Below are 54,078 nucleotides of genomic sequence, written 5' to 3' on the forward strand. Positions count from 1 at the left end.
CCAGCGGTCAGCCATGGGGTGTATTACAATCCTAAAACAGCTGGCGCAAGTGCGTGCGTGATCGTCCTGTGGTTTACCGCGGCGGTTCGCCGAACGCCAGCGGCTGGCGTGCGCGCCTGCATGACGCTATCGCCGGTGTATGGCCGCTGAACTGAACGCTTCCTCCCCCGCCGCATCGTCCCCCGTCGCGCCCCTGGTCGTCGGTATCGGCGGCACGATCGGCGGTGTGTCCTCGACCGAGCGCGCGCTGCGCATCGCGCTGGATGCCGCCGAGCGCGAGGGGTTCCGCACCCGCATGTTCGGCGGGGCCGACATGGCGCGGCTGCCGCTCTACGATCCCAAGGCGACGACGCGGACGCCCGACGAACAGGCCTTCGTCGAAGCGGTGCGCACGGCGTCGGCGGTCATCATCGCCAGCCCCGGCTATCACGGCAGCATCTCGGGCGTGGTCAAGAACGCGCTCGACCTGCTGGAAGAAACCGCCCGCGACGCGCGGCCGTACCTCGCCGACGTGCCGGTCGGGCTGATCGCGACCGCCTATGGCTGGCAGGCGACCGGATCGACGATCGCGGCGCTGCGCTCGATCGTCCACGCGCTGCGCGGCTGGCCGACGCCGTTCGCCGCGGCGATCAACACACAGGTCACCAAATTCGATGCCGAGGGCGGCGCGAGCGACCCCGCGGTGGTCGAGCAGCTCGGGCTGATCGGCCGGCAGGTCGCCCGCTTCGCGCCGCTGACGATGGGGTGATGCCATCCCCTCCCCGCGCGGGGAGGGGCAGCGATCAGGCGAGGACGGGCTCCGCCGCTGCCGGTTCGGCGACCAGCCCCTGCCGCTTGGCGACGATCGCGGGGATCAGCGCCTGGCCGGCGACGTTGACCGCGGTGCGGCCCATGTCGAGGATCGGATCGATCGCGAGCAGCAGGCCGGCGCCCTCCAGCGGCAGGCCGAGCGTCGAGAGCGTCAGCGTCAGCATCACCAGCGCGCCGGTGAGGCCGGCGGTCGCCGCCGAGCCGAGCACGGACACCAGCACGATCAGCAGGTAATCGGTGCCGTGCAGCGGGATGCCGTAATATTGCGCGACGAACAGCGCGGCGATCGCGGGATAGATGGCGGCACAACCGTCCATCTTGGTGGTCGCGGCGAAGGGGACGGCGAAGGCGGCGTAGCTGCGCGGCACGCCGAGGCCGTGTTCGACGACCTGTTCGGTGACCGGCAGCGTCGCGATCGACGAGCGCGAGACGAAGCCGAGCTGGATCGCAGGCCAGGCGGCGGCGAAGAAACGCCGCGGGCTCATGCCGTTGGCGAGCAGCAGCAGCGGATAGACGACGAACAGGACGAGCGCGAGGCCGATATAGATGGCGATCGCGAAGGTGCCGAGCGCCGACAGCGACTGCCAGCCGTAGCGGACGACGGCGCTGCCGAGCAGCGCGCCGGTGCCGATCGGGGTGAGCCGCACCACCCAGCGCAGGATGCGGCGGAAGATCGCGAGCGCGGAGGCGTTGAAGGCGAGGAAGGGGGCGCCCGCCTCGCCGGTGCGGACCGCGGCGACGCCGATCGCGACCGCGGCGACGATCAGCTGGAGCACGTTGAACGACAGGCTGGTCTTCGCCGCGCCGTCGGTGAGCCGCGTCGACGCCTCCAGCCCGAGGATGTTGACCGGCACCAGCCCGCGCAGGAAGTCGAGCCATGACCCCGCCGTGTCCGGCCGCACCGCGGCGGCGGCGCTGACCCCGGCATGCGCGCCGGGTTGCAGGATCGTGCCGAGCGCCAGCCCGATCGACACCGCGATCAGCGCGCTGATCCCGAACCAGATGAAGGTGCCCGCGACCAGCCGCGCGGCGTTGTTGAGATCGCGCAGCGCCGCGATCGAGGCGACGATCGCGGTGAACACCAGCGGCACGACCAGCGCCTTGAGCAGCTGGACGAACATGTCGCCGACGATCTTCAGCCCGTCGGCGAGGCCGGCGATCGCATAGTTGCGCGCGACGAAGCCGAGCGCGAGGCCGATCGCCATGCCGACGAACACCTGCACGCCGAACGACGGGCGGGTCATGGTTGGAAAGTCCTGATCATCGACGGAATGTAGGGCGTGGTGCCGCGGGTGCGACACAAGAAATGGTGGATGCGGCTAAAGCCGGGTGCGGGGACGGCGCCAATGCCTTCGACGCAGGTGTTGCGGATGTGGCTCCCGGTGTAGGGGGCGGCCATGATCCAGGATATCCCTCGCGCCCCGATAGCCCCCGCCACCGATCGCCAGTGGCATGCCGAGGCGGTGCGGCGGATCGAGGCGGATTACAACCGCTCGGCGGACACGCATCTGATCCGGCTGGAACTGCCCCGGTTTCCCGGCATCACCCTGTACCTCAAGGACGAGAGTTCGCATCCGACCGGCAGCCTGAAGCACCGGCTGGCGCGCTCGCTGTTCCTCTATGCGCTGTGCAACGCCTGGATCGGGCCGGATACGGTGGTGATCGAGGCGTCGTCGGGATCGACCGCGGTGAGCGAGGCCTATTTCGCGCGGATGCTCGGGCTGCGCTTCATCGCGGTGGTGCCGGCGCGGACCGCGGCGCCGAAGCTGGACGCGATCCGCTTCCACGGCGGTGAAATCCATGCGGTCGACGATCCGCGCACCGTCTATGCCGCCGCGCATCGCCTCGCCGCGGAGACGGGCGGGCATTACATGGACCAGTTCACCTATGCCGAGCGGGCGACGGACTGGCGCGGCAACAACAATATCGCCGAGAGCATCTTCGCGCAGATGGCGCATGAGGAACATCCGATCCCGCGCTGGATCGTCTGCGGCGCGGGCACCGGCGGCACCTCGGCGACGATCGGGCGGTTCATCCGCTATCAGCGGCATGCGACCCGCCTGTGCGTCGCCGATCCGGTGAACTCCGTCTTCCACCGCCACTTCGCCGATCGCGGCGTCACCGCCTTGCCCGACGGCTGCGCGTCGCGGGTCGAGGGGATCGGGCGGGCGCAGCTCGAGCCGAGCTTCGTACCGTCGGTGATCGACCGGATGATCGCCGTCGAGGATGCGGACAGTCTTGGCGCGATGCGCGCGCTGTCGGAGGTGCTGGGCCGCACCGTCGGCGGATCGACCGGCACCAACCTGCAGGCCTGCGCGCGGATCGTCGCCGACATGGCGGCGGCAGGGGAGACGGGCAGCATCGTCACCCTGCTGTGCGACGGCGGCGACCGCTACGCCTGCACCTATTATGACGACAACTGGTGCAGAGAGCATGACGTCGTCTGGGACGAGGCGGCGCGCGCGATGCGGACGCTGCTGGGGCCGCGCGGCTGAGCCGTTCCTAAGCCGCCCCGGCCGGCGGGGTGAGCAGCAGCCGATGGCCGAGCCGGTCGTAGAAGCCGCAGACGTCGACGATCTCCGCCGTGCCCGGCACCAGCCGCGTGCCGAGCGGATAGCGGGCGAGCGCGGGGCCGGACGCCTCGCGCCAGCCGACCGTCATCGTATCGCCGCCGGCGACGTCGGGACGCCGCACCCAGCCGTTGCAATGGATCAGGCAGGCGCTCGACCGGCCGAGCGCGCGCAGCCGCGCCTCGTCCGCCGACACCAACACGCCGCCGGTGGTGACCGGGCCCGCCACCGGCACGCCATAGGCGCGCAGCTTGTTGGCGGTGTTACGCTGGTCCTCGCGCACGACATGGCCCGCCGACGCGCCCAGTTCGTCGAGCAGCCCGTGCAGGAAACGATCGAGTTCGCGCAGGCAATTGGCGAGGAAGCGCGCACGCACGCGGGCCTGCCGCCCCTCCGGCCAGCCCCCGGCGATGACCGGACGCTCGGCGAGCGCGGCGAGGAAGGTCGCGCCGCGGGTCAAGGTCTCATGCGCCGCCGCTGCCCCCCGCAGCGGCGTGACGCGGCCGTGGATCACGCCCCGTCGTTGACCGTCGCCAGCGCACTTGCGGCGCGGGTGGCGGCGGCGCGCTGGTCACGCATCGCCTCGGTCCGCTCTGCGCGGGCCGCCATCGCTTCCCATGAACGTGCGGCACGCTCGCAACGGTCGCGGACATTGTCGAGGCTCGCTTCGGACGCGTTGCTGCGCTCCTGATCGGCCTGCTTGCGGAAGAATGTGGCGTCGCTGGACATCGGGAACCTCGTCAGCGGAAGGAGAGAGGCAGGGAAGGGCGGCGGCGCGCGGCGAGGCGCGCCAAACGTCGATATGCGACCGGTGAACGCCATAGATGGGCTTTATGCGGCTAATACGCAACCCGGGGGCGAAACGGGTCGACCGGTGCAGCGGCGGAAACGCTGCCATTCCGACCGCGGCCTTGCGGGGCGTGCCGGTCCGCGCCAGCTATCCGGTAACATTCGGGATCGGCATCACCATGAAGAGCATCGGTTTCCTTTCGTTCGGCCATTGGTCCGACACTGCCGGATCGGCGACGCGCTCGGCCGCGGACGTGCTGCTCCAGTCGATCGACCTCGCGGTTGCCGCCGAGGAACTGGGCGCGGACGGCGCCTATTTCCGCGTCCACCATTTCGCGCGCCAGCTCGCCTCGCCGTTTCCGCTGCTCGCCGCGGTCGGCGCGAAGACCAGCCGGATCGAGATCGGAACCGGCGTCATCGACATGCGCTACGAGAACCCCTTCTACATGGTCGAGGATGCCGGCGCGGCCGACCTGATCGGCGGCGGCCGGCTGCAGCTGGGGCTCAGCCGCGGATCGCCCGAACAGGTGATCGACGGCTGGCGCCATTTCGGCTTCGTCCCCGCCGCGGGGCAGAGCGATGCCGACATGGGCCGCCGGCATGCCGAAATCTTCCTCGACCTGCTCAAGGGCGAGGGCTTCGCGCAGCCCAATCCACGCCCGATGTTTCCCAACCCGCCCGGGCTGCTGCGGCTGGAGCCGTTCGCCGCGGGGTTGCGCGACCGGATCTGGTGGGGATCGGCCAACAATGCGACCGCGGAATGGGCGGCGCGGCTGGGGATGAACCTGCAGAGCTCGACGCTGAAGGCGGACGAGAGCGGCGAACCCTTCCACATCCAGCAGGCGAAGCAGATCCGCGCCTATCGCGCCGCATGGCAGGCGGCGGGCCATGCGCGCACCCCGCGGGTGTCGGTGTCGCGGTCGATCTTCCCGATCCTCGACGACCGGGATCGCGCCTATTTCGGCCGTGGCGACAGCAGCGACCAGATCGGCATCATCGACAATATGCGCGCGGTGTTCGGGCGCTCCTATGCCGACGAGCCCGAGGCGCTGATCGAGCAGCTGCGCGGCGACGAAGCGATCGCGGAGGCGGATACGCTGCTGCTGACGGTGCCGAACCAGCTGGGCGTCGAGTATAACGCGCATCTGATCGAGGGGCTGCTGCGGCACGTCGCGCCGGCGCTGGGCTGGCGCTGATCGGCGTCAGGCGGGGCAGGCGTCCGGCCGGCGGCGGCGTCCGACCGCCAACAGCATGACCAGCGCCGCCCCCGCCATCGCCGCGCCAGCCAGCGAAACCGCCGGCAGACCCAGTCCCGCGCCGATCACCCCGCCGCCCAGCGCCGCACCGATCGCATTGCCGAGGTTGAACGCGCCGATGTTCATCGCCGAGGCGAGGTTGGGCGCGTCGGCGGCGGCTTCCATCACCCGCATCTGGAGCGGCGGCACGATCGCAAAGCTGGCGATGCCCCAGATCAGGATCGCGGCGGCGGCGGGGAGCGGCCAGTGCATGACCCCCGCGAACACCACCAGCACCGCGGCGAGCGTCGCGAAGCTGCCGACCAGCGTCCGTTCGATCGACCGGTCGGCGAGCCGTCCGCCCAGCGTGTTCCCGATCGTCAGCCCGATCCCGTACAGCACCAGCATGGCGGTGACGAAGCCGGTCGAGGCCTGCGTCTCGTCACGCAGGATCGGCACGATATAGGTGAAGACGGTGAACATCGCGCTCGCCCCGACGACGGTCAGCGCCAGCGCCGCCAGCACCGGCGCGCGCGTCAGCACGCGCAGTTCGGCGCGCATGTCGCTGTCTTGCATGACCGGCAGCGACGGCAGCGCCAGCCGCAGCGACAGCATCGCCACAGCGCCGACACCGGCGATCCCGGCGAAGGCGGTACGCCAGCCGAGCACCTCGCCCGCCCAGGTCGCGAGCGGCACCCCGCCGATCGTCGCCACGGTCAGCCCGGTGAACATCGCCGCGACCGCGCCGGCCCGCCTGTCGGCTGGGACGAGGCTGGCCGCCACCACCGATCCGACGCCGAAGAAGGCGCCATGGTTGAACGAGGTGACGACCCGCGCGATCATCAGCGTCCAATAGCCGTCGGCCAGCGCCGACAGCGCATTGCCGAGCGTGAAGATGCCCATCAGTCCGACCAGCAAGGTCCGCCGGTCGATCCGCGCCGTGGTGAGCGTCATCAGCGGCGCGCCGATCAGCACGCCCATCGCATAGGCGCTGACCAGCAGCCCGGCGGCGGGGATCGACACGCCGAGGTCGGTCGCGATCCCGGGCAGCATCCCCATCGGCGCGAATTCGGTCACGCCGATGCCGAACGCGCCGATGGCGAGCGCGAGCAGGGGGAGGTTGAGGCGCATGACGGACGATCCTTTGTTGCCTGCGCCGAGATGATGGCTTGCGCGTCCACCGGGTAGCCGCAGAATGGGACCAGCAGCTTTGCCCCGGAGGAACAGATGGACGTCGGTGGTCGATCGGGAGAAATGGTGGTGTTCGCCAGCGTCGTGGCCGAGGGCAGCCTGTCGGCGGCGGCACGGGCGCTGGGGCTGACGCCGTCGGCGGTCAGCCGCATCGTTGCGCGGATCGAGGCGCGACTGGGCGTGCGGCTGCTGGTCCGTACCACCCGCGCTCTGGCGCTGACCGGCGAGGGCGAGGCCTATCTGCGCGCCGCGCGCCGCATCCTCGCCGACCTGGCGGAGGTGGAGGGCAGTATCGCCGATCAGGCAAGCCCGCGCGGCCGGCTGCGCGTCACCGCGTCGCTGGCGCACGGGCGGCTCTATATCGTGCCGCTGCTCGGGAACTTCACCGCGCGCTATCCGGGCATCCTCGTCGACCTCAATTTGTCGGACCGGATCGTCGATGTGCTCGGCGGGCAGGCGGATGTCGCGATCCGTTTCGGCCAGCTCGCCGACAGTCCGCTGACCGCGCGCAAGCTGGGCGAGACGGGGCGGGTGGTGGTTGCCTCCGCCGCTTATCTCGACCGGCACGGCACGCCGCGGGTGCCCGACGACCTGCTCGGCCACAATTGCCTCAGCTTCAATTTCCGCCGCGCCGAACCCGGCTGGCCGTTCCGCGAGGACGGGCGCGACCGGGCGCTGGCGGTGACGGGATCGATCGAGGCGAACAACGGCGAATCGCTGGCGCAACTCGCCCGCGCCGGCGTCGGGATCGCACGCGTCGGGCGGTTCGCGGTGGCGGACGACCTCGCCGACGGGCGGCTGGTGCCGCTGCTGGAGGCGTACAATCCGCAGGACCGCGAGCCACTCCATGCGCTGTTCGTCGGCGGTTCGACGATGCCGGCGCGGGTACGGGTGTTCGTCGACTTTCTCGCCGAGCGTATCGGTCCGTCCGCGGCGATGGCCTGACCATGTCGGGGCGGGATGCGGCGTCCTCAGACCAGCCGGTCCGCGCGCAGCGGGTCGAAGCGGACGATCTCGCGCAGGCTGACCAGCGTTTCGAACATCCGCACGTCGTCGTCCGCGGCGAGGATCTCGTCCGAAAAGCGCTGATAGTCCTCGATCGAGGCGACCGCGACGATCAGCAGGAAGTCGGTGCGCCCGGTGACGTTCCACGCGGCGACCACCTCGGGTTGCCGCTGCATCTTCTGCGCAAACGCCTGCTCGGCGCGCAAATTGCTCTGGTGCAGCTCGACCAGCACGTGGATCGTGATCGTCGGCCGCAACCGTGCCGGATCGATCACCGCGACGTCGGCGACGATGACGCCGGTCGCGCGCAGGCGGCGGAGGCGGCGGAGCACCGCGCTTTCGGACAGGCCGACGCGCCCGGCGATCGTCCGCGCGGGTTCGAGGGTGTTGCGTCGTACCGACGCGATGATGCGATGGTCGAAGATATCGAGGTCGGCGCTTTCCGTCATGATGGGCGCGATGATGACGGATTCGGGCGCGGGACGCCAGAACCCGCCGCCCGCCGTCGCGACCCTGCCGTTATGCTGGCGGCATGACCGTACCAACCACCGCCGCCGCGACGCAGTACCTCGCGGGCCATCGCATCCTCCCCTATGCCGCGCTGCTCGGGGCGATCCTGACCTTCTGCCTCGGCACCTCGTTCGCCAAGTCGCTCTTCCCGCTGGTCGGTGCGGAGGGCACGACGGCCTATCGCGTCGGCTTTGCGGCGCTGATCCTGCTCGCCGTCATGCGGCCGTGGCGGACGCCGCTGGATCGGCGCGACCTGCTGCGGATCGTCCCTTATGGCGTCGCGCTTGGCACGATGAACCTGTGCTTCTACCTGGCGTTGCGGACCACGCCGCTCGGCCTTGCCATCGCGATCGAATTCCTTGGCCCGCTGACCGTGTCGCTGCTCCATTCGCGCCGGCCGCTCCAGTTCGCGATGATCGGACTGGCGGTGGCGGGGCTGCTCCTGCTGCTGCCGTGGCGCCCGACCGACCATGCGCTCGATCTCACCGGCATCCTGTTCGCACTCGCGGCGGCGCTGTGCTGGGCGCTCTACATCCTGCTCGGCCAGCGGACCGCGCATCTGCCATCCGGCCAGACCGTCGCGCTCGGCATGGTGTCGGCCGCGCTCGTCGTCGTCCCGATCGGCATCCATCAGGCGGGCGCGGCGCTGCTGACGCCGGGGTGGATCGCCATGGGCCTCGTCGCCGCCCTGCTGTCGAGCGCCATCCCCTATTCGCTCGAGATGGTCGCGTTGAAGGCCATTCCCGCCAGCACGCTGGGCGTGCTGCTGAGCATCGAGCCGGCGGTCGGCGCGATCATCGGCGCGAGCGTGCTGGGCGAGATCCTGACCGGCGTGCAATGGTTCGCCGTCGCGCTCGTCGTCGGCGCATCGATCGGCATGGTGCTGACGGGCAGGACGGTGGCGCCGGCCTGACGGGTGGTTTTCGGCGGCGCAATCGGCTATGGGCGGGACGTCCAGCGACTCACGGAAAGGGAGGGCCAGATGATCGATCGCACCATGCCCATCCGCGGGGCCACCCTGCGGCCCATCCACCGGCTTGCCCGTGGCGCAGCCGCCGTCGGCGGGACCCTGCGCCACTGACGCCTCCGGTCCCGCACCGGACCGACGCCTGCCATCGCTGATACGAGGACCGCACGTCGACGTGCGGACACGCTTGCCATGATCGACGACACTCCCGACGACGAGGACCTGTTTCCCCGCGCCTCCGTATTGCGCAAGGTGCTGGCCTTCACCCTGCGCCTGTGGGGGCGAGCGCCGTGGCTGGCCGCCGCCTGTGCCGCGGCGATGCTGCTCGCCACGCTGACCGAGGTGTTCGTGCCGCTTTACGCCGGCCGGATGATCGACGCCGTCGGCGGCGGCAATCCGGCGATGGCCTGGCGCGCCTTTGCCGCCATCGCCGCGCTGGGCGGGGCGATGGTGGTGCTGCGCCACCTCGGCTGGTGGGCGATCACGCCGCTGACGCTGAACATGATGCGCGACGTGACACAGGAGGCGTTCGCGCGCGTCCAGCGGCTTTCCGCCGACTGGCACGCCAACGCCTTTTCCGGCTCCACCGTCCGGCGGATCACGCGGGGTATGTGGGCGCTCGACACGCTCAACGATGTGCTGCTGCTGTCGCTGTTGCCGGCGCTGACGGTGCTGGTCGGAACGGTCGTCCTGCTGGCGCTGCACTGGCCGCTGCTGGGGCTGGTGATGGGGGCGGGCGCGCTCGCCTATGTCGCGCTGACGGTCGTGCTGGCGACGCGCGTGCTGGCGCCGATCGCGCGCCTGTCGAACCGGTGGGACACGACGATGGGCGGGGTGCTGGCCGATGCGATCGGGACCAACGCCGTGGTCAAGGCGTTCGGTGGCGAGGCGCGCGAGGAGGCGCTGCTGGCCCGCGTCGTCGCCAAATGGCGCCGGCGCACGCTGCGCACCTGGATGGCCTTCACCTGGGCGGGATCGGGACAGCTCGCGCTGCTGTGGCTGATCCGCATCGTCGCGACCGGCGCCGCCCTGTGGCTGTGGTCGCGCGGGCAGGCGAGCGCGGGCGACATGGCCTATGTCGTCACCAGCTATCTGGTGCTGAACGGCTATCTTCGCGACATCGGCCAATATGTCCACCAGCTGCAGCGGGCGGTGAACGAGATGGAGGAGCTGGTCGCGCTCCACGACGAACCGCCGGGCGTCGCCGATCGCGCCGATGCGCGCGCCATCGCGATCACCGCGGGCGCGATCCGCTTCGAGGACGTGACCTTTCGCTATGCCGGGCAGGACCGCCCGCTCTACGCGCATCTGTCCGTCGCCATTCCGTCCGGGCAGCGCGTCGGGCTGGTCGGGCCGTCGGGATCGGGCAAGACCAGCTTCGTCAAGCTGATCCAGCGCCTGTACGACGTGGACGGCGGACGCGTGACGATCGACGGGCAGGACGTGGCGTCGGCGACGCAAGGGTCGCTGCGCCGGCAGGTCGCGATCGTGCCGCAGGAGCCGGTGCTGTTCCACCGCACGCTCGCCGAGAACATCGGCTATGGTCGCCCCGGCGCGACGCAGGAGGAGATCGAGCGGGCCGCCCGGCTCGCCAACGCGCACGATTTCATCGCCGCCCTGCCGAAGGGCTATCGCACGCCGGTCGGCGAGCGCGGCGTGAAGCTGTCCGGCGGCGAACGCCAGCGGGTGGCGATCGCGCGCGCCTTTCTGGTCGATGCGCCGATCCTGATCCTCGACGAGGCGACCTCCAGCCTCGATTCCGAAAGCGAGGCGGCGATCCAGCAGGCGATGGAGCGGCTGATCGTCGGCCGCACCGCGATCGTCATCGCCCACCGCCTGTCGACGGTGCGCGCGCTCGATCGCATCCTGGTCTTCGCGGAGGGCCGGATCGTCGAGGACGGCCCGCACGATGCGCTGCTGCTCGCGACGGACGGCCACTACCGCCGGCTGTTCGAACGGCAGGCGGGGACCGGGACGCCGGAGATCGTCGGCTAGGGCGATGCGACATCCGGGGCCCGTGGCGGCCGTCGGCGCGCGTGGTCGGCTCAGCTGGCCAGGGCGAAGGCCGCGCCGTCCTCATCGTCGTTGGCGGGCGGTGTGCGGCCGGGGCGTGGGCCCCTCCGGGCGCGATTGGCCTTGTTCTTCGGGTGTCGCGGCAGGCGCGGCAACCTGGCCGCGAGCGTCGCGGCAAGCCCGGCCCGGCGCACGGCGGATGCCACCGCCGCCAGGGCGACCGCGGCCTCGACGATCGCACCCAATTCGACGCTGGCGAGCCACAGGGTGATTTCCGGGGCAAACAGGGCGACCATGCGGATCGGGTCGGCGTCGCCCGCGGTGAGGTCCACGACGATCAGCACCGTCACGACGATGGCGAGGGCGATGTGCGCGGGATCGAGGCGGTTCAGCGTCGCGGCGGGCCATGCCACCAGCATGCGATGCACAAAGCGGCCGATCGGCGTGTCGCCGGCGACCGCCAGCGTGACCCAGCCCATCAGAAGCACGATTGCCGCCGTCATTCGCCCACCCCGGTGTCTTCCCCGGTTTGTATAGGACGCTTCGTGCATCGGGCGACAGGGGAGCGTTTGGAGAAACCGCATCCTGACGGTTGCCGGAATAGCGGGATGATCCGGCGTTCCCTGATTCCGGCGGCTTCCGGCGGCGGTTAGAAGCTGAAGCCGATGCCGCCGACGGCGCTATGGTTGCGGACGTCGAGGTCGACGCGGATGTCGCCGGTGGAACCGCGGACGCCCATCGCTTCCCCGCCGATCCGCCCGGCGACTGCGCTTGCCGCCACGTTGGTGTAGCGATATTCGCCGAACAGCGAGACGCTGCGCGACACCGGGATACGCAGCCCGGCGCCCGCGCGCAGGCCCCAGTCGCCGCTGATGTCGGTGTCCGTCACCAGATAGACCGGGCCGGCGAAGGCATAGGGCGTCACCCGCGTCCCGGGCCCGGGCGGCAGGCGCAGCATCGCGAGCGCGGCGAAGGTCGCGGTGGTCGGCACGGTGATACGCGGGATGTCGACCGCCACCGACCGGCCCGGATCGATGACGACGCGCTCGCCGAACACCGCATCGTCGAACCGGAGGTTGCCGGTGGCGCGGATGGTCTGCCGCCTAACGTCGGGATCGAGCGTCGAGGCATCGACCGCCAGACCGACGGCGCCCGACCAATAGCCGATGCGACCGCCGAAGATCGTCGAATGCGTCGGCCGCAGCGTTTCGATATCGATCCGCAATTGGGCGGGGACGACCGTCTCGTTCACCCGCGCCTCGTCGGCGCGGACCGTGGCGGATGTGTTTTCGGGCATGGACCGACCGGCGAAGACGTCGACGAAGATCTGCGCCGATGCAGGCGTGGCGACGAGCGTCGCGGTCGCGATGGCCAGCATCGACGGCAGGATACGCACCATGATCTCTCTTTCCCCTGTTGTGACGGGAAAATGAAATTCGCTCCGATCGGTTCCGGCCCCGCCCGCCCGCAGGCGCGCCGGCCCGACCGCGCGCGCGCGATCACCCCTGATCGGGCTGCGCGAGCGCCTGTCGGTCGAGCATATCCAGCGCATCGCAGATCAGCGCCGCGACCAGCGCTTCCTCGATCGCATCCGCTTCGGCGAGCGCGTCCTCGAGATGCTCGCGCAGTCGCTGGACGGGGCTGAGATTGCGGAGCGGCATATGGCAGAACACCATGACCGGGCCGGTTCTGCAAGCATGCTAAGGCCATCAACACGCTTGCCTTTTCCTCTTTAACACTCTTCATTGTCGAATGTGGAGATAGGCTATGTCGCGCACGTTGATCGCACCCGATGGTCCGGCCCGCGTGGTCGGCACGACGACGACCACGAAGCTCGCGGAACGGATGCTCGCCGCGGCCGGCGTGGTGCACGCCGTGCTGCCCCACGGCTTTGCCGCGACATCGCCGATGACCATCCTGCTCGAAATCTATCTCGCCGAGGAGGCCGGTCGCTATCTCGGCGTCGAACAGATCGGATTGACCGGGCACGCATCGCTCGCGGTCCGGCAGCGCTGGGTGGCGGCGCTGGAGGGGGCTGACCTGATCGAGCGGCAGGGGCGCCTCATCGCCCTCAGCGACCATGGCTATACGACGGTCGTGACCGTGCTGGAAAACGTCTTCGCCGTGCAGCGCCAGCTCGACTGATGTAGCCCGGCGGTTGCCGCGCGACGTCAGTCGGCGGCCTGCATGCCCAGGCTGGCGCGGACGGACGACAGGAGCGCGAGCGACCTGTCCCGACTGTCGTCGACGGCGCCGGCATCGACGGCGATCTCGACCTTCGCATCCATCGCGACGGTGACGATCTCGATCGCGTCGCCGACGGTGATGACCGCGCGTGCGACGAGGCTGTGGATCAGGCTCTCGACCAGCAACATCGCCGCCTGGCCATGCGCATCCGGGGCGTCCGGCGTGGCGACCGGGAGGGGCTCTCTGTCGGCGCTGGTCATCGGGTCCATATCCGCTGCGATCAGGCGCGAGTTCCCAGCCCCTCGCAGCCGTCGGAGCCCTGAATCATGGCCGACGATGCTCCCGTGTAGCAGCTTTGCGGCCGCGCACCTCCATCCAAATCAATATAAGACTATAACATTGAGCAATATTACCGATTGGGTTCATGTGAGATAAAGGATCATGACCAATCGCTTCGTCGAGAAACTCCGCGAATATACCGCGCTTGATGAGGAAGATGTGGCGGGGTTGCTTGCCCTCACCGCGCGACCGCGCATCGTAAAGGCGCGGCACGATCTCATCCGCGAGGGCGATCGGCCCGGCCCCGTCTTCGTCATGATCGAGGGATGGGCGTGTCGCTACAAGGTCTTGCCGAGCGGCGCGCGGCAGGTACTGGCGTTCCTCATGCCGGGCGACGCCTGTGATCTTCACATCGGGCTGCTGGCCGAGATGGATCACAGCATCCAGACGATCACGCCCGCCCGCGTGGCGATGATCGACCGGACCGACATGGACACGCTGATGGCGCGACGGCCCGCGGTGGCGCGCGCCATGTATATCGCGCAGCTCGTCGATGAGGGCACCATGCGTGCGTGGATCACCAGCATGGGGCGGCGCACCAGCATCGAGCGGGTCGCCCACCTGATGTGCGAACTCTATCTGCGCTCGCGCCACTCGATGGCCGGGGAAGCGCCGCTGCCGTTACCGCTGTCGCAGATCCTGCTGGCGGATTCGCTCGGCATGACCAGCGTGCACATCAACCGCGTGCTGAAGGAGCTGCGCGTCGCCGGCGCGATGACGCTGAACCGCGGCAGCCTCGAGGTCAGCGATCCGGCGAAGCTCGTCAGGATCGCCGGGTTCGACGACGGCTATCTGCACCGACGGATGCGCAACGGCGAGGCGTGACGCCGCGGGAGCGGGCGCTCCAGCAGTCCGGACCGACCGTCAGCCCTGCCGGCGCGCCAGCTGCTCGCGCACGAGGGTGACGAGGTGGTCGATCGAATAGGGCTTGGCGAGGAACCGGCCGGAATCGGGGACCTCCGCCGCGCCGAGGCGGACGCCGCCCGACGTGACGATGATCTCGATATGCGGCCAGCGCGCGGCCACCTCCGTCGCCAGATCGAGCCCGTCGATGTCGCCGGGCATGTTGATGTCGGTGAAGATCAGGGCGATCTCGGGCGTCCGTTCGAGGATGGCCAGCGCCTCGCGCGCATCGCCGGCCTCGACGATGGCGAACCCCCGGTCCTCCAGCGCATCGACGGCGATCATCCGGATGAACATCTCGTCTTCGACGATCAGGAGCGGCGGATTGGTGCTGGTCATGCGACGTGAACGCGCCAGCCCGACAACGGCCCGGGGTCGCGCAAAATATCGTCGGTTCATCAGTGGGATAGGCGCGTGCGCCGGACACGCCCCGTGATCCTCGCCGGGCGGGCGGCGCGGGGATCGCATTGACGGCATCCGGGGCAGCCGGCACAGCGGGCACCGGCGAGCGGGACAGGAGGCTTCGTGCATCCGGCGGCGAACTTCGAACTGATTATCGGCATGGTGCTGGTGGTACTCGCGCTCCACTATCTCGCCCGGCGCCTGTCGCTGCCGCCAGCCGCGGCGCTGATCGTCGGCGGGTGCGCGGTCGCCTTCGTCCCGGGCGTGCAGGGGATCGCGATCGATCCCGAGCTGGTCCTCGTCCTGTTCCTGCCGCCCCTGTTGATGGATGGCGCGTGGTTCACCGCCATCGCGCCGTTCCGGCGTCATATGGCGGGTATCCTGTCGCTCGCGGTCGGCGCGGTCTTCTTCACCACCGCATGCGTGGCGATCGTGACGCGGCTGCTCGTCCCCGGACTGCCCTGGGCGGCCTGCGTCGCGCTGGGGGCGATCCTGTCGCCGCCCGACGCGGTCTCGGCCCGCGCCGTGCTGCAACGGGTCAGGCTGCCACGGCGGCTGACCACGCTGCTGGAGGGCGAGAGCCTGTTGAACGACGCTGCGGGACTGGTCCTGTTCCGGTTCGCGGTCGCGGCGACGCTGACCGGCGGCTTCAGCCTGGGCGCGGCGACCGGCACCTTCGTCCTGCTGGTCGCCGGCGGCATCGCGGTCGGCGCCGCGATCGGCGGCCTGTGGGTGTTGCTGCTCCGCCGCCTCGGCGACGATACGGTGATGATCGCGGCGACCGTGCTGGTCTGCTGGAGCGCCTATATCGCGGGCGAGTTGCTCCATGTCTCCGGCGTCATCGCCGTGGTCACCGCGGGCCTGACCTGCGGCTGGTACCAGCACGTCGTCTTCAGCGCGAGCGTGCGCATCCGGGCGCTGGCGTTCTGGCAGGTGCTCGTGTTCCTGCTGGAAGCCGCCGTCTTCCTGCTCATCGGCCTGTCGCTGCGCAGCCTGCTCGACCGCGTCGGCGGGATCGGCGTGGTGGTGGACACGATGGCGGAGCCGGTGCTGCTGATCGTCCTGACCGTCGTCGTCGCGCGGTTCCTGTGGATCTTCGGCGTCGATGCGGGCTTCGCTGCCGTCCGCCGCATCGGCTGGACCCGGCAGCAGCCGCTCGGCGCGCGTGCCGCGCTGGTGATGAGCTGGGCCGGGATGCGCGGCGTGGTGACGCTGGCGGTCGCGCTGTCGCTGCCCGAGACGATGCCCGCGCGCGACATGATGCTCGTCACCGCCTTCGTCGTGATCCTCGTCACCGTGCTGGTGCAGGGGATGTCGCTGGGCTGGGTCATCCGCCGGGTGACGCCGCCCGAGGACGCCGGCGCGCGGCCGCCGCTCGACCTGCACGCCGCCGAGACGCTGATGTTCCAGGCGCAGCTGCGCGTCGTCGAGGCGCAGGCGATCGATGCGGGGGGCCAGGTCATCCACCCGCAGCTGCTGCGGCGCTACCGGACGCGCGCGACCGCGGCGGATGCGTTCGACGGCACCCCGGAGGAACGCCATGCGGCGATCGCCAGCCATTTCGACGTGATTATCGCGGCGGTGACGGCGGGCCGCCACGCGCTCGTCCGCCTGCACCGGACCGGCCGCATCGACGACGAGACGCTCCACGACCTCGAACACGACCTCGATCTCGAGGAGCTCGCCGCGGTGGCGGCGAAAGGCTGAACCGGGTCGCGACGCGGCTGACCGCCGGTGCGGATTCAGGCTAGGGCGGGGCGATGGCGAAGAAGAAACGCTACCTGACCGCGGTGATGGCCGACGGCTATGTCAAGACGATCGGGCCCACCCATGCCCCGTTCACCCATTTCTGGCGCATCGTCGCGACCCTGCAGAACGGCAGGACGGACGTGTTCTGGGGGCATGCCACGTCCCGCAAGGACGCGACCGGCAAACAGGCCGCGGCCGCCGAGGCGGCGGTGCAACGCGGCTGGCGGAGCTATCAGTTCGAAATCGTCGAACTGACCGAAGGCGACGAGAGGGGCGCGTGAGCCCCTCGCCGGTGGACCGCCCCCGGTCGGGAGCGGCCGTCTGTCGGTCAGGTCATGGAGAAAGAAAATGGTGCTGCCGGTGAGGATTGAACTCACGACCTCAGCCTTACCAAGGATGCGCTCTACCACTGAGCTACGGCAGCACTGCCCTTTCGAGCGAAGCGCGCCTAGAGACGACCGCGGCCGCATTGTCAAGCGTTGACGCGGGGGTTTAGGCAGAACGGCATGAGTGACAAGGACGAACGCGCCGCCCGGCTGGCCGCGCAGCTGCGGGCCAACCTGCATCGCCGCAAGGCGCAGGCGCGGGCCGGGGCGGCCGTGCCGCGGGGCGAATCAGGGCAGGGCGCCGACCATCATGCCGACCGCGACGATGCCGCTGGCAGCGACGTAGGAGACGGCGGAGCCGAGCGAGAATAGCCCGATCACCGCGCCGACCGCGATCACCCCATCGCCGAACATTTTGATTCGAGCCATGCCCTGTCATCCCCTTCGAGCACCGGGCCGATCGTTGCGGCGACCCTGGCGTGATAGGTATTGAGCCACGCCAGCTCGGTGTCCGTCAATAGGGCCGTATCGATCAGATCGCGCTCGATCGGTGCGAGGGTCAGCGTCTCGAATCCCAGCATCGCGCGATCGGGGTCGCCGCCCGGTACCTCGACCGGCACGGTCAGCAGCAGGTTCTCGATGCGGATGCCGTAGTCGCCGGCCTTGTAATAGCCCGGCTCGTTGGACAGCATCATGCCGGCGCGCAGCGGCTCCAGCGCGGCGCCGCCGGGGTAATTGGGCGCGGCGATCCGCTGCGGCCCTTCGTGCACCGACAGATAGCTGCCGATGCCGTGGCCGGTGCCATGCGCGAAATCGAGCCCCGCCGCCCACAGCGGCCGGCGGGCGAAGCCGTCGATCTGCGCGCCGCAGGTGCCGTCGGGGAAGATCGCGGTGGCGATGGCGATATGGCCCTGCAGCACGCGGGTGAAGCGGTCGCGCATCTCGTCGCTCGGCGCGCCGATCGGCATGACGCGGGTGACGTCGGTGGTGCCGTCGGCATATTGCCCGCCCGAATCGATCAGGAACAGCTGGCCGGGCAGGATCGGCGCGTTCGATTCCTCGGTGACGTGATAATGCGGGCTGGCGCCATGCGCGCCGGTCGCCGAGATCGTGTCGAACGAGGTGTCGAGCAGGCAGCCGGTATCCTCGCGGAACGCCAGAAGTCGGGCGGCGGCGGACAGTTCGGTCTCGCCGCCCTTCGGGCATTGCATCTCCACCCAGCGCAGAAAGCGACTCAGCGCGGCTCCGTCGCGGATCGAGGCGGCGCGGTGGCCGTTGATTTCGGCGGGGTTCTTCAGCGCCTTGGCGAGCACGACGGGATCGCGGACGGCGAGCACCCGCGCGCCGCCGGTGGCGAGCGCATCGAAGATCGCGGCGACGGCGCGTTCCGGGTCGGCGGCGACGCGCTTGCCGGCATAGCCCGCGAGCGCCGCGGCGAAGCCGGCGCGGTCGTGCAGGCGGACGGCGTTGCCGAGGTGCTGGCGCACCCTGTCGTCGATCTTCTCCGGCGCGACGAACAGGTCGGTGGTGCCGTCGCTGCCGACGATCGCATAGGAAAGCGCGACCGGCGTGTGCGCGACGTCGCCACCGCGCACGTTGAGCGCCCAGGCGATCGAATCGAGCGCGGTGAGGACGACCGCATCGGCTTCCTGCGCCGCCAGCCAGTCGGCGATCTCGGCGCGCTTGGCGGCCGACGACCGGCCGGCATGGGCGTCGTCGTGGACAGTGAGCATCGCGTCCGACGGCGCCGGGCGGTCGGTCCAGATCGCATTGATCGGATTGGCCGCGACCGGGACCAGCGTCGCGCCGCGATCGGCGAGCGCTGCGGCGGTGTCCTTCACCCAGCCGCCGGTGTGCAGCCACGGGTCGTAGCCGATGCGCTGGCCTGCGGCGGCATGGGCAGCGAGCCAGCCGGTGACGCTATCCTGCGGCACCGGGACATAGGCCCAGTCGTTTGCGGACACCTGTTCGCGCACCTGCAGCGTGTAGCGGCCGTCCGTGAAGATCGCCGCCCGGTCGCGCAGCACCGCCGCGGTGCCGGCTGACCCGCCGAAGCCGGTCAACCAGCCGAGCCGCTGCGCATAGGCGCCGACATATTCGCTCATATGTTCGTCGGTCAGCGGGACGACGAAGCCATCCAGCTGCATGCGGGCAAGTTCGGCGCGAAGCGCGGCGAGGCGGGCGGAATGGTCGGTCATGAAACGGGTCCGTGTCGGTCGATGGCTGGCGCGACCGTGGCACAGGGGGCCGTGGGAGGACAGGGGGTAGACGGGGAGGGGGCGCCCCGGCACCCTCCGTCATCGCTCGAGCGGTGCCACCTCCCCCTGCCGGAGAGGCGTGGGTATCAGTGCTTCTTTTTCGGCCGCAGGTGGAGCGCGCCGGCGATGACGCTGCCGACGATCAGGCCGATGATGCCCGATCCGATTGCGGTCACGACCCAGTTCACCATGCCCGGCAGCACGCCGATCGCATGCGCCGCGCCCTCGGCGGCGCCGTGGATCGCATGGGGGATCGCGCCGAGGCCGAAGGATTCCATGCCGTGGACGATGATGCCGCCGCCGACCCAGACCATCGCGGCGGTGCCGATCAGCGACAGCGCCTGCAGCACCTTCGGCATCGCGGCGACGAGGCCGCGGCCGAACGCCTGCGATCCGGCGCCCGGCTTGCGCGCGAGGTGCAGGCCGATGTCGTCCATCTTCACGATCAGCGCGACGACGCCATAGACGCCGGCGGTGATCGCGAGGCCGACAATGGCGAGCGCGATCGCCTGGTTGACGAGGCTCTGGTCGGCGAGTTCGCCGAGCGCGATCGCCATGATCTCGCCCGACAGGATCAGGTCGGTGCGGATCGCGCCCGACACCTGGCGGTCCTCCAGCTCCTGCGGATCAGTGACCGCGGCGGCTTCCTCGCCATGGCCGTGGCCGGTGATCGCGCCGATGATCTTTTCCGCCGCCTCGAAGCAGAGGAAGGCACCGCCCAGCATCAGGATCGGCGTGATGAGCCATGGCGCGAAGGCGCTGAGCGCGAGCGCGGCGGGCAGCAGGAACAGCAGCTTGTTGCGCAGCGATCCGCGCGCGATCTTCCAGATGATCGGCAGTTCGCGCGCCGGGCTGAGGCCGACGACATAGGTCGGCGTCACCGCGGTGTCGTCAATGACGACCCCCGCCGCCTTGGCGCCGGCGCGGCCCGCGGCGCCCGCCACGTCGTCCAGGCTGGCGGCGGCGAGCTTCGCCATCGCCGCGATATCGTCGAGCAGTGCGACCAGTCCGCCGGCCATGTCCTCGTGTCTCCCTGTCGTCCCTGTCCCGCCATGGCCGCAGCATCGCGGCGGTTCAACCGTCCTCGTGCTTCCCGTTGGTTGCGTGATGCCCGAGAAGGCATGACGACCGCCATGCGGGCGGCTAAGGCGGGCGGATGACCGATCTCACCCCGCCCGTCGCCGCCACCCGCCCGCACAGCTTCACCCTGCACGGAACGACGATCGAGGATCCCTATGCGTGGCTGAAGGACCCCGACTATCCCGAGGTGGGCGATGCGGACGTGCTGGCCTATCTGGAGGCGGAGAACGCCTATTTCACGGACGTGATGGCGCCGCACCAGCCGCTGGTCGACCGGCTCTACAAAGAGATGAAGGCGCGGATCAAGGAGGACGAATCCTCCGTGCCGCAGAAGGACGGCGACTGGGTCTACTGGACCGCGTTCGAGACCGGCGGGCAATATCGCAAATGGTGGCGCAGGCCGGTTGCGGGGGGCGACGACCAGCTGCTGCTCGACGAGCCGGCGCTGGCGGCGGGCAAGGAATATTTCCGGCTCGGTGCCTTCGCGATCAGCAACAACGCGCGCTACCTCGCCTATGCGATCGACGACAGCGGTGCCGAGCGGTTCGAGGTGCGGGTCAAGGACCTCGACACGGGCGAGCACCTGCCCGAGGTGATCCCGGGCATGCTGTCCGAGATCGTCTGGACCGGCGACGATGCCGGCTTCCTCTACGGCCTCGCCAACGACCAGTGGCGGACCGACAATGCGCGCTTCCACCGGCTCGGCACGCCGGTGAGCGAGGACGTCGAGCTGTTCCACGAGGAGGACGAGGGCTATCGCGTCGCGGTCGCCGAGACGAGCGACCGGCAGTGGCTGGTGATCGGCACCGGCGACCACGTCACCAGCGAGGTGCGGCTGCTGCCCGCCAACGATCCCTTCGCCGAGCCGATCCTGGTCGCGCCCCGCAAGGAGGGCCGCGAATATGACGTCGATGCGCATGACGGCACGTTGTTCATCCACACCAACGACACCGATCCGATGTGGCGCCTGTGCACCGCGAGCGTCGACGCGCCCGGCGACTGGCGCGAGCTGATCCCGGCGGACCCGCATTTCTACATGACGGGGGTCGAATGCTATCGCGACTTCTTCGTTGTCGAGGGGCGGCTCGACGGCCTCGATCAGATCGCGATCCACCGCTACGACGCGCCGACCGTACCGCAGCGCATCACCTTTCCGGAGGCGAGCTATGCCGCGGGGTTGGGCGACAATCCCGAATATGCGGTCGACACGCTGCGCCTCGGCTATGAATCGATGGTGACCCCCGGCACGGTCTATGATTACGACGTCGCCACCGGCGATCTGACCGTGCTGAAGGTGCAGGAGATCCCGGCCGGCTATGACGCCGCCGGCTATGCCACCGAACGGCTCAGGATCACCGCGCGCGACGGCACCGAGGTCCCGGTGTCGATCGTCTATCCGGCGGGGTTCAGGCGCGACGGATCGCAGCCTGTGTTCCTCTACGCCTATGGCGCCTACGGCTATGCGATCCCGCCGGGCTTCTCGACCGGGCGGCTGTCGCTGCTCGACCGCGGCTTCGCCTATGCCATCGCGCATATCCGCGGCGGCGACGACCTCGGCCAGCAATGGTATCACGACGGCAAGCTCGCCAAGCGCACCAACACGTTCAACGATTTCGTCGACGTCGCGAAGGGGCTGATCGACGGCGGCTGGACCAGCGCCGGGCGGATCGCCACCGCGGGCCGCTCGGCGGGTGGCGAGCTGATGGGCGCGATCGTCAATTCCGACCCCGGATTGTGGGGCGCGGTGATCGCCGACGTGCCGTTCGTCGACGTGCTCAACACGATGCTCGACGCCGATCTGCCGCTGACGCCGGGCGAATGGCCCGAATGGGGCAATCCGATCGAGGACAAGGCGGCGTTCGACCTGATCTGCTCGTACAGCCCGTACGACAATGTCGTCGCGCAGGCCTATCCGCCGATGTTCATCTCGGGCGGCCTCAACGATCCACGCGTCACCTATTGGGAGCCGGCGAAATGGGCGGCGAAGCTGCGCCGGATGAAGACCGACGACAACATCCTGCTGCTCAAGACCAACATGGGCGCCGGCCATGGCGGCAAGTCCGGCCGGTTCGAGAGCCTGCGCGAGGCGGCGGAGGAGCATGCCTTCGTGCTGTGGCAGCTGGGGATCGAGTCCTGATCGCGTGACGATCGAGTCGCTCATCGGCGACTATGGCCTTGCCGCGATCTTCCTAGGGGCGGGGATCGAGGGCGAGACGATGGTGCTCGCCGGCGGCCTGTTCGCGCATGAGGGGATGCTGTCGCTGCCCGGCGCGGCGCTGGCCGCCGCGGCGGGGTCGTTCGTCGCCGACCAGTGCTTCTTCGCGGCGGGGCGGCGGTTCCGCAACCATCGCTGGGTGCAGCGGGCGCAGGCGAAGCCCGCCTTCGCCCGAGCGCTCGACACGCTGGAACGCCATCCGATCGGCTTCATCTTCGCCTTCCGCTTCCTCTACGGCCTGCGCACGGTCAGCCCGATCGCGATCGGGACCAGTCACGTGCCGACCCGCACCTTCCTGTGGCTCAACGCCGCGGCGGCGGTGCTGTGGGCGATCCTGTTCACCGGCCTCGGCTACGTCTTCGGGACCGGCATCGCCGAACTGCTCGGCCGCTATCGCCCGCACGGGCGGCAATGGCTGTGGGTGGCACTGGCGGCGGTGGTACTGGGTCTGGTATTCGGGGGCTTCCGCTGGTGGCGCAGGAGGCAGGAATGAGCGCGCGCTTCACGCTGACGATCACCGCCGTGCCCGAGGACATCGACGAACTGGGCCATGTCAACAATGCAGTCTGGGTGCGCTGGATCCAGGACATCGCGGTCGCGCACTGGCAGGCGGTCGCCCCGCCCGAACAGGTCGACGCGTTCGTCTGGGTCGTCACCCGCCACGCGATCGACTATCGCGGCAACGTCGCCGCCGGCGAGACGGTGACCGGCGAGACCTGGGTGCCGGAGCCGCCGAAGGGCGCGCGCTTCGACCGCCACGTCCGCTTCACCGGCGCGGACGGCCGCGTGAAGGTGGAGGCGGTGACCACCTGGGCGCTGCTGGAGCGCGCTACCGGCCGGTTGCTGCGCGTCCGGCCGGAGGTGGCGGCGCCGTTTCTGGAAGCGTGAGGACAGGGCCGCAGCATCAGCGATGCGCGGCGCGGCCCAGCCGGTCGTTGATCGCCTCGCCCAGCCCGTCGTGCGGGACGGGCGCCACCGCGATGCCCGCGGCATCGCTCGCATCCGCGCGGTGCAGCGCATCGAACAATCGCGCCGCCGCCTCGCGCAGGTCGCTGGTGGCCGACAAGGTGTCGTCGCCGGCGATCGCGCCGAAGCCGATCAGCCATTCGCCCGGTGCCGCCGCCGTCGCGTCGAGCCGGAGCGGCTTGCGCGGCGCATAATGCGTCGCGAGCTGCCCCGGCGCGGTGATCGCCGCATCGGCCCGACGCGGCACGACGGGGAAGGGCAGGTCCGCCGCCACGATCGGTCCGGGCCGCAGGATCGTGCGGCCGGCGATGATGGTCGATTCCAGCCCCGCCTCGGTGGCGCCGTCGTCGAGGATCAGCGGCACGCGGTTGCCTAGGCTCAGCGCGACATGCTCCGCACGGGTCGGGCTGATGCCGTTGCTCGCATTCGCCGACGGCGCCGCCAGCGGCCGCCCGCATGCCGCCAGCAGCGTCTGCATCGCGCGATGCCGCGGCACCCGGATCGCGATCGTCGCCAGCCCCGCCGTCACCAGCGACGCGATCGGCGCCTCCGGCCGCAGCGGCAGCACCAACGTCAACGGCCCCGGCCAGAACCGCCCCGCCAGCGCCCGCGCATCGTCGTCGAACACCGCCAGCGCCTCTGCCGCCGCCAGATCGGGTACGTGCACGATCAGCGGGTTGAAGCTCGGCCGCCCCTTGGCGGCATAGATGCCCGCGACCGCCGCCGCATCGCCGGCATCGGCGGCGAGGCCATAGACCGTCTCGGTCGGCACCGCGACGCATTCGCCGCGGGTGATTCGCGCCGCCGCTTCGGTGATTGCGGCCATGCCGTAACGTAAGATGCGCGGGTTTGGATCGGCCATCATCAGGGGCTATATCGCGGGCAACAGCAGGAGAGAATGATGCCCTTCACCGCCGCCGTGGCCGACCAGCGTTTCGTGCTCGATCACATCGTCCGGATCGACGAACTCGCCGCGACGGATCGCTTCGCCGCGGCCAGCCCCGACGTGGTCGATGCGGTGCTGGAGGCCGTAGGCCAGTTCGCCGGCGGCGAATGGGCGCCGCTCAACCGCGAGGGCGACACGGTCGGCGCGAAATGGTCGCCCGACGGCGTCCATATGCCGGCGAGCTTCATCAAGGCGTACAAGGATTACGTCGAGGGCGGCTGGGGGACGATCGGCGTACCGGAGGATTTCGGCGGGCAGGGGCTGCCGTTCGCGATCCAGACCGCGGTGCTCGATACGCTGGGCAGCGCCAACATGGGCTTCGCGCTCTGCCCGACGCTCACCGTCGGCGCCATCGAGGCGCTGATCCACCACGGCAGCGCCGAACAGCAGGCGCTCTACCTCCCACACCTCGCGACCGGCGCCTGGACCGGCACGATGAACCTCACCGAACCGCAGGCGGGCAGCGACGTGGGCGCGCTGCGCGCCACCGCGAAGCCGCTAGGCGACGGCACATGCTCGATCAAGGGGACGAAGATCTACATCTCGTTCGGCGACCATGACATGGCCGACAATATCGTCCACCTCGTCCTTGCGCGCACCCCCGACGCGCCCGCCGGCACGCGCGGGATCAGCCTGTTCCTCGTGCCGAAGTTCCGTCTGAACGACGATGGCACGCCGGGCGCGTTCAACGACGTCCGCGTCGTGTCGATCGAGCACAAGATGGGCCTCCACGCCTCGCCTACTTGCGTGCTGAGCTTCGGCGATCACGACGATTGCGTCGGCGAACTGATCGGTGCGCAGCATGGCGGCATGCGCGCGATGTTCACGATGATGAACAACGCCCGCCTCAACGTCGGCCTGCAGGGCGTGCAGATCGCCGAGGGCGCGACGCAGAAGGCGGTCGGCTATGCGCTCGAAAGGGTCCAGTCCGCGCGCGCCGGTTCGCCCAACAAGGAGCCGGTGCGCATCGTCGACCATCCCGACGTCCGCCGCATGCTGTTGCGGATGAAGGCGCAGACGCAGGCGGCGCGCGCCTTGGTCTATTATGCCGCGGGGCAGGTCGATCGTGCCGGCCTCGGCGATGGCGCCGCCAGGAACCGGCTGGAGGTGGTGACGCCGCTCGCCAAGGCGCATGGCACCGACATCGGCAACGAGGTTGCGAGCCTCGGCGTGCAGGTGCATGGCGGCATGGGCTACGTCGAGGAAACGGGCGCGGCGCAATATTTCCGCGATGCGCGGATCACCCCGATCTACGAGGGCACCAACGGCATTCAGGCCGCCGATCTCGTCGGGCGCAAGCTCGGCCTCGACAATGGCGGCGCCTTTGCGGCGCTGGTCGCGGACATGCGCGCCGAGGCGCAGCATCCCGAGCTCGTCGCGCTGATCGACACGGTCGACGCCATCGCTTACCGCCTCGCCACCGCGGACGCCGACGACCGGCTTGCCGCCAGCTATCCGTTCCTGACGATGACTTCGGTCGCAGTGTGCGGCTGGCTGATGGAGCGCGAGGGCCGGCATGCGCAGGGCGACGAGGAATTCGCGGTGGTGAAGCGCGCCGCGGTGCGCTTCTACCTCGACCAGATCGTACCGGAGGCGCTCGGCCTGAAGGCGGCGGCGACCGCGAGCGCCGAGGTGCTCTACGCGATACCCGCGGAAGCCTTCGCCGCCTGATCTGCGGAAAGCCCCTCCTCTTCAAAGGAGGGGCTGGGGTGGAGGGGGCGAACACGCCGGTATCGGTGAAACCGCCCCACCCTGACCCCTCCCCCGAAGGGAGGGGCTTTTAGGCGCTTGCATTCCGCGTCCCGTCGCGGGCACCACCGCGCGATGTTCGATCTCGACGCCTATCTCGCCCGCATCAACCTGCCCGCCCGCGTCACCCCCGATGCGGAGGGGCTCGGCCGGCTGCAGCGCGAACATCGCCTGTCGATCCCGTTCGAGAATCTCGACGTGCGGCTCGGCCGCGGCATCGCGATCGATTCGGCCAGCGTCTTCGCCAAGCTCGTCACCGCCAAGCGCGGCGGCTATTGTTTCGAACACAATCGCTTGTTCATAGATGCGCTGGCTGCACTCGGCTTCCGGGTCCGCCCCCTGCTCGCCCGCGTCTGGCTGGGCGTCGCGGACACGCCGCCGCTGACCCATACGTTCAGCTTAGTGACGATCGGAGATCGCGACTGGATCGCCGACGCCGGCTTCGGCGGCAGCTATGCGCCGGTGATGGCGCTCGCCGACGGCTGGGAAGCCGAGGCGCCCGACGGTGCGTGGTTCCGCCTCGAACGCGATCCGCAGCACGGCTGGATGCTCCATCGCAAGGGCGACGCCGGCTCCACCGACGGGCGCGGGACCGGGCCGGGCTGGCAGCCGCAATACAGCTTTCACGATACCGAGGTGTTCGATGGCGATCTCGCGCTGTCCAACCATTGGACGTCGACCGCGCCCGCCAGCCGCTTCACGCAGGTGACGATCGCCAGCATCGTCCTGCCGCACGGCCTCGCCGGCCTTACCGATCACCGCTATCACCGTCGTGCCGGTGACAATCGGTCCGACGCGGAGATCACCGATCCGCGCGTCTATCGCATGCGCATGTCGCTGATGTTCGGTATCGACCTGACCCCCGAGGAGGTCGCACAGCTCGGGCTGTTCTGAGCAGGTTCGGCTCAGTCACGCGCAGGCGCGCCGCGCTGAAGTCAGGCCCGCTCGCGCTCCAGCAGGTCGGCCGCGTTCAGGCCGAGCAGGTCGATGTAGCCGAGGATGCGCGGCCACTGGTTGTCGACGAAATTCGCCCGCTCCGCCGCGCGCAGCTTGTCCGACGCGCCGGGCAGCACGAACATGCCGACGCCGCGCCGCACCTCGACATAGCCGTCGTCTTGGAAGCTCTGATAGGCTTTCGCCACGGTCAGCGGGTTGGCACCATGTTCGGCAGCGAAGGCGCGCACCGAGGGCAATTGGTCGCCCGCCCGATAATCGCCGCGCAGGATGCCCGCCGCGATGGTCCCCCGCAGCCGGATATAGACCGGGCTATCCTCGTTGCTGAGCGCTGTCATGCTGGTTTAATACAGCAATGGACGAAAAGGTCCACTCCCAACCGTCCGGTGCTATCCCGCTTTGGGCCAGTGCGAGACGATCCGTGCCATGTCCGGGCGGGGCCGTTCGTCAAGAGGGCGGCCCGGCGTGCCGATGAAGACGAAACCCGCAATCTTTTCATGTGCATCGCCCAGTGCATCGCGCACCGCGGGCGACACGCTCGGCCAGCCGGTCAGCCAGCCGCCGGCGAACCCCATCGCATGCGCGGCATGCAGAAGGTTCATCGTCGCCGCGCCCGCCGACAGTTCCTGCTCCCATGAAGGGATATGGCTGGTCCGGCTCGGCGACGACAGCACCACGACCAGCGCCGGCGCCTGGCGCGCGAACTGGTCGAGCGAGTCGAGCTCCGCCCGCGCCGCCTGCGGCCGTTCGGCGCGATAGGCCTGGACGATCAGCTGCGACAGCGCGTCGCGATCGTCGATCACGACGAAGCGCCACGGCGCCAGCTTGCCGTGATCGGGGGTGCGCGCGGCGATGCCGATCATCTGGTCGAGCTGCGCCGCATCCGGCCCCGGCCCGACCAGATCGCGCGGCTTGCCCGAGCGGCGGGTGGCAAGCAGCGTCAGCGGCGTGGCGGTGTCGTTGAAGATCGTTTCGGTCATTCGCAACACATAGACACCGCCCGCGATGTTTACAGCAGGTGTCCAGCCGTTACGTTGCCCGCCATTCGCCGCTCCGCACGGTCGGCACCGGATATTGTTGGAGTCACAAGAGCCTATGGCAATCGCATCAGCGAGCGGGGGCGGCGTACCTGCCCATGCCCGCACCTTTCTCGGACATCCGCTCGGGCTGTTCACCTTGTTCTTCGCGGAGATGTGGGAACGGTTTTCCTATTACGGGATGCGCGCCATCCTGGTCTTCTACCTGACCAAGCATTTCCTGTTCGGCGAACAGCCCGCCTATGCCATCTACGGCGCCTATACCGCGCTCATCTACGTCACCCCGATCATCGGCGGCTATATCGCCGACCGCTATCTCGGGCCACGCAAGGCGGTGCTCGCCGGCGGCGTGTTCATCACCGTCGGTCATCTGCTGATCGCCGCGGTCGAGGCGCCGGCCGGCGTACAGGGCAGCGCGCTCAACGGCTTCTACCTCGCGCTCGCCTTCATCATCGTCGGCACCGGCTTCCTTAAGGCCAATATCTCGGTGCTGGTCGGCAAGCTCTATCCGCGCGACGACACCCGGCGCGACGGCGCCTTCTCGATCTTCTACATGGGGATCAACACCGGCGCCTTCATCGGCCCGCTGCTGATCGGCTACCTTGGCGAGCGGATGGGCTGGTCCTACGGCTTCGGCGCGGCGGGGGTCGGCATGGCGCTGGGGCTGGTCGTGTTCGTGCTGTTCCGGCGCGAGCTGTATGACGTCGGCGAACCGCCGGTCGCCGGTGCGCTGCAGACCCGCACGCCGATCGGCCTGTCGATCGAATGGGCGATCTATGCCGGCGCGCTCGTCGCGGTCGCGCTGGCATGGTGGCTGGTGCGCAACCAGGGTGCGGTCGGCATCGTCCTGATCGTCGGATCGCTGGTCACCGTCGGCTATATCCTGCTCACCTCGTTCCGGGTGCTGCCGCGGGTCGAGCGCCACCGCATCTTCGCCGCCTTGTTCCTAGTCGCGCTGTCGCCGCTGTTCTGGGCGTTGTTCGAACAGGCCGGGTCGTCGCTCAACACCTACACCGACCAGTCGGTCGATCGCACGGTGCTGGGCTGGGAGATGCCGGCCTCCTGGTTCCAGTCGGTCAACGCCTTCTTTATCATCACGCTCGCGCCGCTGTTCGGGCTGCTCTGGACCGCGATGGGCAAGCGCGGCATCGAACCCTCGGCGCCGTTCAAGTTCGGCATCGGCCTCGTGCTGGTCGGCGCGGGATTCTTCGCGGTGATCCTGGGCGCGCCCGCCCAAGGGCTGACCCCGGCGATCTTCGTCATCCTGCTCTACATGCTGCATTCGATGGGTGAGCTCTGCTTCTCGCCGATCGGCCTGTCGTCGATGACGCGGCTGTCGGTGGCGAGCATGACCGGGCTGATGATGGGCACCTGGTTCCTCGCCACCGCGGCGGGCAATTTTCTCGCCGGCCTGATCGCGCAGGCGACCGGCGGCGAGGGGGTCGGCCCGGCGCAGGTGCTCGCCGTCTATGGCCGCATCGGCTGGTTCTCGATGGGCATCGGAATCGTCATGCTGGTACTCGCGCCGTTCGTGACGCGGCTGATGCACCTCGACACGATCGGCGACGCGCCCGACCATGCGCTGGCGGGCGAGGCGACGATCGGCGAGCCCGCGGCGGCAGGCGTCGATACGCGGGGCGAACGGCGCCCGCGGCATTGATGGCATCGCCTCACCCTGCCCCTCACCCTGCCGAAGCCGGAGGCGGCGAACGGGTGAGGGGGAGCAAGAGGATCAGGCGGCGTCCGTGCGCCGCCCCACCACGCTGGTCACCGCGACGTCCATCGTGACGTTGCCGACGGTGCGGAACAGGTCCGGCACCGTCTCGACCGCGACCAGCAGGCCCAGCGCCTCGATCGGTACGCCCATCGCGAAGGCGACCGGCGCGACGCTGGCGAAGAAGCTGATCGTGCCGGGCAGCGATACCGACCCCATGGTGGTGATCGCCGCGGTCGCCACCCCGGCGGCGAGCTGCCCCGGCCCGATCGGCACCCCCAGCCAGTGCGCGACGTACAGCGCCACCGCCAGGTTCATCGCCGGGCTGGTCGCGCGAAAGATCGCCACTGCCACGGGCAGGACGATCCCTGCGGTGGCCGGCGCGACGCCGATCTCCGCCGATCCCTTGAGCATCGCCGGCAGCGAGGCGAGCGAGCTTTGCGTGCTGATCGCCACCGCCTGCGCCGGCGCCACGGCTCTGGCGAAGGCGCGGAACGGCACGCCGCCGCCGAACCGCGCCACCGGATAGCCCGCCAGCAGCACGACGAAGCCGACCGACGACACCAGCACGATATAATGGACCAGTGCGCCGAACGCCGCCGCCCCGGTCCGCGCGCCGACGCCATAGGCCAGGGCGAAGATGCCGATCGGCGCCAGCTTCAGCACCCAGCCGATGATGACCAGCATCGCATCGGTGATGCTGCGGAACAGGTCGGTCAGCCGCCGTCGCGATTCGTCCTCCAGCCGGGTGATCGCGAAGGCGAAGGCGAGCGTGAACACCGTCAGCGGCAGGAACGCGTCGCCCGCCGCCGCGCCGACGACGTTGGTCGGCACGATCGTGTTGAAGAAATCGGCCAGCGTCGGCACCTTGCCCAGCGGCGCCGCGCCGGTCAGCGCGGCCCGCAGCGCCGCCGACCATGCCTCGGGCAGCGGCCACAGGTCGAGCAGCAGCGGCATCACCGCCGCCGACATCAACGTCGTGCACCACAGCACCACGACGAACAGCACCACCGCGCGCCCCGCGATCCGTCCCGCCTTCGCCGCCTCCGCGGTCGCGGCGATGCCGGTCACCAACAGGCCGACGATCAGCGGCACGATCACCATCTGCAATCCGTGCAGCCACGCCTCGCCGATCGGCTGGGTGACGCTGGTCGCGCGCAACGCCCAGTCCTTGTCGAGCGCCACCGCGGCGATGCCGAGCGCGATGCCGACGACCAGCGCCAGAAGGATACGGGTGGCTTGCGACATCGGTTTCCTTGGCGCAACGGAGGGATACGGACGGCATAGCGGAACGGATCGCACGCGATGGCAAGGAAATATTTCGGCACGGACGGCATCAGGGGCGCGACCAACGCGGGTGCGATGACCGCGGGCATGGCGATGAAGGTCGGCATGGCGGCGGGCGCCTATTTCCAGCGCGGCGACCACAAGCATCGCGTGCTGATCGGCAAGGACACGCGCCTGTCGGGCTATATGCTCGAATCGGCGCTGGTCGCGGGCTTCACCAGCGTCGGCATGGACGTCATCATGGTCGGGCCGTTGCCCACCCCGGCGGTGGCGATGCTGACCCAGTCGATGCGTGCCGACATCGGCGTGATGATCTCCGCCAGCCACAATCCCTTCGCCGACAATGGCATCAAGCTGTTCGGACCGGACGGCTACAAGCTCTCCGACGAGGCGGAGCTGACGATCGAGCAGCTGATCGACAGCGACGTGCCGCTCGCCCCGTCGGCGGAAATCGGCCGCGCCCGCCGGATCGAGGACGCGCAGGGGCGCTACATTCACTTCGCCAAGGCGACCTTCCCCGAAAACCTGCGGCTCGACGGGCTGCGCGTGGTGATCGATTGCGCCAACGGCGCCGCCTACAAGGTCGCGCCGATGGCGCTGTGGGAACTGGGTGCGGACGTGGTCGCGATCGGCGTCACCCCCAACGGCACCAACATCAACCGCGACGTCGGTTCGACTGCGCCGCAGACCCTGTCCGAAACCGTCGTCGCGGCGGGCGCGGATATCGGCATCGCGCTGGACGGCGATGCCGACCGGCTCATCATCGTCGACGAACAGGGCCGGATCGTCGACGGCGACCAGCTGATGGCGACAATCGCCGCCAGCTGGGCGCGCGCCGGCCGGCTGGCGGGCGGCGGGCTGGTCGCGACGGTCATGTCCAACCTCGGCCTCGAACGGCATCTGTCGGCGCAGGGACTGGGCCTCGTCCGCACCGCGGTGGGCGACCGTTACGTGCTCGAGAAGATGCGCACCTCCGGCTATAACGTCGGCGGCGAACAGTCCGGCCACATCATTCTGTCGGATTACGGCACCACCGGCGACGGGCTGGTCGCGGCGTTGCAGGTGCTCGCCGAGCTGAAGCGGTCGGGCGCACCGGCAAGCGAGGTGCTCCACCGGTTCGAACCATTGCCGCAATTGCTCAAGAACGTCCGCTTCGCCGGCGGCAAGCCGCTCGAGCATGATTCGGTCAAATCGGTGATCGCCGCGGCGGAGGCGGATCTGGCCGGCACCGGCCGCCTCGTCATCCGCCCGTCCGGCACCGAACCGGTGATCCGCGTGATGGCGGAGGGCGACGACGCCCGCCAGGTCGAAACATTGGTCGATCGCATCTGCGACGCCGTCCGCCAGGCCGCCGCCTGATGCTGGCGATGCGCCCCGATTGCGAACGCTGCGGTGCCGAACTGCCGGCCGATGCGCCTGGCGCGTTCATCTGCTCGTTCGAGTGCACCTTCTGCGCGGAATGCGCCGACGCGCTCGACGACCATTGCCCCAATTGCGCGGGCGAACTGATGGATCGCCCGACCCGGGTCGGCAAGGCGCTGAAGGGCAATCCCGCATCGACCGAACGTCGCTTCCAGAGCTGAGGGTTCCCGCGAAGACGCGAAGGGGCGGGCGCAAAGGGTGGCCCGCCCACTCCAACCTGACCGTCATCCCGGCCTTCGCCGGGATGACGATCGTGGGCGTGTAGCCCCCTCTGCCGTTCTTTCGTCTCCGCGTCCCCGCGTGAACAAATCGTCTGTCCCGCCCGCCCGCAAGATGCCATGACCGGCCCCATGAAGCGCAAACCCCGGGCGCCGCTGTCGCGACCCGCGTCATGATCCCCCGCATCCTCATCATTGCCGGGTCCGATTCGGGCGGCGGCGCAGGTATCCAGGCGGACATCCGGACCGTCACGATGCTCGGCGGCCATGCCATGACCGCGATCACCGCGATCACCGCGCAGAACACGCTCGGCGTGCAGGCGGTCCACCCGATACCCACGGATATCGTCGTCGCGCAGATGCGCTCGGTGATCGACGATCTCGGCGTCGATGCGGTGAAGATCGGCATGATCGGATCGGCCGCCACCGCACGTGCCGTGGCGGACGTGCTCGATACGCTTGCCGTGCCGGTCGTGTTCGACCCCGTTATGATCGCGACCAGCGGATCGGTGCTCGCCGATGCCGACACGATCGCGGCGTTCGCGCGGCTGATGCGGCAGGCTGCGGTCGTCACCCCCAACCTGCCCGAACTCGCCGCGCTCGGCGGCGAGGACGCGGTGCGCGCCGGCGGCGCGGCGCTGCTGGTCAAGGGCGGGCATGGCGAGGGCGACATCGTCGAGGACCGGCTGGTCGCCGCCGACGGCGTCGAGACGATCTGGACGCACCCGCGTGTCCACACCCGTCACAGCCACGGCACCGGCTGCACGCTGGCGAGCGGCATCGCCACGGGACTCGCCGCCGGCCTGCCGCTCGCCGACGCGGTAGGGCGGGCCATCGCCTATGTGCAGGCGGCGCTTGCGGCGGCACCGGGCCTCGGGGCAGGGCATGGGCCGATGGGGCACGCGCTCGGCCGCGTGCCGTTCGACGATCGGACCTGACGCATGCCCGGACTGAAACACGAAAAATCCTGCCTGCCGCCCGTCGCCGGGGTGGACGAGGCGGGGCGCGGCCCGCTCGCCGGGCCGGTGGTCGCCGCCGCCGTCGTGCTGCCCGCCAAAGGCGTGCCGCGCGGCATCGACGATTCCAAGAAGCTCTCCGCCGCCGAGCGCGCGCGCCTGTGCGGGCTGATCCAGGCGCGGGGCGTCTATGGCGTCGGCATCGTCGAGCCGGCGGAGATCGACACGCTCAACATCTATTGGGCGACGATGAAGGCGATGACGCTCGCCGTCGATGCGCTGGTGGTGCGGCTCGGCTGCGATCCCGGCCATGTGCTGGTCGACGGCAACCGCCTGCCGCGCTGGTCCTATGCCGCCACCGCGATCGTGTCCGGCGACGCGCACAGCCTGTCGATCGCCGCGGCCTCGATCGTCGCCAAGCATCTGCGCGACGGCATCATGCTCGACCATGCCGCCGCGCATCCGCAATATCATTGGCATTCGAACAAGGGCTATGGCTGCAGGCACCATTTCGCCGCGTTGCGCGATCATGGCCCGACGTCGATTCACCGCCGCAGTTTCGCACCGGTCGCCGCCGCTTATGCCCGAATCACGCCGAATGCCGCACCGGTGGCGCCACAACTGCCGCTGGACGCCAAGCATTTTGCCGCCTGAGTCTTTTGAGTCACACCCCCAGCGCTGGGGTACGGGCGGAATCGCCTTCCCCATATCTTGGGCGGGACGGGCGACGGTGGCTGCCGTCGGCCACCCTCGTGGCAGCGGCGTTAACCAATGCGTGCTTGACGCGAGTCCCCTGTTCGACGCGAATAGGCGGACAAGGGGGACGTCATGCCAGTAATCGACAAGGTCAGGCAGCCGCGCATCGCGGCGCGCGCAGCGGTGGCGACTCCCGCCAAAGCGCCTGTCGGCCCGCTGCTGCTCGACCGGATCGTCCGCGGCGATTGCATCGCGGTGATGCGGGCCTTGCCCGACAAGTCGGTCGACATGGTCTTCGCCGATCCCCCCTATAACCTGCAGCTGGGCGGCGAACTGTTCCGCCCCGACGGCAGCCACGTCGATGCGGTCACCGACGAATGGGACAAGTTCGATACCTTCGCCGCCTATGACGCCTTCACCCGCGCCTGGCTGGCGGAGGCGCACCGCATCCTCAAGGATGACGGCACGATCTGGGTGATCGGCAGCTATCACAACATCTTCCGCGTCGGCGCGGCGGTGCAGGACCTCGGCTACTGGATCCTCAACGACATCGTCTGGCGGAAAGCCAATCCGATGCCGAACTTCCGCGGCACCCGCTTCACCAACGCGCATGAGACGCTGATCTGGGCATCGAAAGGCGAAGGCGCGAAATACACCTTCAACTATCGTTCGATGAAGACGCTGAACGACGAACTGCAGATGCGTTCGGACTGGGAATTCCCGATCTGCGGCGGCGGCGAGCGGCTCAAGAAGGGCGGGGTGAAGGTCCATCCGACGCAGAAGCCCGAGGCGCTGCTGTACCGTATCCTGCTCGCCTGCACGAAGCCCGGCGACATCGTCGTCGATCCGTTCTTCGGCACCGGCACCACCGGCGCGGTGGCGAAGCGTCTCGGCCGCCACTGGATCGGCATCGAGCGCGAGGGCGATTATATCGCGGCGGCGGAGGAACGGATCGCCGCGGCGTTGCCGCTCGACGAATCGGCGCTCGCGACGATGCAGAGCCCGCGCCAGCAGCCCAAGGTGGCGTTCGGCGTGCTGGTCGAGAACGGTTACCTGACGCCCGGCGCGGTGCTGACCGATGCGAAGCGCCGCTTCCGCGTGACGATCCGCGCCGACGGCAGCCTGCTCAGCAACTGCGGCGCGACCGGGTCGATCCACAAGCTGGGCGCTACGTTGCAGGGCGCACCGGCCTGCAACGGCTGGACCTTCTGGCACCACGAGGCCGCGGGCAAGCTGCAGCCGATCGACACCCTGCGCCAGACCTACCTGCTGGCGACGCAACCGTAACGCGTCCCTCCCTTGCGGGGAGGGGGAGACGAAGATGCACCTGCGCCCCGTCCAGTTCGTCGATACGCCCGTGACGCACGGCGACGGCGCCGTCGCGCGGCTGGCGGGCGGGATGCAATGCTTCGCCGCCTATGAGGTGATTGAGGACGGCAGGCGCCGCACGATCCCGGTCGCCGATGTCGCCGCCCTCGGCCCCCGCGCCGCGCAGCTGCACGCCGCCATCATCGCGCCGCGCCCGGCGTTGCGGCTCGGCGCGCGCACCCTGCGGTTCGACCAGCCGCTAGTCGCAGGCATCCTCAACGTCACGCCCGACAGCTTCTCAGACGACGGCCGGCACGGCGACGACCCCGCCGCGGCGGCCGCTGCGGGCGTCGACATGGCGGCGACGGGGGCCGCGCTGGTCGACCTCGGCGGCGAATCGACGCGGCCCGGTGCCACGCCGGTGTGGGAGGGCGACGAGATCGCCCGCGTCGTCCCCGTCGTCGAACGGCTCGCGCGCAGCGGCACGCCGGTGTCGATCGACACTCGCAAGGCCGCGGTGATGGAAGCGGCGCTGGCTGCAGGCGCGCATATCGTCAACGACGTCTCCGCGCTGCTGTGGGACGATCGTGCGGTGGAGGTGGTGGCGCGCGCGCGCTGCCCGGTCGTGCTGATGCACTCGCCCGACCCCAAGGACGGCGGCCACGCCCGCACCGGCTATCGCGACGTGTCGACCGAGGTGTTCGACTGGCTGGAGGCGCGGATCGCCGCGGTCGTCGCCGCCGGCATCGACCGGTCGCGGATTATCGTCGATCCCGGCATCGGCTTCGGCAAGTCGCTGTCCGACAACCTCGCCCTTATCAACGGGATAGCGCTGTTTCACGGCTTGGGTTGCCCGATCATGCTCGGGGTCAGCCGCAAGCGGATGATCGGTGCGCTCGATAACGAGGCACCCGTGTCCGCCCGGCTCGGCGGCAGCCTCGCGCTGGCGCTCAAAGGCGCGGAGGCCGGCGTTCAGATTCTGCGGGTCCATGACGTGGCGGCGACCGTGCAGGCATTGAAAGTGTGGCGCGGCATGCGCGATCGTGCGCTGGTCGGTGACTGAATCGTGATTTTGCGTTGCAGCATCTTGATTGTTGATGCGTTTGGGCCGCTTCGACACCATCTGGACACGCTATGATCGTCGCATCCACCCCTCGCCTCACCCGCATCGTTTCCGAAGTCTGGAAGCCGTTGCTCGTCCTGTTCATCTGGGACGTCATCGTCACGGTCACCTATTACCTGCTGCCGTTCAGGGCGCCGTCGCTGCCGCTGACGCTGTTCGGTACGGTGTTGGCGCTGCTGATCGGCTTCCGCGACAATTCCGCCTATCAGCGCTGGTGGGAAGGGCGGGTATTGTGGGGATCGATGATCAACGCCTCGCGCAGCCTCAGTCGCGAGGCGCGCAACTTCCTGCCGATCGGCGAGGCGCACGACATGCGCCGCACGATCGTGCTGCGCCAGATCGCCTATGTGAACGCCCTGCGCTGCCAATTGCGGCGCCAGCCCGTCGACGACCAGGTGCTGCAATATCTGTCGCGCGGTGAGGCGGAGCCGGCGCTGGCGCGGACCAACATCGCCAACGGCCTGCTCGACGGCACTGGGCGCCGCATCGACGATGCGCGCCGCGCCGGCTGGATCGACACCATCCAGCAGTCGCGGATGGAATCGACCCTGGTCGATATCGCCAATGCGCAGGGCGGCATGGAGCGGCTGAAGAACACGCCGCTACCCAATCAATATCGCTTCTTCCCGACCCTGTTCACCCACGTCTTCTGCATTCTGCTGCCGATCGGTCTGGTCGAGACGCTGGGCTTCGCGACGCCGCTCGGATCGACGGTGGCGGGGCTGATGTTCCTCGCGGTGCTGCAGATCGGCGAGGATCTGGTCGATCCGTTCGCCAACACCGTGCACGACGTGCCGCTGACCGCGATGTGCCGGACGATCGAGATCGACCTGCTCCAGTCGATCGGCGACAAGGCGCCCGGCCCGATCACGCCGCACAAGGGCGTGCTCTGGTAATCTACAACGTGTAGCCGCCGTCGCTGACTAGGCAGGCGCCGGTGACGAGGGCGGCGGCGTCGGAGAGCAGGAAGGCGATCTGCGCCGCGATCTCCTCCGGTTTGGCGTAGCGGCCGAGCGGGGTCGCCAGGGCCGCCAGCTCGGCGAAGGCGGCATCGCGGCCGATCGCGGCGACCCGATCGGCGAACATCGGAATGGCGTCCCACACCGGCGTTTCCACCCCGGCCGGCGCGATCGCATTGACGCGGATGCCGGTGGCGGCTCCCTCCTTGGCGGCGACCTTGGCCAGATGGATGAGCGCCGCCTTGGACGCGCCATAAGCGGCGACGCCGGCCTCCGGCTTGATCCCCGCGGCCGAGGCGGTGGCGACGATCGCGCCGCCATCGGTCATCGCCCGCATCGCCGCGCGCAACGTCAGGAACGCGCCGTCGAGGTTGACGCCGAGGATGCGCCGCCATTCTGCGAAGGCGAGATCCGCGATCGCGCCGGCGCCCGCGACGCCGGCATTGACGACCGCGCCGTTGATCCCGACCAGATAGGGTGCGGCGCTGTCCCAGAAAGCTTCGTCGACGACGTCGCCGGGCAGCAGGTCGAGCGTGCAGGGGAGCACGATCCGCGCCACCGCGGCCGCATCGCGATCGACCAGTACCAGCCGCGCGACCCCGGCGCCGGCGAGATGGCGTGCGGTGGCGAGGCCGATTCCGGATGCGGCCCCGGTGACGAGAATATGGCGATCGGCGAAGGACATGCCCGGCACCCTAGCACCGGATCGTCATGATGGCAGGGTCAGGCGGCGGCGTTGTCGATACCGAGCTCGCCCAGCTTGCGATAGAGCGTCGACCGGCCGATCCCCAGCCGCCGCGCGACCTCCGTCATCCGACCGCGATAGTGGCCGATGGCGAGGCGGATCACGTCCGCCTCGATATCCTCCAGCGGGCGCAGGTTGCCGTCCGGCCGGAACAGCGTGACGCCCCCGCCCGAGACTGCGGCCGATCCGATCACGCCGGTGCGCCGGTCGCCCAATGCGGCGATCTGCGGGAAGTCGGCGCGGGTCAGCGCCGCGCCTTCGCACAGCACGGCCGCACGGAAGAGCGCGTTCTGGAGCTGGCGGACGTTACCCGGCCAGTCGTATTGCACCAGCAACGCCAGCGCATCGTCGGTGATGCCGAGCGGACGCAACCCCGGCTGCTGCGCGATCCGTGCCAGCAGGTGCCGCGCCAGCGCCGGCACGTCGCCCAGCCGCTCGCGCAGCGGCGGGATGGTGACCTGCACGACGTTGAGCCGGTAGTAGAGATCCTCGCGGAAGCGCCCCGCCTCGACCTCCTCGAGCAATTTCTTGTTGGTGGCGGCGATGACGCGGACGTCGACCTCGCGGGCATGGCGCGCACCGATCGGCTGGATTTCCCCCGATTGCAGGACGCGCAGCAGCTTGACCTGCGTCTCCAGCGGCATCTCCCCGATCTCGTCGAGCAGGATGGTGCCGCCGTCCGCATCGGCGAACCTGCCGATCTTGCGTTCGAAGGCGCCGGTGAACGCGCCCTTCTCATGCCCGAACAGCTCGGATTCGACCAGATTGGCGGGGATCGCACCGCAATTGACGGTGACCATTGGTTTCTTGGATCGCGGACTGGCAGCGTGGATCGCATCGGCGACCACCTCCTTGCCGACGCCGCTCTCGCCCTCGACCAGCACCGGCACGCGGGCGCGCGCCGCTTTCGCCGCGATCGCCAGCGCGGCGCGGAAATCGGGCGACGATCCAACGATCTCGTCGAAGGCGAGCAGCGCTGGGATCTTCTCGGTCAGCGGGCGCAATTCGCCCGCGGCGGTGCCGGCGACCGTCGCCTCCAGCGCGGCGAGCAGCCGTTCGGGCGCGAGCGGCTTGACCAGGAAATCGGTGGCGCCGGCACGCATTGCGGCGACGGCATGCGCGACCGAACCGTTGGCCGTGAGCATCAGGATCGGCAGGGCGGGGCGACGTTCGCGCAGTTCGGCGATCAGCGGCGCGGCATCGGCATCGGGCGCCCAATGGTCGAGCAGGATCGCATCCAGCTGCATCCCGTCCTGTGTGCCCAGTTGTGCGAGCGCCATCTCGCCATCGGCGGCAAAGATCGATCGCCAGCCGGCGCGGGCCGCCAGCGCCGACACCAATCGGCGCTGCGCGGGTTCGTCGTCGATCAGCAGAAGCAGGCGCTGCCCGTTGCGCGTCATAATTTTTCCCGTCCCGGTTCGGGGCAGATGATACAATGCACCGGTAAAGGCGGGCTTAAGCGCGCCCCGCTCTTTGCTTGCCTTGACGGCAACGGATCTTTGCGGGCAGGTAACCCGCTAAAGGCGCACGGCGCCACGGGCAGACAGGGGTTGGAAGATGGCCGGCAATGGTGACCTGAAGGCGCATGAGGCGACCTATTCGAGCGTGACGGGCATGATGAAGTGGGGTACGGTCGCTTGTGCGGGGATCGCCGCGCTCGTGATCTGGCTGATCTCGTAAGCGCCGCCAGCATGAAGATCGCCGTCCTCAAGGAGCATGCCGACGGCGAAAGGCGCGTTGCCGCGACGCCGGAAACCGCCAAGAAATTCATCGCCCTGGGCGCCGAGGTCGCGGTCGAGGCGGGGGCGGGCGATGCCGCCACCTATGCCGATCAGGCCTATCGCGATGCCGGCGCCAGCGTCGGCGACCGGGCCGCGACGCTGGCGGGCGCCGATATCGTGCTGGGCGTGCAGGGCCCCGACCCCGCCGCACTGGCCGGAGCCGCCGCGGGCGCCTGGATTGTCGCGGGCCTCAATCCCTTCGGTGATCGCGCCCGCGTCGATGCCTATGCCGCAGCGGGCTATGAGGCGCTGGCGATGGAGTTCATGCCGCGCATCACCCGCGCTCAGTCGATGGACATATTGTCGTCGCAGTCCAACCTGGCGGGATACAAGGCGGTGCTCGACGCCGCGTCGGAATATGGCCGCGCCTTTCCGATGATGATGACCGCCGCGGGGACGGTGAGCGCCGCCAAGGCGTTCGTGATGGGCGTCGGCGTCGCCGGGCTGCAGGCGATCGCGACCGCACGCCGGCTGGGCGCGCAGGTGTCTGCCACCGACGTCCGCTCGGCGACGCGCGAGCAGATCCAGTCGCTCGGCGCCAAGCCGATCTTCGTCGAGAACGTCAAGGGCATCGAGGGCGAAGGCAGCGGCGGCTATGCCGGCGAGATGAGCGACGAATACAAGGCGGCGCAGGCCGAGCTGGTGTCGGCGCATATCGCCAAGCAGGACATCGTCATCACCACCGCGCTGATCCCCGGCCGGCCGGCGCCGCGGCTCATCAGCGACGCGCAGGTCGCCAGCATGAAGCCGGGCAGCGTCATCGTCGATTTGGCGGTGGAGCAGGGCGGCAATGTCGAGGGCGCGGTCGCGGGCGAGATCGTGACGCGCCACGGCGTCAGGATCGTCGGCCACCGCAACGTCGCCTCGCGCCTGCCCGCCGACGCCTCGGCACTGTTCAGCCGCAACTTGTACAATTTCCTGTCGACCTTCTGGGACAAGGATGCGGGCAAGCCGGTGCTCGACGAAGAGATCGGCGACGCGGTGCGCCTGACCCGCGACGGACAGGTCGTCAACGCCCGGCTCCTGACATGATCCTCCCCGGCACGGGGAGGGGGACCGCCGAAGGCGGTGGAAGGGGCGTGCACCGGATACCGCCGCTCGAGATTATACTGGCCCGCGCCTCGCGGCGGTCGATGAGTTATCCCGAAGTGCTGTCGTGGCAACGGTTGCGTGGCGGCGCGACGGGGCATCGCTTCGGCAGGGGGCAGCCTGTCAGCCCCTATGTGGCCGATTTCTACTGCCCGGTCGCGCGGCGCGTCATCGCAGTGGACGGCGAGATCCATGCCCAGCCGGCAGCGCAACGGCACGATCGATCGCGGAACCGTTTTCCAGAAAACGATGGCGATCGCGTGGTGCCGATTACGGCAGCCGATATGGTGCGCAATGCCGATTCCGTGGCCACCGCGATCGCGTCGCTGGTGGCCACCCCCCTCCACCATCCTGCGGATGGTCTCCCTCCCCGTGCCGGGGAGGATCAGGAGTAGCCCATGGACTTCGTATCAATCCTGTCGATCTTCGTGATGGCGTGTTTCGTCGGCTATTACGTCGTCTGGTCGGTCACGCCGGCGCTGCACACGCCGCTGATGGCGGTGACCAACGCGATCTCGTCGGTCATCATCGTCGGTGCGCTGATCGCGGGGGCGGCGGCAGGCAGCGCCTCGTCGAAATGGCTGGGGCTGCTCGGCGTGGTGCTTGCGAGCATCAACATCTTCGGCGGTTTCGCCGTCACCAGCCGCATGCTGGCGATGTACAAGAAGAAGGACCGGCCGGCGCCCGCGAAGCACTGACGTGCCGGGGATGACCGTCGTCGTTCGATGATCTGGGGGTAGGATGGAACACGTAAGCACAGGCAGCTCGTTCGCGGCGCTGGCCTATCTGGTGGCCGGGGTGTGCTTCATCCTCGCGTTGCGCGGCCTGTCGTCGCCGACCTCCAGCCAGCGCGGCAACCGCTTCGGCATGATCGGCATGACGATCGCGGTGATGACGACGCTGGTGACGCACGTGCCCGTCGACCGGCTGGTGGTGCAGGGTGCGGATTATACCGCGCTGCTGGCGCGGGTCGACTATCTGACCGTCATCGAACTGATCGCCGCGATCGGCATCGGCGCAATCATCGGCATCGTCACCGCGCGCCGGATCGCGATGACCGACATGCCGCAGCTGGTCGCGGCCTTCCACAGCCTCGTCGGCCTCGCCGCTGTGCTGGTCGCCTGCGCCGCCTATCTCAACCCGGTCGCCTTCGGCATCGCCGACATGGTGATCCCGATGATCGGCGAACCCTTTGCGGTCATCCGCCCGGTCAGCCGGATCGAGATGGGGCTGGGCGTCGCGATCGGCGCGATTACCTTCTCGGGCTCGGTCATCGCCTTCCTCAAGCTGAACGGCAACATGGGCGGCAAGCCGATCATGCTGCCCGGCCGCCACGTCCTCAACCTGGGCGTGCTGGCTGCGATCCTGATCCTGATCGCCTATTTCACGCAGGACCAGAGCCCCTGGATCTTCTGGACGGTCACGATCCTCAGCTTCGCGATCGGCTTCCTGCTCATCATCCCGATCGGCGGCGCCGACATGCCGGTCGTCGTGTCAATGCTCAACAGCTACTCTGGCTGGGCCGCCGCCGCGATGGGCTTCACGCTGCACAACAGCGCGATGATCATCACCGGTGCGCTGGTCGGATCGTCGGGCGCGATCCTCAGCTACATCATGTGCCGCGCGATGAACCGCAGCTTCATCAGCGTCATCGCCGGCGGCTTCGGTGCAGAAAGCGGCGGTGGTGGCGGCGACGGCGCCAAGATCGACCGGCCGTGGAAGCGCGGATCGGCCGAGGACGCCGCCTTCCTGATGAGCCAGGCCGAACAGGTCATCATCGTGCCGGGCTATGGCATGGCGGTGGCGCAGGCGCAGCACGCGTTGCGCGAGATGGGCGACAAGCTCAAGGAACACGGCGTTCGCGTCAAATATGCGATCCACCCGGTCGCAGGCCGCATGCCGGGCCATATGAACGTGCTGCTCGCCGAGGCGAACGTGCCGTATGACGAGGTGTTCGAGCTGGAGGACATCAACTCGGAGTTCGCCCAGACCGACGTCGCCTTCGTCATCGGCGCCAACGACGTCACCAATCCCGCCGCCAAGACCGACAAGACCTCGCCGATCTACGGCATGCCGGTGCTCGACGTCGAGAAGGCGAAGACCGTGTTGTTCATCAAACGCTCGATGGGCGGCGTCGGTTATGCCGGTGTCGACAACGACGTGTTCTACATGGACAATACGATGATGCTGCTCGCCGATGCCAAGAAGATGGTCGAGGAGATCGTCAAGTCGCTCGACTGATATTGCGTTTCATCCATTTCGGAGATGTCATGTCGACCAGCATGCTTCGGTGCGCCCCGTCGCCGCTGAAATGGAGGTGAATGGGCGCGATCCGGCGGCCAGCTTGCCTATCCTGCTGCGATGCGGATCGCGATGGTTGACGGTGACAGGAAGAGGGCAGGCGCGGCCTGTTCCTATACGGTCGCGGGCAGCGCCATGCTGCTGATCGCCGATACGGCCGGCGTGTCCGAGGCGGCGATCGAGCAGGCCGGCGGGCGATTGATGCGGCGGGTGCCATGGTCGGCGGTGGAGGCGACGCTGCCACGCCTCGCCGGCTCGCCGGTGCTCGTGGTCGAGGCGATCGGGATCGATGACGACCGGCTCGACGCCGTGTTGCCGATCCTTGGCCATTACGCCGATGCCGCCGCGATGCCCGTCGTCGTCGCGATCACGGCGGACCAGATCGATCTCGTCACCAGCCATCTGCCCGGACCAAACATCCGCTGGCTTTGCGCTCCGACGATGCCGGAAAGGATTGCGATGCTGATCGCCGCGGCAGCACCGCCGATCCCCGTGCTGCACGACCCCTTGCCCGATCGCGTGCAGGAACATGACCGCGATCCGTTCGGTCACGAACGGTCCGGGCTTCCCGGTGAACCGTTGAATCGGTTGAACGTCCGGGTCGCGGAGATCGCGCGGCTGGTCAGCGACCTCAGCCGCGACGTCCACCTCGCCGCCGGCGACGTCGCCGATCGCCGGCCCGGCTATGGAGCAGAACCGGCGTCGCCCGCCCCGACGTCGCAGGTGCGCGCGCAGGAGGTGCGCCGCCTGATCGCGCTGCGCCAGAAACGGGGCCTGTTCTTCGGGCAGTTCGGGGGAGGAGCGCTGTTCGAGGACCCGGCCTGGGACATGCTGCTCGACCTTTATGCCGCCGAGCTGGAGGGAACGCGGGTCAGCGTATCGAGCCTGTGCATCGCCGCCGGCGTCGCCCCGACCACCGCGCTGCGCTGGATCACCAAGATGACGGAGATGGCGCTGTTCATTCGCCATCCCGACCCCGTCGATCGCCGCCGCGCCTTCATGGCCTTGTCGCCTCGCGCCAGCGAGGCGATGCGCGGCTATATGGTCGCGGTCCGCAAGATGTAGCCGGGTTGCCCCTTGCGGATCGCACCATGCTTTGGCAGGAGCGGCGTTACCCCGTGTTGGGGCGCTTAGCTCAGCTGGTAGAGCGGCTCGTTTACACCGAGTAGGTCGGCGGTTCGAACCCGTCAGCGCCCACCATTTTCCGTCATGCTTCCGCCGCGCCGAAGTCCGAGCGCTGGCGACGCGGTCCGCCGCTGCCGCGCCGGTTGAGCGCCTGGCGCACGCGGTCGAGCAGTTCGGACCGGCGATAGGGCTTGCTGAGCACGTCGGTGGCGCGTTTGCGCGGTCCGTTGACGACCAGTTCCTCGTTATAGCCGGTGGTCAGCAACACCGAAACGGTCGGATCACGCTCGATCACCGCATCGGCAAGCATCAGCCCGTTCATGCCGCCGGGCATGACGAGATCCGTGAACAACAGGTCGACATGGTTGTCGGCATGGACCCGTTCGAACGCCTTCAATCCGTCTTCGCCGCTGATCGCCGTGGTGACGCGATAGCCGGCGCTCGTCAGGATCTCGCTGGCGAGCGACAGCACCTCTTCATTGTCGTCGACGACCAGGACGTGATCGGCATAGCCGCTGGGCGGGGTCGGCGCGACCGCGGTCGATTCGACCTGTTCGTCCCCCGCCCCCGCCTGACTGTCTCGGGCGATCGGAAAGATCATGCGCACGGTCGTGCCTTGGCCGGGATCGCTGTCGATCTCCAGCCGCCCGCCCGACTGGCGGACGAAGCCGCTCGCCATGGCGAGGCCGAGCCCGGTCCCCTGGCCAACGCCCTTGGTCGTGAAGAACGGCTCCACCGCGCGTTCCAGCACCTCGGGCGGCATGCCGGTGCCCTCGTCGCGGACCTCCAGCGTGACATAATTGCCGGGCTCCAGATCGCGGCTGCTGTCGTCGAGCCGCAGCGGCAGCGTCGCGATCGTCACCACGCCGCCCTGCGGCATCGCGTCGCGCGCGTTGTTGACGATGTTGAGCAGCGCCATCTCGAGCTGGTCGGGATCGATCACGACGTGCGCGAGGCTGCGGCGCAGGCTGAAGTGCAGGTCGACGCGCTTGTTGACCGAGCTTTCGATGACGTCGCCGAACTCGGTGACGAGGTGGCTGAGATCGACCGGCCGCGGTTCCAGCCGGGTCTTGCGGGCGAAGGCGAGGAGCTGGCGGGTGAGCTTGGCGCCACGCTCGGCGGCGGATTGCGCGGCGACGACATAGCGCTTGGCGCGCTCGCTCTCGGTAACCGCGGCGAGCAGGTCGAGGTTACCGTTTACGACCTGAAGGAGGTTATTGAAGTCGTGCGCGAGGCCGGCGGTGAGCTGGCCGATCGATTCCATCTTCTGCGCCTGGCGGTAGCTCTGCTCGGTGTTGCGGCGGCGGGTGACGTCGAGCTGGCTGGCGAAGAAGTAAAGCAATTTGCCGCCGGTGTCGTAGACCGGGCCGATGAAGACCGCATTCCAGAACGGCGTGCCGTCGCGGCGATAGTTGAGCAGTTCGAGCGCGATCGACTGATGCGCCTCGATCGCGTCGCGCAATTCGGCGACGGCGCCGCGATCGGTCTGTGCGCCCTGCAGGAACCGGCAGTTGCGCCCCACCACCTCGTTCTCCTCATACCCCGTGAGGTCGAGGAACGCCTTGTTGGCGAAGACTATGGGATTGTCGTCGAGATTGGGGTCGGTCAGCACCATCGGCATCCGCGTCATCTCGATCGCGGCAAAGAACACGCCGCCGCGATCGTCGAGGCCGGGGCGGGTGATCGTGCTTTCGCGCCAGTGATGGAGGCCGGGGCGGCCGATCGGATCGTCGTGGCCGCTATCGATCGTCCCGCGTGCCGGCACGCCTTCGGCCTGGCCGCCAGGATCGACATCCCGCTGTTGCCCATCGTCTTTCGTCGCCATGGGTCGGCTGAATGGCGCAGGCCAGCCGATCAGGCAAGGCCACGGCCGGCAAGTTGCTTCAGATCAACGCTAAAATCCGCGCCTTATTGCCCCGGCGCGTTGCCCGCTTCATCGCGATACTTGATCTCGAGATAGCGGCCGCGCGTCGACAGGCTGTCGAGGTCGTTCTGCGCCAGCCGCGCGGTCATGTCGGCGATCTCCTGCTCGATCAGCCTGAGGCCGGCGACCAGTTCGGCGTCGGGCGTCCGCCCGTTGCGCTCGACCCGTCGCAGCGGCTCTGGAACGCGCGCGTAATCCTTGACGAAGGCGGGCAGCTGTTCGCCGATCAGACGACGGACCTCGAACGCCTCCTCCTCGCGTCCCTCCAGACGGCCGAGCTGCGGCGAGAGCGTTTCCAGCCGCACGCCGATCTGGTCGACCAGCCCGCGGGCGGGGGCGGGCAGAGCGGGGCGCTGCGCCTCGAGCCAGCGTTCGGTCTTGGCGGGCAACGCCTTGATATCGACCTCGCGCAGCACCTTTTCGCTCGGCGCGCGGGCGGCGGGGGCGATGGCGATTCCGATCGTCACCGCCGCCATCAGCAGCAGCACCGCAAGCCCGCCGAACAGCCCCAGCGGAACGACCATGCCGAGCACGGCGGCGGCGATCAGGATCATCGCATTGATCGCGCAGATCATCGCCAGCCGGGTGCCGACGCTGGTCGCCTTGCGCTTCAGCCGCTTGCCGTGCGCTCGATACTGCGTGCTCACCTGGCCGCGATAATCCTCGCTGATCCGCGCCATCGCGGCGCGGGCGCGCTCGATCTGCTGGTCGACCTCCGTCATGCGGTCACACCGACTCCAGGCGATACGGGTCGCCGCCCGGCCCCTTCAGCGTGCCCTGGCTGGCACCCTCGGCCCGCGCGATATAGCCCTTCGACTTTTCCACCTCGCTGCCGAGCGCGGTGACCGTCGTTTTCATCGAATCGAGCGCCTTCAGCTTGAACGTGTCGATCGCATCCATCGTATCGTAGATATTCTGGAAGGCGCGCTGCAGCGTCTCCAGCGGAATCGTCGAGGCGGCGGCCTGTTCGTGGATCGCCGCGGTGTTCGAGCGCAGCAGCTTGCCGGTCGAATCGATGATGTTCGCGGTCGTGGTGTTGAGCTGGGTGATCGATTCGAGCACCAGCTTCTGGTTGGTCAGCGCCTGCGCCACCGTCACCGCGGTGCGCAGTGCCGAGACGGTGGTGGTGGAGGCGCGGTCGACGCCCTTCACCAGCTCGACGTTGTTCTTCTTGACGAGGTCGAGCGCCAGATAGCCCTGCACCGTCACCGCCATCTGGGTGAGCAGGTCCTGCGTGCGCTGGCGCGTGTAGAACAGCGCCGTCTCGCGGATCGCCTTGGCCTTGGCGGGATCGGTGTGGTCGAGTTCGTTGGCCGTGTCCTCCAGCCGCGCGTCCATCGCCTTGCTGAGGTGGATCATCTGTTCGAGCCGGCCCATCGCCGACCACAAATTGGCGCGTTCGGTATCGATCGCGGCATTGTCCATCAGCAACTCATCCTTGCCGGACGCGAGATTCTTCAGGATCGCGCTGATGTGGGTCTGCGACGACTGATAGCTTTCGAAATAGTCGCGCATCTTCGAACCGAACGGGATGATCCCGAAGATCTTCTTCGGTCCCGACAGCGCGCCCTTCCGGCCCGGATCGAGGTCCTCGATCACCCGCCGCAATTGCGCCAGATCGGCGCCGACGCCGCTGTCCTTGTCCATCGCGCGGATCGGGCGGTCGAGGAAACGGTTCGACTGGCCCGCCGCCTCGCGGATCTCCTTCGCCCCCATCGCGGTGATCGCATCGACGCGGCGGCCGAATTCGGGGCTGTTGACGTCCTCGGCGACGAGATCGCGCACGAAGGTGTCGACGCGCGTCTCGAGCTGCGTCTTCTTGGCCTCGTCGATCGGCACGAGGCCGGCGGCGCGCTCGGCCTGAACGGTCGGCACGGGATCGGGCGGGGTCAGCACCAGCCCCGGTTGCCCCGTCGTCTGCGCAGTCAGCGTATCGGCGGTCGTCGCCATCATTGTCCTCCAGCGGCCATCGGCCCGGTCGTTCCTCGCAATGTGCCGGTTGCGGAGGCGGGGTTCAAGTGTGTCATTTGAATAATACGCCGGCGCGGTGTGCGAGCGGTGATCCGGGCCGCGGACGAAGGGGAGGGTCCGTTCCCTCCGGACATGCCGCCCGTGCGGCGCCTGCCGGCAGAGGGCAGGGCGAGGGTGGGCATGGCCATGGCGGCGGTATAGCGGATCGGGGGCGTGCAGGACAGCGGCGGGTGCGGCGATCCGGCCATCGTCGCCTGCCGCCAACCAGACCGTCCTGCCATTCCCTTTTCCCCGTGTCGCATAGGCCGTTTCGGGAAAAGGCAATCGGGAACAGGTTTCGGGAAAGCGGGACCCACGGGCGACCGTCAGCGTGATCGGCGCGGCGGGATTCCTGTCACAGGTTCCCAATCGGGAAGGTTCTGCTCGCTGCGGGTATTTCAGCGTCAGTTCATCGTAAGGTCTGCAATTACTGTGGGATCAGGACAGCGTTTTTGTCCGCTGCAAGGTCTATGACCAGATATCGATCGTGCAGTGACCACCGGCGCGCATGCTGCATCGCCTTCCAAAAGGCTTTGCCGCTTCGAGCAACTGGCCCGTCGCCGCAGCCTGCCGCAGTCATAGCTAAGGGGGCAGGCTTAAAACTCCCTGCCCTCCCTGACGAATCAGCTGTCCACCGGTACTCCGCTCCGGGCCAATCCCAATGAAATCCGTAGCCGAACACGTTCCACCAGCGCTCTGGGCTGAACACCTTGTTACAGGTTGACGACCCTTCTACGCGACGGTCAGCCATGAAGTGCAGAGTTACAGCTTCGTCCGTTCCCATCGGGATAGGGGCACCATTTAACTGACGCAAAGCCCAAGTGCGCGAGATAAGATCATCATCGACCCTACCCTACCCGTAAATTCCGAATGGTCGTCGCATGCTGTAAGAAGCAACACGCCTGAAAGCATTTGCGCCAAGTGCCTCATGATCCCCCCGGCAGTGACGGCACCTCCCTATCAGATCGTAGCGCTTGGGTCACGGTACGGCCCCTTTCCCGTTGCAGCATCATTTGCGGGAAGATGGGCCGCTCATCTGAACCTGCTGGTCAACCGGCCGGCCATGCAGGCCGTCCCTCGAACGTCCCTCTCCGCCGCCCCCCTTCCCGCGACGCAACATTTCGGCTATGGGCGCGCCCAATACCCTATCACATCAGGAATTCCCATGAGCCTCCGCAACGTGGCGATCATCGCGCACGTCGACCACGGCAAGACCACGCTCGTCGACCAGTTGTTCCGCCAGTCCGGCACCTTCCGCGACAACCAGCGCGTCGAAGAGCGCGCGATGGATTCGAACGATCTCGAAAAAGAGCGTGGAATCACCATTCTGGCGAAGCCGACCTCGGTCGACTGGGCGCCCCCGGGTGGCGGCGAGAGCATCCGCATCAACATCGTCGACACGCCCGGCCACGCCGACTTCGGCGGTGAGGTCGAGCGTATCCTGTCGATGGTCGACGGCGTCGTCCTGCTGGTCGATTCGTCGGAAGGCGCGATGCCGCAGACCAAGTTCGTCACCGGCAAGGCGCTGGCGCTCGGCCTGAAGCCGATCGTCGTCGTCAACAAGGTCGACCGCCCCGACGCGCGCATCCAGGAAGTGCTGGACGAGGTGTTTGACCTGTTCGTGTCGCTCGACGCCAACGACGAACAGCTCGATTTCCCGGTGCTCTACGCCTCGGGCCGCAACGGCTATGCCTCGACCGACATGGACGCGCGCGAAGGCACGCTGATCCCGATGTTCGAAACGATCGTCAGCCACGTGCCGGCGCCGAAGGTGGAAGTGGAGGACGTGCCGTTCACCTTCCTCGTCACGCTGCTCGACCGCGACAACTTCCTGGGGCGCATCCTCACCGGCCGCGTCAATTCGGGGACGGTCCGGACCAACCAGCCGATCCACGCGCTCGATAACGACGGCAATATCGTCGAAACGGGTCGCGCGTCGAAGATCATGTCGTTCCGCGGCCTCGACCGCGTCCCGGTCGACGAAGCCAAGGCGGGCGACATCATCAGCCTCGCCGGCCTGACCATCGCGACCGTCGCCAACACGATCGCCGACACGACCGTCAGCGAGCCGCTGCACGCGCAGCCGATCGATCCGCCGACGCTGTCGATGCGTTTCGCGGTGAACGATTCGCCGATGGCGGGTCGCGAGGGCAGTAAGGTGACGAGCCGCATGATCCGCGACCGCTTGTTCCGCGAAGCCGAATCGAACGTCGCCGTGAAGGTGACCGAAGCGTCGGATCGCGACAGCTTCGAGGTCGCCGGCCGCGGCGAACTGCAGCTGGGCGTGCTGATCGAGACGATGCGCCGCGAGGGCTTCGAACTCGGAATCAGCCGCCCGCGCGTGCTGTTCGGCGAGGATGAGAACGGCAACAAGACCGAGCCGTACGAAACCGTCATCATCGACGTCGACGACGAGCATTCGGGCACGGTCGTCGAGAAGATGAACCTGCGCAAGGCGGAGCTGACCGACATGCGTCCGTCGACCGGCGGCAAGACGCGCATCACCTTCTCCGCCCCGTCGCGCGGCATGATCGGTTACCATGGCGAGTTCCTGTCGGACACGCGCGGCACCGGCATCATGAACCGGCTGTTCGAAAAGTACGGCCCCCACAAGGGCAAGATCGAAGGCCGCAAGAACGGCGTGCTGATCTCGAACGGTGCGGGTGAGGCCAATAGCTATGCGCTGGGTCCGCTCGAGGAGCGCGGCATCCTGTTCGTCGGCCATGGCGAGGCGCTGTACGAGGGCATGATCGTCGGCGAGAACGCCAAGCCCGACGACCTCGAGGTCAATCCGATGAAGACCAAGGCGCTGACCAACTTCCGCGCCAGCGGCGGCAAGGACGACCAGGTGCGCCTGACCCCGCCGAAGCGCGCGACGCTGGAGCAGGCGATCGCCTATATCGACGACGACGAGATGGTCGAAGTGACGCCGAAGTCGATCCGCCTGCGTAAGCGCCACCTCGATCCGCACGAGCGCAAGAAGGCGAGCCGGGCGAAGATGGCAGCATAAGCCACCGGTGAGGGTTCGAAGGGGCGTCCGAGCGATCGGGCGCCCCTTTTGCGTTTGCAGCGTCAGGCGAGGGCGACGGGCGGTTAAACCGCGCATGAACGCCGCATTCCGGATGGGTTCAGGGCGACTCGCCTAATCGGCATGCAACACGCCTGGATCGTTGTGCGTTTTCCTTTCCAGCGTTGTGATGAGGAGTTCGCGTCATGAATGCGTTTATGAAGAAGGCTGGTCTGGGTATCGCGTTCGCCGCCACCGCGCTGACCGCGGCGGCCCCGGCGGATGCGCAGCGTTGGGGCGGCTATCGCCACCATCGTGGCGGTGGCGATGTCGCGGCGGGCGCCTTGCTCGGCGGGCTCGTCGGGCTGGGTATCGGTGCGGCGGTCGCCAGCAGCAACCGCGACCGTTATTACGACCGCGGCTATTATTACGATGCGCCGCCCCCGCCGCCGCGGGTGGTCTATCGCGACCGCTATTACGCACCGCCACCCCCGCCGCCGCGCGTGGTCGTGCGTGAGCGCTATTACGATTACGGATCGCGCTACGGCGACGGCTATGGATATGGCTACGGCTATTGAGCCGACACAGGGGTTTCGTCGGGAAGGCGGCGCGGGCTTCGGTCCGCGCTGCTTTTTCGTAGCGGGGCCGGAGCGATGCGTTTAAGCGGACCGGCATGACCGATACGCCCCCCGATCGCCTGTCGACCGATCCGTCGAGCCCCTATTTCGACCAGCCAGCGCTGGAGCGCGGCATCGGCATCCGCTTCAAGGGTGCCGAGCGCAAGGACGTCGAGGAATATGACCGCCCCGCCGGCTGGATCCGCGTCGCGCTGGGCAAGAAGGTCGACCGCCATGGTCGCCCGCTGACACTGAAGCTGAACGGCGAGGTCGAGGCGTGGTTCGAGCGGCCGGCAACGGGCGCTGCGGGCGAGGACGACGCGGCGGGCTGAGGCCGGCCCGTCCCGGGATTTGCGAGTGCGCGGGGCTTCGGCTTCGCGCCTTTTTTCGTTGTGGCGTGGGGCGGGCGGCGGGTGGCGTCATCGGCCGCTGGGTGGCGGCGCGGTGACAGCTTCCCAATTGCCCGCGATCGCGTCAAGCGCGGTCCGTGCGGTGTCGAGCGCGCCGGGCCGATAGGTATAATGGGTTTCGCGACCGTCGCGCGCGACTGACACGAGAGCGGCGTCCTCAAGGACACGCAGATGCTTGGTGACGGCCTGACGGGTCATGCCGGCGTTGGTTGACAGACGGGCTATTGACCTGGGCGCACCGCTGCGCAGGATCACCAGTAGCGCGAGACGGGTCGGATCGGCGAGCGCGGCGAACAGACGGGCGGCTTGGACGGGCTTCTGCATCGGCAACCTTTCGGTTGCAGTGAACGCAACCAGGCGGTTGCTGATATTGCAACCTCATGGTTGCTTATGCATTAGGGTGAAGAAGCGCGCAACCGTTGGGTTGCGCCACGCCCCGTTATGCGGTTTCCAGCGCCTCGGTGGCGTCAAGCCATCGGGCTTCGAGCGTCTCGATCTGGGCCTGAACGTCGGCGCGGCGCTTCATCAAATCGCTCATCGCGAGCTTGGCGAAGCGCGGTTCGGCGATCTTGGGATCGAACATCGCCCGGTCGATCGCATTGCGATCGGTCGTCAGCGTCGCGATTTCCGCCTCGGTGTCGCGGATCGTCTTGCGGCGCAGCTTATCGGCATCGCGGTCGATCGGTTTGCCCTTGGGCTTCTTGGCCTTGGGCTCGGGTTGCTTATCGCCGGCGAGCACGAAGGCGATATAATCGTCGAGAGTGCCGTCGAATTCCCGGGCAGTGCCGTTGTCGACCAGCACGAGCCGGTCGGCGGTCATCTCCAGCATGTGGCGATCGTGGCTGACGAGGACGACAGCGCCGGTATAGGCGTTGAGCGCCTGCACCAGCGCTTCGCGGGCGTCGACGTCCAGATGGTTCGTCGGTTCGTCGAGGATCAGCATGTGCGGCGCGTCGCGGGTGATGAGCGCGAGCGCGAGACGGGCCTTTTCGCCACCGGACATGCGGCCGACCTTGCCGATCGCCTTGTCGCCCGAGAAGCCGAAGCGGCCGAGCTGGGCACGGACCGCAGCGGGGCTGGCGGCCTTCATGATCCTGGTCATATGTTCGAGCGGCGTGTCGTCGGCGTCGAGTTCCTCGACCTGATACTGGGTGAAATAGCCGACCTTCATCTTGCCCGAAGACG

At 68.7% G+C, this 54,078-nt stretch carries 59 protein-coding genes and 2 tRNA genes (2 of these 61 running past the window's edge); 33 read left to right on the forward strand and 28 right to left on the reverse strand.

Features of this window, described 5'->3' with window-relative positions; all coding sequences use genetic code 11:
- On the reverse strand, positions 1-15 hold the 5' end (the start) of the coding sequence (locus AC1RTO_RS15250) for a transglycosylase domain-containing protein (protein ID WP_493161658.1). It extends 2,178 nt beyond the left edge of the window; the window shows 15 of its 2,193 coding nt (coding positions 1-15); it begins with the start codon at positions 13-15; its stop codon lies beyond the left edge, outside the window.
- A 124-nt stretch (positions 16-139) separates the two neighbouring features.
- Here AC1RTO_RS15250 and AC1RTO_RS15255 point away from each other — a divergent pair, with 124 nt between their 5' ends.
- A complete protein-coding gene (locus tag AC1RTO_RS15255) occupies positions 140-748 on the forward strand; it encodes an NADPH-dependent FMN reductase (RefSeq protein WP_493161659.1) in 609 nt (202 codons plus the stop codon).
- A gap of 34 nt (positions 749-782) precedes the next feature.
- On the opposite strand, the gene AC1RTO_RS15260 is transcribed toward AC1RTO_RS15255, so the two are convergent.
- Positions 783-2,054, reverse strand: coding sequence for a dicarboxylate/amino acid:cation symporter (locus AC1RTO_RS15260; RefSeq protein ID WP_493161660.1), 1,272 nt, complete (start codon positions 2,052-2,054; stop codon positions 783-785).
- Complete coding sequence (locus AC1RTO_RS15265) at positions 2,051-2,209, reverse strand: hypothetical protein (RefSeq protein ID WP_493161661.1); 159 nt, start codon at positions 2,207-2,209, stop codon at positions 2,051-2,053. The genes AC1RTO_RS15260 and AC1RTO_RS15265 overlap by 4 nt, the downstream gene beginning before the upstream one ends.
- Here AC1RTO_RS15265 and AC1RTO_RS15270 point away from each other — a divergent pair.
- Positions 2,208-3,305 (forward strand): PLP-dependent cysteine synthase family protein, encoded by a 1,098-nt coding sequence (locus AC1RTO_RS15270; RefSeq protein WP_493161662.1) that lies wholly within the window; start codon positions 2,208-2,210, stop codon positions 3,303-3,305. The genes AC1RTO_RS15265 and AC1RTO_RS15270 overlap by 2 nt on opposite strands.
- Positions 3,306-3,312: 7 nt before the next feature.
- Here AC1RTO_RS15270 and AC1RTO_RS15275 read toward each other — a convergent pair whose 3' ends face one another.
- Positions 3,313-3,894, reverse strand: a complete 582-nt coding sequence (locus tag AC1RTO_RS15275; protein ID WP_493161663.1) for a hypothetical protein — start codon at positions 3,892-3,894, stop codon at positions 3,313-3,315.
- Entirely contained in the window at positions 3,891-4,109 is a 219-nt protein-coding gene (locus AC1RTO_RS15280) for a hypothetical protein (RefSeq protein WP_293874013.1), read from the reverse strand. Before AC1RTO_RS15280 ends, AC1RTO_RS15275 begins: the two co-directional genes overlap by 4 nt.
- A 239-nt stretch (positions 4,110-4,348) precedes the next feature.
- On the opposite strand from AC1RTO_RS15280, the gene AC1RTO_RS15285 reads away from it, so the two are divergent.
- The gene (locus tag AC1RTO_RS15285) at positions 4,349-5,365 is read left to right on the forward strand and encodes an LLM class flavin-dependent oxidoreductase (RefSeq protein WP_493161664.1); all 1,017 of its coding nucleotides are present in this window, start codon (positions 4,349-4,351) and stop codon (positions 5,363-5,365) included.
- 6 nt (positions 5,366-5,371) lie between these two features.
- Here AC1RTO_RS15285 and AC1RTO_RS15290 read toward each other — a convergent pair whose 3' ends face one another.
- Positions 5,372-6,535 (reverse strand): MFS transporter, encoded by a 1,164-nt coding sequence (locus AC1RTO_RS15290; protein ID WP_493161665.1) that lies wholly within the window; start codon positions 6,533-6,535, stop codon positions 5,372-5,374.
- Positions 6,536-6,658: 123 nt separating this feature from the next.
- Here AC1RTO_RS15290 and AC1RTO_RS15295 point away from each other — a divergent pair, with 123 nt between their 5' ends.
- Complete coding sequence (locus tag AC1RTO_RS15295; protein WP_493161666.1) at positions 6,659-7,540, forward strand: LysR family transcriptional regulator; 882 nt, start codon at positions 6,659-6,661, stop codon at positions 7,538-7,540.
- A 26-nt stretch (positions 7,541-7,566) separates the two neighbouring features.
- Here AC1RTO_RS15295 and AC1RTO_RS15300 read toward each other — a convergent pair whose 3' ends face one another.
- Entirely contained in the window at positions 7,567-8,049 is a 483-nt protein-coding gene (locus AC1RTO_RS15300; RefSeq protein ID WP_493161667.1) for an Lrp/AsnC family transcriptional regulator, read from the reverse strand.
- A gap of 83 nt (positions 8,050-8,132) precedes the next feature.
- On the opposite strand from AC1RTO_RS15300, the gene AC1RTO_RS15305 reads away from it, so the two are divergent.
- Entirely contained in the window at positions 8,133-9,023 is an 891-nt protein-coding gene (locus AC1RTO_RS15305; RefSeq protein WP_493161668.1) for an EamA family transporter, read from the forward strand.
- A gap of 246 nt (positions 9,024-9,269) precedes the next feature.
- The gene (locus tag AC1RTO_RS15310; RefSeq protein ID WP_493161669.1) at positions 9,270-11,072 is read left to right on the forward strand and encodes an ABC transporter ATP-binding protein; all 1,803 of its coding nucleotides are present in this window, start codon (positions 9,270-9,272) and stop codon (positions 11,070-11,072) included.
- A 50-nt stretch (positions 11,073-11,122) separates the two neighbouring features.
- On the opposite strand, the gene AC1RTO_RS15315 is transcribed toward AC1RTO_RS15310, so the two are convergent.
- The 3 genes from AC1RTO_RS15315 to AC1RTO_RS15325 all read right to left on the reverse strand — a co-directional run bounded on the left by AC1RTO_RS15315 (position 11,123) and on the right by AC1RTO_RS15325 (position 12,751).
- On the reverse strand, positions 11,123-11,593 hold the full coding sequence (locus AC1RTO_RS15315) for a hypothetical protein (protein ID WP_493161670.1): 471 nt from the start codon (positions 11,591-11,593) through the stop codon (positions 11,123-11,125).
- 146 nt (positions 11,594-11,739) lie between these two features.
- Positions 11,740-12,489: a hypothetical protein gene (locus tag AC1RTO_RS15320; RefSeq protein WP_493161671.1), complete on the reverse strand. Its 750-nt coding sequence runs from the start codon at positions 12,487-12,489 to the stop codon at positions 11,740-11,742.
- Positions 12,490-12,589: 100 nt separating this feature from the next.
- Positions 12,590-12,751 carry a hypothetical protein gene (locus AC1RTO_RS15325; RefSeq protein WP_493161672.1) on the reverse strand — a complete coding sequence of 54 codons (162 nt, stop codon included), beginning with the start codon at positions 12,749-12,751 and terminating at the stop codon, positions 12,590-12,592.
- A gap of 106 nt (positions 12,752-12,857) precedes the next feature.
- On the opposite strand from AC1RTO_RS15325, the gene AC1RTO_RS15330 reads away from it, so the two are divergent.
- Positions 12,858-13,235 carry a hypothetical protein gene (locus AC1RTO_RS15330; protein ID WP_493161673.1) on the forward strand — a complete coding sequence of 126 codons (378 nt, stop codon included), beginning with the start codon at positions 12,858-12,860 and terminating at the stop codon, positions 13,233-13,235.
- Between the two features lie 26 nt (positions 13,236-13,261).
- Here the strand turns inward: AC1RTO_RS15330 and AC1RTO_RS15335 are convergent, their stop codons facing one another.
- Positions 13,262-13,537: a hypothetical protein gene (locus tag AC1RTO_RS15335; RefSeq protein ID WP_493161674.1), complete on the reverse strand. Its 276-nt coding sequence runs from the start codon at positions 13,535-13,537 to the stop codon at positions 13,262-13,264.
- Positions 13,538-13,718: 181 nt separating this feature from the next.
- Here AC1RTO_RS15335 and AC1RTO_RS15340 point away from each other — a divergent pair, with 181 nt between their 5' ends.
- Positions 13,719-14,441, forward strand: a complete 723-nt coding sequence (locus AC1RTO_RS15340; RefSeq protein WP_493161675.1) for a Crp/Fnr family transcriptional regulator — start codon at positions 13,719-13,721, stop codon at positions 14,439-14,441.
- Positions 14,442-14,480: 39 nt separating this feature from the next.
- On the opposite strand, the gene AC1RTO_RS15345 is transcribed toward AC1RTO_RS15340, so the two are convergent.
- Positions 14,481-14,858 (reverse strand): response regulator, encoded by a 378-nt coding sequence (locus tag AC1RTO_RS15345; protein WP_493161676.1) that lies wholly within the window; start codon positions 14,856-14,858, stop codon positions 14,481-14,483.
- 186 nt (positions 14,859-15,044) lie between these two features.
- Here AC1RTO_RS15345 and AC1RTO_RS15350 point away from each other — a divergent pair, with 186 nt between their 5' ends.
- Positions 15,045-16,628 (forward strand): Na+/H+ antiporter, encoded by a 1,584-nt coding sequence (locus AC1RTO_RS15350; protein ID WP_493161677.1) that lies wholly within the window; start codon positions 15,045-15,047, stop codon positions 16,626-16,628.
- A gap of 53 nt (positions 16,629-16,681) precedes the next feature.
- Entirely contained in the window at positions 16,682-16,951 is a 270-nt protein-coding gene (locus AC1RTO_RS15355; RefSeq protein ID WP_493161678.1) for a hypothetical protein, read from the forward strand.
- A gap of 68 nt (positions 16,952-17,019) precedes the next feature.
- Here AC1RTO_RS15355 and AC1RTO_RS15360 read toward each other — a convergent pair.
- The 4 genes from AC1RTO_RS15360 to AC1RTO_RS15375 all read right to left on the reverse strand — a co-directional run bounded on the left by AC1RTO_RS15360 (position 17,020) and on the right by AC1RTO_RS15375 (position 20,273).
- Positions 17,020-17,094 (reverse strand) — tRNA-Thr (locus tag AC1RTO_RS15360).
- 190 nt (positions 17,095-17,284) lie between these two features.
- Positions 17,285-17,425, reverse strand: a complete 141-nt coding sequence (locus AC1RTO_RS15365) for a hypothetical protein (protein WP_493161679.1) — start codon at positions 17,423-17,425, stop codon at positions 17,285-17,287.
- Positions 17,392-19,194, reverse strand: a complete 1,803-nt coding sequence (locus AC1RTO_RS15370; protein WP_493161680.1) for an aminopeptidase P family protein — start codon at positions 19,192-19,194, stop codon at positions 17,392-17,394. The genes AC1RTO_RS15365 and AC1RTO_RS15370 overlap by 34 nt, the downstream gene beginning before the upstream one ends.
- Positions 19,195-19,340: 146 nt before the next feature.
- Positions 19,341-20,273 carry a DUF808 domain-containing protein gene (locus AC1RTO_RS15375; RefSeq protein ID WP_493161681.1) on the reverse strand — a complete coding sequence of 311 codons (933 nt, stop codon included), beginning with the start codon at positions 20,271-20,273 and terminating at the stop codon, positions 19,341-19,343.
- A 137-nt stretch (positions 20,274-20,410) separates the two neighbouring features.
- On the opposite strand from AC1RTO_RS15375, the gene AC1RTO_RS15380 reads away from it, so the two are divergent.
- From AC1RTO_RS15380 to AC1RTO_RS15390, 3 genes are read left to right on the forward strand one after another with little or no spacing between them, the layout of a single operon-like run.
- A complete protein-coding gene (locus AC1RTO_RS15380; protein WP_493161682.1) occupies positions 20,411-22,471 on the forward strand; it encodes a S9 family peptidase in 2,061 nt (686 codons plus the stop codon).
- Between the two features lie 4 nt (positions 22,472-22,475).
- Complete coding sequence (locus AC1RTO_RS15385; protein WP_493161683.1) at positions 22,476-23,042, forward strand: DedA family protein; 567 nt, start codon at positions 22,476-22,478, stop codon at positions 23,040-23,042.
- On the forward strand, positions 23,039-23,437 hold the full coding sequence (locus AC1RTO_RS15390) for an acyl-CoA thioesterase (RefSeq protein WP_493161684.1): 399 nt from the start codon (positions 23,039-23,041) through the stop codon (positions 23,435-23,437). The genes AC1RTO_RS15385 and AC1RTO_RS15390 overlap by 4 nt, the downstream gene beginning before the upstream one ends.
- A 16-nt stretch (positions 23,438-23,453) precedes the next feature.
- On the opposite strand, the gene AC1RTO_RS15395 is transcribed toward AC1RTO_RS15390, so the two are convergent.
- Positions 23,454-24,341, reverse strand: coding sequence for an L-threonylcarbamoyladenylate synthase (locus tag AC1RTO_RS15395; protein WP_493161685.1), 888 nt, complete (start codon positions 24,339-24,341; stop codon positions 23,454-23,456).
- 72 nt (positions 24,342-24,413) lie between these two features.
- Between AC1RTO_RS15395 and AC1RTO_RS15400 the strand changes: the two genes are divergently transcribed.
- Positions 24,414-26,132, forward strand: a complete 1,719-nt coding sequence (locus AC1RTO_RS15400; RefSeq protein ID WP_493161686.1) for an acyl-CoA dehydrogenase family protein — start codon at positions 24,414-24,416, stop codon at positions 26,130-26,132.
- A gap of 153 nt (positions 26,133-26,285) precedes the next feature.
- Positions 26,286-27,104, forward strand: coding sequence for an arylamine N-acetyltransferase family protein (locus AC1RTO_RS15405; protein ID WP_493161687.1), 819 nt, complete (start codon positions 26,286-26,288; stop codon positions 27,102-27,104).
- Positions 27,105-27,145: 41 nt separating this feature from the next.
- On the opposite strand, the gene AC1RTO_RS15410 is transcribed toward AC1RTO_RS15405, so the two are convergent.
- Complete coding sequence (locus AC1RTO_RS15410) at positions 27,146-27,502, reverse strand: GntR family transcriptional regulator (RefSeq protein WP_293874069.1); 357 nt, start codon at positions 27,500-27,502, stop codon at positions 27,146-27,148.
- Between the two features lie 51 nt (positions 27,503-27,553).
- A complete protein-coding gene (locus tag AC1RTO_RS15415; RefSeq protein ID WP_493161869.1) occupies positions 27,554-28,132 on the reverse strand; it encodes a nitroreductase family protein in 579 nt (192 codons plus the stop codon).
- Between the two features lie 127 nt (positions 28,133-28,259).
- On the opposite strand from AC1RTO_RS15415, the gene AC1RTO_RS15420 reads away from it, so the two are divergent.
- On the forward strand, positions 28,260-29,861 hold the full coding sequence (locus AC1RTO_RS15420) for a peptide MFS transporter (protein WP_493161688.1): 1,602 nt from the start codon (positions 28,260-28,262) through the stop codon (positions 29,859-29,861).
- A gap of 72 nt (positions 29,862-29,933) precedes the next feature.
- Here AC1RTO_RS15420 and AC1RTO_RS15425 read toward each other — a convergent pair whose 3' ends face one another.
- Entirely contained in the window at positions 29,934-31,163 is a 1,230-nt protein-coding gene (locus AC1RTO_RS15425; RefSeq protein ID WP_493161689.1) for a dicarboxylate/amino acid:cation symporter, read from the reverse strand.
- A gap of 57 nt (positions 31,164-31,220) precedes the next feature.
- Between AC1RTO_RS15425 and glmM the strand changes: the two genes are divergently transcribed.
- From glmM to AC1RTO_RS15460, 7 genes are all read left to right on the forward strand, one after another.
- Positions 31,221-32,561: a phosphoglucosamine mutase gene (gene glmM, locus AC1RTO_RS15430; protein ID WP_493161690.1), complete on the forward strand. Its 1,341-nt coding sequence runs from the start codon at positions 31,221-31,223 to the stop codon at positions 32,559-32,561.
- Positions 32,561-32,785 carry a DUF1272 domain-containing protein gene (locus tag AC1RTO_RS15435; protein WP_493161691.1) on the forward strand — a complete coding sequence of 75 codons (225 nt, stop codon included), beginning with the start codon at positions 32,561-32,563 and terminating at the stop codon, positions 32,783-32,785. Before glmM ends, AC1RTO_RS15435 begins: the two co-directional genes overlap by 1 nt.
- Positions 32,786-33,015: 230 nt before the next feature.
- Positions 33,016-33,780 (forward strand): bifunctional hydroxymethylpyrimidine kinase/phosphomethylpyrimidine kinase, encoded by a 765-nt coding sequence (gene thiD / locus AC1RTO_RS15440; protein WP_493161692.1) that lies wholly within the window; start codon positions 33,016-33,018, stop codon positions 33,778-33,780.
- Between the two features lie 3 nt (positions 33,781-33,783).
- Positions 33,784-34,452 carry a ribonuclease HII gene (rnhB, locus tag AC1RTO_RS15445; RefSeq protein WP_493161693.1) on the forward strand — a complete coding sequence of 223 codons (669 nt, stop codon included), beginning with the start codon at positions 33,784-33,786 and terminating at the stop codon, positions 34,450-34,452.
- Between the two features lie 174 nt (positions 34,453-34,626).
- On the forward strand, positions 34,627-35,781 hold the full coding sequence (locus tag AC1RTO_RS15450; protein ID WP_493161694.1) for a site-specific DNA-methyltransferase: 1,155 nt from the start codon (positions 34,627-34,629) through the stop codon (positions 35,779-35,781).
- A gap of 34 nt (positions 35,782-35,815) precedes the next feature.
- Positions 35,816-36,865, forward strand: coding sequence for a dihydropteroate synthase (gene folP / locus AC1RTO_RS15455; protein WP_493161695.1), 1,050 nt, complete (start codon positions 35,816-35,818; stop codon positions 36,863-36,865).
- Positions 36,866-36,936: 71 nt separating this feature from the next.
- Entirely contained in the window at positions 36,937-37,821 is an 885-nt protein-coding gene (locus AC1RTO_RS15460) for a bestrophin family protein (protein WP_493161696.1), read from the forward strand.
- A gap of 1 nt (position 37,822) precedes the next feature.
- Here the strand turns inward: AC1RTO_RS15460 and AC1RTO_RS15465 are convergent, their stop codons facing one another.
- Positions 37,823-38,569 (reverse strand): SDR family NAD(P)-dependent oxidoreductase, encoded by a 747-nt coding sequence (locus AC1RTO_RS15465; RefSeq protein ID WP_493161697.1) that lies wholly within the window; start codon positions 38,567-38,569, stop codon positions 37,823-37,825.
- Positions 38,570-38,607: 38 nt separating this feature from the next.
- Positions 38,608-40,029: a sigma-54-dependent transcriptional regulator gene (locus tag AC1RTO_RS15470; RefSeq protein WP_493161698.1), complete on the reverse strand. Its 1,422-nt coding sequence runs from the start codon at positions 40,027-40,029 to the stop codon at positions 38,608-38,610.
- A gap of 157 nt (positions 40,030-40,186) precedes the next feature.
- Between AC1RTO_RS15470 and AC1RTO_RS15475 the strand changes: the two genes are divergently transcribed.
- The 7 genes from AC1RTO_RS15475 (at position 40,187) to AC1RTO_RS15505 (ending at position 45,000) form a co-directional block, all read left to right on the forward strand.
- Positions 40,187-40,309 (forward strand): aa3-type cytochrome c oxidase subunit IV, encoded by a 123-nt coding sequence (locus tag AC1RTO_RS15475; protein ID WP_493161699.1) that lies wholly within the window; start codon positions 40,187-40,189, stop codon positions 40,307-40,309.
- An 11-nt stretch (positions 40,310-40,320) separates the two neighbouring features.
- Positions 40,321-41,442 carry an NAD(P) transhydrogenase subunit alpha gene (locus AC1RTO_RS15480; RefSeq protein WP_493161700.1) on the forward strand — a complete coding sequence of 374 codons (1,122 nt, stop codon included), beginning with the start codon at positions 40,321-40,323 and terminating at the stop codon, positions 41,440-41,442.
- Positions 41,439-41,894 (forward strand): endonuclease domain-containing protein, encoded by a 456-nt coding sequence (locus AC1RTO_RS15485; protein ID WP_493161701.1) that lies wholly within the window; start codon positions 41,439-41,441, stop codon positions 41,892-41,894. The genes AC1RTO_RS15480 and AC1RTO_RS15485 overlap by 4 nt, the downstream gene beginning before the upstream one ends.
- 3 nt (positions 41,895-41,897) lie before the next feature.
- Positions 41,898-42,197 (forward strand): NAD(P) transhydrogenase subunit alpha part 2, encoded by a 300-nt coding sequence (locus AC1RTO_RS15490; RefSeq protein WP_293874106.1) that lies wholly within the window; start codon positions 41,898-41,900, stop codon positions 42,195-42,197.
- Between the two features lie 43 nt (positions 42,198-42,240).
- Positions 42,241-43,740, forward strand: a complete 1,500-nt coding sequence (locus AC1RTO_RS15495; RefSeq protein WP_493161702.1) for an NAD(P)(+) transhydrogenase (Re/Si-specific) subunit beta — start codon at positions 42,241-42,243, stop codon at positions 43,738-43,740.
- 120 nt (positions 43,741-43,860) lie between these two features.
- Positions 43,861-44,865 carry a MarR family winged helix-turn-helix transcriptional regulator gene (locus tag AC1RTO_RS15500; RefSeq protein WP_493161703.1) on the forward strand — a complete coding sequence of 335 codons (1,005 nt, stop codon included), beginning with the start codon at positions 43,861-43,863 and terminating at the stop codon, positions 44,863-44,865.
- A 59-nt stretch (positions 44,866-44,924) separates the two neighbouring features.
- A tRNA-Val gene (locus tag AC1RTO_RS15505) sits at positions 44,925-45,000 on the forward strand.
- 7 nt (positions 45,001-45,007) lie between these two features.
- Here AC1RTO_RS15505 and AC1RTO_RS15510 read toward each other — a convergent pair.
- The 4 genes from AC1RTO_RS15510 to AC1RTO_RS15525 form a co-directional block, all read right to left on the reverse strand.
- Positions 45,008-46,750, reverse strand: a complete 1,743-nt coding sequence (locus tag AC1RTO_RS15510; protein ID WP_493161704.1) for a histidine kinase famiy protein — start codon at positions 46,748-46,750, stop codon at positions 45,008-45,010.
- Between the two features lie 83 nt (positions 46,751-46,833).
- Positions 46,834-47,571, reverse strand: a complete 738-nt coding sequence (locus AC1RTO_RS15515; protein WP_493161705.1) for a hypothetical protein — start codon at positions 47,569-47,571, stop codon at positions 46,834-46,836.
- Positions 47,572-47,575: 4 nt separating this feature from the next.
- Positions 47,576-48,799, reverse strand: coding sequence for a toxic anion resistance protein (locus tag AC1RTO_RS15520; RefSeq protein ID WP_493161706.1), 1,224 nt, complete (start codon positions 48,797-48,799; stop codon positions 47,576-47,578).
- Positions 48,800-49,286: 487 nt separating this feature from the next.
- Positions 49,287-49,691, reverse strand: a complete 405-nt coding sequence (locus tag AC1RTO_RS15525) for an META domain-containing protein (protein ID WP_493161870.1) — start codon at positions 49,689-49,691, stop codon at positions 49,287-49,289.
- A gap of 333 nt (positions 49,692-50,024) precedes the next feature.
- Here AC1RTO_RS15525 and typA point away from each other — a divergent pair, with 333 nt between their 5' ends.
- The 3 genes from typA (at position 50,025) to AC1RTO_RS15540 (ending at position 52,815) form a co-directional block, all read left to right on the forward strand.
- Positions 50,025-51,869, forward strand: a complete 1,845-nt coding sequence (gene typA, locus AC1RTO_RS15530; RefSeq protein ID WP_293874125.1) for a translational GTPase TypA — start codon at positions 50,025-50,027, stop codon at positions 51,867-51,869.
- Between the two features lie 203 nt (positions 51,870-52,072).
- A complete protein-coding gene (locus AC1RTO_RS15535; RefSeq protein ID WP_493161707.1) occupies positions 52,073-52,444 on the forward strand; it encodes a hypothetical protein in 372 nt (123 codons plus the stop codon).
- Between the two features lie 95 nt (positions 52,445-52,539).
- The gene (locus AC1RTO_RS15540; RefSeq protein ID WP_493161708.1) at positions 52,540-52,815 is read left to right on the forward strand and encodes a DUF3297 family protein; all 276 of its coding nucleotides are present in this window, start codon (positions 52,540-52,542) and stop codon (positions 52,813-52,815) included.
- Positions 52,816-52,902: 87 nt separating this feature from the next.
- Here the strand turns inward: AC1RTO_RS15540 and AC1RTO_RS15545 are convergent, their stop codons facing one another.
- A complete protein-coding gene (locus AC1RTO_RS15545; protein WP_493161709.1) occupies positions 52,903-53,217 on the reverse strand; it encodes an ArsR/SmtB family transcription factor in 315 nt (104 codons plus the stop codon).
- A 115-nt stretch (positions 53,218-53,332) separates the two neighbouring features.
- On the reverse strand, positions 53,333-54,078 hold the 3' portion of the coding sequence (locus AC1RTO_RS15550; protein ID WP_493161710.1) for an ABC-F family ATP-binding cassette domain-containing protein. The gene runs 1,099 nt beyond the window's last position; only the last 746 of its 1,845 coding nucleotides appear in the window; its start codon lies beyond the right edge, outside the window — the gene reads right to left on this strand; the stop codon is at positions 53,333-53,335.

The sequence above is a fragment of the Sphingomonas sp. GW821-FHT10F09 genome, assembly GCF_058809195.1.

Bases quoted from the DNA above. Each gene is read 5' to 3' on its own strand.
- AC1RTO_RS15255 (WP_493161659.1), top strand. From the start codon at position 140: ATGGCCGCTGAACTGAACGCTTCCTCCCCCGCCGCATCGTCCCCCGTC.
- AC1RTO_RS15260 (WP_493161660.1), bottom strand. From the start codon at position 2,054: ATGACCCGCCCGTCGTTCGGCGTGCAGGTGTTCGTCGGCATGGCGATC.
- AC1RTO_RS15270 (WP_493161662.1), top strand. From the start codon at position 2,208: ATGATCCAGGATATCCCTCGCGCCCCGATAGCCCCCGCCACCGATCGC.
- AC1RTO_RS15265 (WP_493161661.1), bottom strand. From the start codon at position 2,209: ATGGCCGCCCCCTACACCGGGAGCCACATCCGCAACACCTGCGTCGAA.
- AC1RTO_RS15280 (WP_293874013.1), bottom strand. From the start codon at position 4,109: ATGTCCAGCGACGCCACATTCTTCCGCAAGCAGGCCGATCAGGAGCGC.
- AC1RTO_RS15285 (WP_493161664.1), top strand. From the start codon at position 4,349: ATGAAGAGCATCGGTTTCCTTTCGTTCGGCCATTGGTCCGACACTGCC.
- AC1RTO_RS15290 (WP_493161665.1), bottom strand. From the start codon at position 6,535: ATGCGCCTCAACCTCCCCCTGCTCGCGCTCGCCATCGGCGCGTTCGGC.
- AC1RTO_RS15295 (WP_493161666.1), top strand. From the start codon at position 6,659: ATGGTGGTGTTCGCCAGCGTCGTGGCCGAGGGCAGCCTGTCGGCGGCG.
- AC1RTO_RS15300 (WP_493161667.1), bottom strand. From the start codon at position 8,049: ATGACGGAAAGCGCCGACCTCGATATCTTCGACCATCGCATCATCGCG.
- AC1RTO_RS15305 (WP_493161668.1), top strand. From the start codon at position 8,133: ATGACCGTACCAACCACCGCCGCCGCGACGCAGTACCTCGCGGGCCAT.
- AC1RTO_RS15310 (WP_493161669.1), top strand. From the start codon at position 9,270: ATGATCGACGACACTCCCGACGACGAGGACCTGTTTCCCCGCGCCTCC.
- AC1RTO_RS15315 (WP_493161670.1), bottom strand. From the start codon at position 11,593: ATGACGGCGGCAATCGTGCTTCTGATGGGCTGGGTCACGCTGGCGGTC.
- AC1RTO_RS15320 (WP_493161671.1), bottom strand. From the start codon at position 12,489: ATGGTGCGTATCCTGCCGTCGATGCTGGCCATCGCGACCGCGACGCTC.
- AC1RTO_RS15325 (WP_493161672.1), bottom strand. From the start codon at position 12,751: ATGCCGCTCCGCAATCTCAGCCCCGTCCAGCGACTGCGCGAGCATCTC.
- AC1RTO_RS15330 (WP_493161673.1), top strand. From the start codon at position 12,858: ATGTCGCGCACGTTGATCGCACCCGATGGTCCGGCCCGCGTGGTCGGC.
- AC1RTO_RS15335 (WP_493161674.1), bottom strand. From the start codon at position 13,537: ATGACCAGCGCCGACAGAGAGCCCCTCCCGGTCGCCACGCCGGACGCC.
- AC1RTO_RS15340 (WP_493161675.1), top strand. From the start codon at position 13,719: ATGACCAATCGCTTCGTCGAGAAACTCCGCGAATATACCGCGCTTGAT.
- AC1RTO_RS15345 (WP_493161676.1), bottom strand. From the start codon at position 14,858: ATGACCAGCACCAATCCGCCGCTCCTGATCGTCGAAGACGAGATGTTC.
- AC1RTO_RS15355 (WP_493161678.1), top strand. From the start codon at position 16,682: ATGGCGAAGAAGAAACGCTACCTGACCGCGGTGATGGCCGACGGCTAT.
- AC1RTO_RS15365 (WP_493161679.1), bottom strand. From the start codon at position 17,425: ATGGCTCGAATCAAAATGTTCGGCGATGGGGTGATCGCGGTCGGCGCG.
- AC1RTO_RS15370 (WP_493161680.1), bottom strand. From the start codon at position 19,194: ATGACCGACCATTCCGCCCGCCTCGCCGCGCTTCGCGCCGAACTTGCC.
- AC1RTO_RS15375 (WP_493161681.1), bottom strand. From the start codon at position 20,273: ATGGCCGGCGGACTGGTCGCACTGCTCGACGATATCGCGGCGATGGCG.
- AC1RTO_RS15380 (WP_493161682.1), top strand. From the start codon at position 20,411: ATGACCGATCTCACCCCGCCCGTCGCCGCCACCCGCCCGCACAGCTTC.
- AC1RTO_RS15390 (WP_493161684.1), top strand. From the start codon at position 23,039: ATGAGCGCGCGCTTCACGCTGACGATCACCGCCGTGCCCGAGGACATC.
- AC1RTO_RS15395 (WP_493161685.1), bottom strand. From the start codon at position 24,341: ATGGCCGCAATCACCGAAGCGGCGGCGCGAATCACCCGCGGCGAATGC.
- AC1RTO_RS15400 (WP_493161686.1), top strand. From the start codon at position 24,414: ATGATGCCCTTCACCGCCGCCGTGGCCGACCAGCGTTTCGTGCTCGAT.
- AC1RTO_RS15405 (WP_493161687.1), top strand. From the start codon at position 26,286: ATGTTCGATCTCGACGCCTATCTCGCCCGCATCAACCTGCCCGCCCGC.
- AC1RTO_RS15410 (WP_293874069.1), bottom strand. From the start codon at position 27,502: ATGACAGCGCTCAGCAACGAGGATAGCCCGGTCTATATCCGGCTGCGG.
- AC1RTO_RS15420 (WP_493161688.1), top strand. From the start codon at position 28,260: ATGGCAATCGCATCAGCGAGCGGGGGCGGCGTACCTGCCCATGCCCGC.
- AC1RTO_RS15425 (WP_493161689.1), bottom strand. From the start codon at position 31,163: ATGTCGCAAGCCACCCGTATCCTTCTGGCGCTGGTCGTCGGCATCGCG.
- glmM (WP_493161690.1), top strand. From the start codon at position 31,221: ATGGCAAGGAAATATTTCGGCACGGACGGCATCAGGGGCGCGACCAAC.
- AC1RTO_RS15435 (WP_493161691.1), top strand. From the start codon at position 32,561: ATGCTGGCGATGCGCCCCGATTGCGAACGCTGCGGTGCCGAACTGCCG.
- thiD (WP_493161692.1), top strand. From the start codon at position 33,016: ATGATCCCCCGCATCCTCATCATTGCCGGGTCCGATTCGGGCGGCGGC.
- rnhB (WP_493161693.1), top strand. From the start codon at position 33,784: ATGCCCGGACTGAAACACGAAAAATCCTGCCTGCCGCCCGTCGCCGGG.
- AC1RTO_RS15450 (WP_493161694.1), top strand. From the start codon at position 34,627: ATGCCAGTAATCGACAAGGTCAGGCAGCCGCGCATCGCGGCGCGCGCA.
- folP (WP_493161695.1), top strand. From the start codon at position 35,816: ATGCACCTGCGCCCCGTCCAGTTCGTCGATACGCCCGTGACGCACGGC.
- AC1RTO_RS15460 (WP_493161696.1), top strand. From the start codon at position 36,937: ATGATCGTCGCATCCACCCCTCGCCTCACCCGCATCGTTTCCGAAGTC.
- AC1RTO_RS15465 (WP_493161697.1), bottom strand. From the start codon at position 38,569: ATGTCCTTCGCCGATCGCCATATTCTCGTCACCGGGGCCGCATCCGGA.
- AC1RTO_RS15470 (WP_493161698.1), bottom strand. From the start codon at position 40,029: ATGACGCGCAACGGGCAGCGCCTGCTTCTGCTGATCGACGACGAACCC.
- AC1RTO_RS15475 (WP_493161699.1), top strand. From the start codon at position 40,187: ATGGCCGGCAATGGTGACCTGAAGGCGCATGAGGCGACCTATTCGAGC.
- AC1RTO_RS15480 (WP_493161700.1), top strand. From the start codon at position 40,321: ATGAAGATCGCCGTCCTCAAGGAGCATGCCGACGGCGAAAGGCGCGTT.
- AC1RTO_RS15485 (WP_493161701.1), top strand. From the start codon at position 41,439: ATGATCCTCCCCGGCACGGGGAGGGGGACCGCCGAAGGCGGTGGAAGG.
- AC1RTO_RS15490 (WP_293874106.1), top strand. From the start codon at position 41,898: ATGGACTTCGTATCAATCCTGTCGATCTTCGTGATGGCGTGTTTCGTC.
- AC1RTO_RS15495 (WP_493161702.1), top strand. From the start codon at position 42,241: ATGGAACACGTAAGCACAGGCAGCTCGTTCGCGGCGCTGGCCTATCTG.
- AC1RTO_RS15500 (WP_493161703.1), top strand. From the start codon at position 43,861: ATGCGGATCGCGATGGTTGACGGTGACAGGAAGAGGGCAGGCGCGGCC.
- AC1RTO_RS15510 (WP_493161704.1), bottom strand. From the start codon at position 46,750: ATGGCGACGAAAGACGATGGGCAACAGCGGGATGTCGATCCTGGCGGC.
- AC1RTO_RS15515 (WP_493161705.1), bottom strand. From the start codon at position 47,571: ATGACGGAGGTCGACCAGCAGATCGAGCGCGCCCGCGCCGCGATGGCG.
- AC1RTO_RS15520 (WP_493161706.1), bottom strand. From the start codon at position 48,799: ATGGCGACGACCGCCGATACGCTGACTGCGCAGACGACGGGGCAACCG.
- typA (WP_293874125.1), top strand. From the start codon at position 50,025: ATGAGCCTCCGCAACGTGGCGATCATCGCGCACGTCGACCACGGCAAG.
- AC1RTO_RS15535 (WP_493161707.1), top strand. From the start codon at position 52,073: ATGAATGCGTTTATGAAGAAGGCTGGTCTGGGTATCGCGTTCGCCGCC.
- AC1RTO_RS15540 (WP_493161708.1), top strand. From the start codon at position 52,540: ATGACCGATACGCCCCCCGATCGCCTGTCGACCGATCCGTCGAGCCCC.
- AC1RTO_RS15545 (WP_493161709.1), bottom strand. From the start codon at position 53,217: ATGCAGAAGCCCGTCCAAGCCGCCCGTCTGTTCGCCGCGCTCGCCGAT.